General features: G+C 44.1%; 63 protein-coding genes, 1 rRNA gene and 2 other annotated features. Of the genes, 3 read left to right on the top strand and 61 right to left on the bottom strand.

The annotated features are described in order from the left end of the window. Positions 1-169: 169 nt before the first annotated feature. Genes rpsK through rpsJ form a run of 29 tightly spaced genes read right to left on the bottom strand, consistent with a single transcriptional unit; the run spans position 170 to position 13607 of the window. Positions 170-559, bottom strand: a complete 390-nt coding sequence (rpsK, locus tag C509_RS0120230) for a 30S ribosomal protein S11 (protein WP_018708756.1) — start codon at positions 557-559, stop codon at positions 170-172. Positions 560-582: 23 nt separating this feature from the next. Beyond that, positions 583-948 carry a 30S ribosomal protein S13 gene (gene rpsM / locus C509_RS0120225; RefSeq protein WP_018708755.1) on the bottom strand — a complete coding sequence of 122 codons (366 nt, stop codon included), beginning with the start codon at positions 946-948 and terminating at the stop codon, positions 583-585. A gap of 18 nt (positions 949-966) precedes the next feature. After that, on the bottom strand, positions 967-1080 hold the full coding sequence (gene rpmJ, locus C509_RS0120220) for a 50S ribosomal protein L36 (protein ID WP_016205879.1): 114 nt from the start codon (positions 1078-1080) through the stop codon (positions 967-969). A 36-nt stretch (positions 1081-1116) separates the two neighbouring features. Next, positions 1117-1335 (bottom strand): translation initiation factor IF-1, encoded by a 219-nt coding sequence (infA, locus tag C509_RS0120215; RefSeq protein WP_018708754.1) that lies wholly within the window; start codon positions 1333-1335, stop codon positions 1117-1119. Next, the gene (locus C509_RS0120210) at positions 1313-1648 is read right to left on the bottom strand and encodes a KOW domain-containing RNA-binding protein (RefSeq protein ID WP_018708753.1); all 336 of its coding nucleotides are present in this window, start codon (positions 1646-1648) and stop codon (positions 1313-1315) included. The genes infA and C509_RS0120210 overlap by 23 nt, the downstream gene beginning before the upstream one ends. Positions 1649-1663: 15 nt before the next feature. Further along, the gene (map, locus tag C509_RS0120205) at positions 1664-2410 is read right to left on the bottom strand and encodes a type I methionyl aminopeptidase (RefSeq protein ID WP_018708752.1); all 747 of its coding nucleotides are present in this window, start codon (positions 2408-2410) and stop codon (positions 1664-1666) included. Further along, the gene (locus C509_RS0120200) at positions 2410-3060 is read right to left on the bottom strand and encodes an adenylate kinase (RefSeq protein ID WP_018708751.1); all 651 of its coding nucleotides are present in this window, start codon (positions 3058-3060) and stop codon (positions 2410-2412) included. Before C509_RS0120200 ends, map begins: the two co-directional genes overlap by 1 nt. A 43-nt stretch (positions 3061-3103) precedes the next feature. After that, complete coding sequence (gene secY, locus C509_RS0120195) at positions 3104-4396, bottom strand: preprotein translocase subunit SecY (RefSeq protein WP_018708750.1); 1293 nt, start codon at positions 4394-4396, stop codon at positions 3104-3106. After that, positions 4396-4836 carry a 50S ribosomal protein L15 gene (gene rplO / locus C509_RS0120190; protein WP_018708749.1) on the bottom strand — a complete coding sequence of 147 codons (441 nt, stop codon included), beginning with the start codon at positions 4834-4836 and terminating at the stop codon, positions 4396-4398. Before rplO ends, secY begins: the two co-directional genes overlap by 1 nt. Positions 4837-4864: 28 nt before the next feature. Further along, positions 4865-5047, bottom strand: a complete 183-nt coding sequence (rpmD, locus tag C509_RS0120185) for a 50S ribosomal protein L30 (protein WP_018708748.1) — start codon at positions 5045-5047, stop codon at positions 4865-4867. Positions 5048-5060: 13 nt separating this feature from the next. Continuing rightward, positions 5061-5561, bottom strand: a complete 501-nt coding sequence (gene rpsE, locus C509_RS0120180; protein WP_018708747.1) for a 30S ribosomal protein S5 — start codon at positions 5559-5561, stop codon at positions 5061-5063. Between the two features lie 20 nt (positions 5562-5581). Further along, the gene (rplR, locus tag C509_RS0120175) at positions 5582-5944 is read right to left on the bottom strand and encodes a 50S ribosomal protein L18 (protein WP_018708746.1); all 363 of its coding nucleotides are present in this window, start codon (positions 5942-5944) and stop codon (positions 5582-5584) included. Positions 5945-5974: 30 nt separating this feature from the next. After that, the gene (gene rplF / locus C509_RS0120170; RefSeq protein WP_018708745.1) at positions 5975-6511 is read right to left on the bottom strand and encodes a 50S ribosomal protein L6; all 537 of its coding nucleotides are present in this window, start codon (positions 6509-6511) and stop codon (positions 5975-5977) included. 28 nt (positions 6512-6539) lie between these two features. Continuing rightward, positions 6540-6938, bottom strand: a complete 399-nt coding sequence (gene rpsH / locus C509_RS0120165; RefSeq protein ID WP_018708744.1) for a 30S ribosomal protein S8 — start codon at positions 6936-6938, stop codon at positions 6540-6542. 29 nt (positions 6939-6967) lie between these two features. Further along, complete coding sequence (locus C509_RS0120160) at positions 6968-7153, bottom strand: type Z 30S ribosomal protein S14 (protein WP_018708743.1); 186 nt, start codon at positions 7151-7153, stop codon at positions 6968-6970. A gap of 21 nt (positions 7154-7174) precedes the next feature. Continuing rightward, positions 7175-7714, bottom strand: a complete 540-nt coding sequence (rplE, locus tag C509_RS0120155; protein ID WP_018708742.1) for a 50S ribosomal protein L5 — start codon at positions 7712-7714, stop codon at positions 7175-7177. 23 nt (positions 7715-7737) lie between these two features. After that, the gene (rplX, locus tag C509_RS0120150; protein ID WP_018708741.1) at positions 7738-8103 is read right to left on the bottom strand and encodes a 50S ribosomal protein L24; all 366 of its coding nucleotides are present in this window, start codon (positions 8101-8103) and stop codon (positions 7738-7740) included. 41 nt (positions 8104-8144) lie between these two features. Beyond that, complete coding sequence (gene rplN / locus C509_RS0120145) at positions 8145-8513, bottom strand: 50S ribosomal protein L14 (protein WP_018708740.1); 369 nt, start codon at positions 8511-8513, stop codon at positions 8145-8147. Between the two features lie 40 nt (positions 8514-8553). Further along, the gene (rpsQ, locus tag C509_RS0120140; protein WP_018708739.1) at positions 8554-8817 is read right to left on the bottom strand and encodes a 30S ribosomal protein S17; all 264 of its coding nucleotides are present in this window, start codon (positions 8815-8817) and stop codon (positions 8554-8556) included. 19 nt (positions 8818-8836) lie between these two features. After that, positions 8837-9040 (bottom strand): 50S ribosomal protein L29, encoded by a 204-nt coding sequence (gene rpmC / locus C509_RS0120135; RefSeq protein WP_018708738.1) that lies wholly within the window; start codon positions 9038-9040, stop codon positions 8837-8839. Next, positions 9030-9464: a 50S ribosomal protein L16 gene (rplP, locus tag C509_RS0120130; protein WP_018708737.1), complete on the bottom strand. Its 435-nt coding sequence runs from the start codon at positions 9462-9464 to the stop codon at positions 9030-9032. Before rplP ends, rpmC begins: the two co-directional genes overlap by 11 nt. Before the next feature lie 2 nt (positions 9465-9466). Then, positions 9467-10123: a 30S ribosomal protein S3 gene (gene rpsC, locus C509_RS0120125; protein ID WP_018708736.1), complete on the bottom strand. Its 657-nt coding sequence runs from the start codon at positions 10121-10123 to the stop codon at positions 9467-9469. A 3-nt stretch (positions 10124-10126) separates the two neighbouring features. Further along, positions 10127-10468, bottom strand: a complete 342-nt coding sequence (rplV, locus tag C509_RS0120120; protein WP_018708735.1) for a 50S ribosomal protein L22 — start codon at positions 10466-10468, stop codon at positions 10127-10129. 18 nt (positions 10469-10486) lie between these two features. After that, positions 10487-10765, bottom strand: coding sequence for a 30S ribosomal protein S19 (gene rpsS / locus C509_RS0120115; RefSeq protein ID WP_018708734.1), 279 nt, complete (start codon positions 10763-10765; stop codon positions 10487-10489). Between the two features lie 60 nt (positions 10766-10825). After that, positions 10826-11659 (bottom strand): 50S ribosomal protein L2, encoded by an 834-nt coding sequence (rplB, locus tag C509_RS0120110; RefSeq protein WP_018708733.1) that lies wholly within the window; start codon positions 11657-11659, stop codon positions 10826-10828. Between the two features lie 37 nt (positions 11660-11696). Beyond that, the gene (rplW, locus tag C509_RS0120105) at positions 11697-11981 is read right to left on the bottom strand and encodes a 50S ribosomal protein L23 (RefSeq protein ID WP_018708732.1); all 285 of its coding nucleotides are present in this window, start codon (positions 11979-11981) and stop codon (positions 11697-11699) included. Then, positions 11981-12604 (bottom strand): 50S ribosomal protein L4, encoded by a 624-nt coding sequence (gene rplD / locus C509_RS0120100; RefSeq protein WP_018708731.1) that lies wholly within the window; start codon positions 12602-12604, stop codon positions 11981-11983. The genes rplW and rplD overlap by 1 nt, the downstream gene beginning before the upstream one ends. A gap of 29 nt (positions 12605-12633) precedes the next feature. After that, complete coding sequence (gene rplC, locus C509_RS0120095) at positions 12634-13263, bottom strand: 50S ribosomal protein L3 (RefSeq protein ID WP_018708730.1); 630 nt, start codon at positions 13261-13263, stop codon at positions 12634-12636. Between the two features lie 35 nt (positions 13264-13298). Beyond that, complete coding sequence (gene rpsJ, locus C509_RS0120090; protein WP_018708729.1) at positions 13299-13607, bottom strand: 30S ribosomal protein S10; 309 nt, start codon at positions 13605-13607, stop codon at positions 13299-13301. Between the two features lie 442 nt (positions 13608-14049). Here rpsJ and C509_RS0120085 point away from each other — a divergent pair, with 442 nt between their 5' ends. Genes C509_RS0120085 through C509_RS0120075 form a run of 3 tightly spaced genes read left to right on the top strand, consistent with a single transcriptional unit; the run spans position 14050 to position 16657 of the window. Beyond that, positions 14050-14799: a metal ABC transporter ATP-binding protein gene (locus tag C509_RS0120085; RefSeq protein WP_018708728.1), complete on the top strand. Its 750-nt coding sequence runs from the start codon at positions 14050-14052 to the stop codon at positions 14797-14799. A 20-nt stretch (positions 14800-14819) separates the two neighbouring features. Then, a complete protein-coding gene (locus C509_RS0120080) occupies positions 14820-15656 on the top strand; it encodes a metal ABC transporter permease (RefSeq protein ID WP_169509273.1) in 837 nt (278 codons plus the stop codon). 56 nt (positions 15657-15712) lie between these two features. Next, positions 15713-16657 carry a metal ABC transporter solute-binding protein, Zn/Mn family gene (locus tag C509_RS0120075; protein ID WP_018708726.1) on the top strand — a complete coding sequence of 315 codons (945 nt, stop codon included), beginning with the start codon at positions 15713-15715 and terminating at the stop codon, positions 16655-16657. Positions 16658-17337: 680 nt separating this feature from the next. Here the strand turns inward: C509_RS0120075 and tuf are convergent. From tuf to rrf, 32 genes are all read right to left on the bottom strand, one after another. Continuing rightward, positions 17338-18525 carry an elongation factor Tu gene (gene tuf, locus C509_RS0120070; protein WP_018708725.1) on the bottom strand — a complete coding sequence of 396 codons (1188 nt, stop codon included), beginning with the start codon at positions 18523-18525 and terminating at the stop codon, positions 17338-17340. Between the two features lie 132 nt (positions 18526-18657). Continuing rightward, positions 18658-20733, bottom strand: a complete 2076-nt coding sequence (fusA, locus tag C509_RS0120065) for an elongation factor G (RefSeq protein WP_018708724.1) — start codon at positions 20731-20733, stop codon at positions 18658-18660. Between the two features lie 49 nt (positions 20734-20782). Further along, positions 20783-21253 (bottom strand): 30S ribosomal protein S7, encoded by a 471-nt coding sequence (rpsG, locus tag C509_RS0120060; RefSeq protein ID WP_018708723.1) that lies wholly within the window; start codon positions 21251-21253, stop codon positions 20783-20785. Positions 21254-21292: 39 nt separating this feature from the next. Further along, entirely contained in the window at positions 21293-21712 is a 420-nt protein-coding gene (rpsL, locus tag C509_RS0120055) for a 30S ribosomal protein S12 (protein WP_018708722.1), read from the bottom strand. A 110-nt stretch (positions 21713-21822) separates the two neighbouring features. Beyond that, positions 21823-22071 (bottom strand): 50S ribosomal protein L7ae-like protein, encoded by a 249-nt coding sequence (locus C509_RS0120050; RefSeq protein WP_018708721.1) that lies wholly within the window; start codon positions 22069-22071, stop codon positions 21823-21825. A 232-nt stretch (positions 22072-22303) separates the two neighbouring features. Further along, entirely contained in the window at positions 22304-25897 is a 3594-nt protein-coding gene (gene rpoC / locus C509_RS0120045; protein ID WP_018708720.1) for a DNA-directed RNA polymerase subunit beta', read from the bottom strand. 58 nt (positions 25898-25955) lie between these two features. Continuing rightward, the gene (gene rpoB / locus C509_RS0120040; protein ID WP_018708719.1) at positions 25956-29510 is read right to left on the bottom strand and encodes a DNA-directed RNA polymerase subunit beta; all 3555 of its coding nucleotides are present in this window, start codon (positions 29508-29510) and stop codon (positions 25956-25958) included. A 408-nt stretch (positions 29511-29918) separates the two neighbouring features. Then, positions 29919-30530 carry a class I SAM-dependent methyltransferase gene (locus C509_RS0120035; protein WP_018708718.1) on the bottom strand — a complete coding sequence of 204 codons (612 nt, stop codon included), beginning with the start codon at positions 30528-30530 and terminating at the stop codon, positions 29919-29921. Positions 30531-30639: 109 nt separating this feature from the next. Continuing rightward, positions 30640-31005, bottom strand: coding sequence for a 50S ribosomal protein L7/L12 (gene rplL / locus C509_RS0120030; protein ID WP_018708717.1), 366 nt, complete (start codon positions 31003-31005; stop codon positions 30640-30642). A 47-nt stretch (positions 31006-31052) separates the two neighbouring features. Continuing rightward, entirely contained in the window at positions 31053-31547 is a 495-nt protein-coding gene (gene rplJ / locus C509_RS0120025; protein ID WP_018708716.1) for a 50S ribosomal protein L10, read from the bottom strand. 37 nt (positions 31548-31584) lie between these two features. Further along, positions 31585-31732: a sequence feature (ribosomal protein L10 leader region), on the bottom strand. Between the two features lie 38 nt (positions 31733-31770). After that, complete coding sequence (gene rplA, locus C509_RS0120020; protein WP_018708715.1) at positions 31771-32472, bottom strand: 50S ribosomal protein L1; 702 nt, start codon at positions 32470-32472, stop codon at positions 31771-31773. Positions 32473-32565: 93 nt separating this feature from the next. Further along, positions 32566-32991: a 50S ribosomal protein L11 gene (gene rplK / locus C509_RS0120015; protein WP_018708714.1), complete on the bottom strand. Its 426-nt coding sequence runs from the start codon at positions 32989-32991 to the stop codon at positions 32566-32568. A gap of 129 nt (positions 32992-33120) precedes the next feature. Next, positions 33121-33657, bottom strand: a complete 537-nt coding sequence (gene nusG / locus C509_RS0120010) for a transcription termination/antitermination protein NusG (RefSeq protein WP_018708713.1) — start codon at positions 33655-33657, stop codon at positions 33121-33123. Between the two features lie 440 nt (positions 33658-34097). Then, positions 34098-34283, bottom strand: a complete 186-nt coding sequence (gene secE, locus C509_RS0120000) for a preprotein translocase subunit SecE (RefSeq protein WP_018708711.1) — start codon at positions 34281-34283, stop codon at positions 34098-34100. Positions 34284-34329: 46 nt separating this feature from the next. Beyond that, positions 34330-34476: a 50S ribosomal protein L33 gene (gene rpmG / locus C509_RS25765; RefSeq protein WP_083934634.1), complete on the bottom strand. Its 147-nt coding sequence runs from the start codon at positions 34474-34476 to the stop codon at positions 34330-34332. 84 nt (positions 34477-34560) lie between these two features. Continuing rightward, positions 34561-35211 (bottom strand): RNA polymerase sporulation sigma factor SigH, encoded by a 651-nt coding sequence (gene sigH, locus C509_RS0119995; protein ID WP_018708710.1) that lies wholly within the window; start codon positions 35209-35211, stop codon positions 34561-34563. Between the two features lie 72 nt (positions 35212-35283). Next, entirely contained in the window at positions 35284-35793 is a 510-nt protein-coding gene (locus C509_RS0119990) for an NYN domain-containing protein (protein ID WP_018708709.1), read from the bottom strand. A 4-nt stretch (positions 35794-35797) separates the two neighbouring features. Continuing rightward, entirely contained in the window at positions 35798-36541 is a 744-nt protein-coding gene (rlmB, locus tag C509_RS0119985) for a 23S rRNA (guanosine(2251)-2'-O)-methyltransferase RlmB (RefSeq protein ID WP_018708708.1), read from the bottom strand. Further along, the gene (locus C509_RS0119980; RefSeq protein ID WP_018708707.1) at positions 36538-36966 is read right to left on the bottom strand and encodes a Mini-ribonuclease 3; all 429 of its coding nucleotides are present in this window, start codon (positions 36964-36966) and stop codon (positions 36538-36540) included. Before C509_RS0119980 ends, rlmB begins: the two co-directional genes overlap by 4 nt. Then, positions 36963-38360 carry a cysteine--tRNA ligase gene (gene cysS, locus C509_RS0119975; RefSeq protein ID WP_018708706.1) on the bottom strand — a complete coding sequence of 466 codons (1398 nt, stop codon included), beginning with the start codon at positions 38358-38360 and terminating at the stop codon, positions 36963-36965. Before cysS ends, C509_RS0119980 begins: the two co-directional genes overlap by 4 nt. Next, the gene (gene cysE, locus C509_RS0119970; protein WP_018708705.1) at positions 38357-39010 is read right to left on the bottom strand and encodes a serine O-acetyltransferase; all 654 of its coding nucleotides are present in this window, start codon (positions 39008-39010) and stop codon (positions 38357-38359) included. The genes cysS and cysE overlap by 4 nt, the downstream gene beginning before the upstream one ends. Before the next feature lie 46 nt (positions 39011-39056). Further along, positions 39057-39288: a binding site (T-box leader), on the bottom strand. A gap of 202 nt (positions 39289-39490) precedes the next feature. Then, entirely contained in the window at positions 39491-40951 is a 1461-nt protein-coding gene (gene gltX / locus C509_RS0119960) for a glutamate--tRNA ligase (protein WP_018708703.1), read from the bottom strand. 240 nt (positions 40952-41191) lie between these two features. Next, positions 41192-41674, bottom strand: coding sequence for a 2-C-methyl-D-erythritol 2,4-cyclodiphosphate synthase (gene ispF, locus C509_RS0119955; protein WP_018708702.1), 483 nt, complete (start codon positions 41672-41674; stop codon positions 41192-41194). A 19-nt stretch (positions 41675-41693) separates the two neighbouring features. Beyond that, positions 41694-42380: a 2-C-methyl-D-erythritol 4-phosphate cytidylyltransferase gene (gene ispD, locus C509_RS0119950; protein ID WP_018708701.1), complete on the bottom strand. Its 687-nt coding sequence runs from the start codon at positions 42378-42380 to the stop codon at positions 41694-41696. Positions 42381-42397: 17 nt separating this feature from the next. Further along, complete coding sequence (locus C509_RS0119945; protein ID WP_018708700.1) at positions 42398-43498, bottom strand: PIN/TRAM domain-containing protein; 1101 nt, start codon at positions 43496-43498, stop codon at positions 42398-42400. 202 nt (positions 43499-43700) lie between these two features. After that, positions 43701-45071 (bottom strand): DNA repair protein RadA, encoded by a 1371-nt coding sequence (radA, locus tag C509_RS0119940; RefSeq protein WP_018708699.1) that lies wholly within the window; start codon positions 45069-45071, stop codon positions 43701-43703. A gap of 448 nt (positions 45072-45519) precedes the next feature. Then, positions 45520-47961, bottom strand: coding sequence for an ATP-dependent protease ATP-binding subunit ClpC (clpC, locus tag C509_RS0119935; protein WP_018708698.1), 2442 nt, complete (start codon positions 47959-47961; stop codon positions 45520-45522). Between the two features lies 1 nt (position 47962). Continuing rightward, entirely contained in the window at positions 47963-49045 is a 1083-nt protein-coding gene (mcsB, locus tag C509_RS0119930; RefSeq protein WP_018708697.1) for a protein-arginine kinase McsB, read from the bottom strand. After that, a complete protein-coding gene (gene mcsA, locus C509_RS0119925) occupies positions 49042-49584 on the bottom strand; it encodes a protein-arginine kinase activator protein McsA (RefSeq protein ID WP_018708696.1) in 543 nt (180 codons plus the stop codon). The genes mcsB and mcsA overlap by 4 nt, the downstream gene beginning before the upstream one ends. Before the next feature lie 20 nt (positions 49585-49604). Continuing rightward, entirely contained in the window at positions 49605-50066 is a 462-nt protein-coding gene (locus C509_RS0119920; RefSeq protein WP_026319990.1) for a CtsR family transcriptional regulator, read from the bottom strand. 300 nt (positions 50067-50366) lie between these two features. Next, positions 50367-50840, bottom strand: coding sequence for a glutathione peroxidase (locus C509_RS0119915; RefSeq protein ID WP_018708694.1), 474 nt, complete (start codon positions 50838-50840; stop codon positions 50367-50369). A 198-nt stretch (positions 50841-51038) separates the two neighbouring features. Further along, a 5S ribosomal RNA gene (gene rrf, locus C509_RS0119910) occupies positions 51039-51154 on the bottom strand. Positions 51155-51203: the final 49 nt, after the last annotated feature.

Below are 51203 nucleotides of genomic sequence, written 5' to 3'. Positions count from 1 at the left end.
CCCTCCTTCAAAACGTCGAAACTCCGGCCACTATTTCAATAAATACTGCCCGAAATTCCCCATGTTACATTTCATCTTTGCAACAACTGGTGAGGAAAAATCGAATTTTCACGATAAATTCATATATTACCCCATTATAGACAGGTAATACAGAATTTATACAAATTCATTATACACGACGACGTTTTGGTGGACGGCATCCGTTATGAGGAACAGGAGTTACGTCCCTGATGGCTGTTACCTCAAGTCCGGCAGCTTGAAGTGCACGAATGGCAGCTTCACGTCCTGCGCCAGGTCCTTTTACGGTTACTTCAAGAGTTCTCATTCCATGCTCCATGGATGCTTTTGCAGCTGTTTCAGCAGCCATTTGTGCAGCATATGGAGTGGATTTACGGGATCCTTTGAATCCAAGCGCTCCGGCAGAAGACCAGGATACTGCGTTACCTTGAGAATCAGTGATTGTTACAATTGTATTGTTAAAAGTGGAGCGGATGTGCGCAATCCCACTTTCAATATTCTTTTTCACACGACGTTTACGAGTGTTAGTTCTGCGTGCCATTGATTAAAAACCTCCTTTACTTATTATTTTTTCTTACCTGCTACAGTTTTACGTGGTCCTTTACGTGTACGAGCATTGTTCTTTGTGTTTTGTCCACGTACAGGAAGTCCGCGGCGGTGGCGAAGACCACGATAAGAACCAATTTCCATCAAGCGTTTGACGTTCAAAGACACTTCACGGCGAAGGTCACCTTCAACTTTCAATGTGTCAATGATTCCGCGGATTTTATCAAGTTCGTCGTCAGTCAAGTCGCGTACGCGTGTATCTTCGGAAACACCTGCTTCTGCAAGAATTTTAGAAGCCGTGTTTTGACCGATTCCATAAATGTATGTCAAAGCAATTATTACGCGTTTTTCACGTGGAATATCTACACCAGCAATACGTGCCATGGATTAGCACCTCCTTCATTATCCTTGTTTTTGTTTATGCTTAGGGTTTTCACAGATCACCATGACTTTGCCTTTTCTACGGATGATTTTGCACTTCTCGCAGATCGGCTTCACTGATGGCCGTACTTTCATTTTTTAAAAACCTCCTTAAGAGCCTGAAGTGCACACTTATTTAAAACGGTAAGTGATTCTTCCTCTGGTTAAATCGTACGGAGAAAGTTCCACGGTTACTCTATCACCAGGCAAAATTCGAATGAAATGCATGCGGATCTTCCCTGATACATGTGCAAGTACCGTATGACCATTTTCTAATTCTACCTTAAACATGGCATTTGGCAAAGTATCAACTACCTTGCCTTCAACTTCAATTACATCTTCCTTCGCCATCATACTCGTCTCCCTTCTCTAAAGCTTCCAAAACATCTTCCATGAATTTTCCAAGAGCCCATCGCAACTTCCCGTTAGTGACTTTGCCGGTATCCAGCAAACTGCTGCGCACCTCCGGAGAAATATAGTCATAACATTGAAGGTGTTGGATGTTTTTCTTTTTGGGGCGATCAAATTTTCGTTTGTCGCCATCCGCAATAAAAACAAACCGTTCATCAATGAGTTGAATAACAATCGCGAACTGCCCGGTATCCCGCCCTTTATTGATAGAAACAATTTGACCTATCTCAGGGCTCGAATCAGACTCTTTCAACCCGATCACCTGCGCTCACAATCTTGTTAATATCTCAAAACCCGTATCTGTAATGGCTATCGTGTGTTCAAAATGTGCACACATTTTGCCGTCAACCGTCACGACCGTCCAATTGTCCGCCAACGTTTTTACATAGCGGCTGCCAGCATTTACCATTGGTTCAATGGCAAGCACCATGCCAGGTCGTAAACGAGGTCCTTTATTCGGATGTCCATAGTTTGGGATTTGCGGATCCTCATGCAAGCCTTGACCAATACCATGCCCTACATACTCACGGACAATGGAAAATCCATTGGCTTCCACATACGTTTGAACCGCATGGGAAATGTTCGAAAGACGAGCGCCCGGCTTCGCTTCTTCCAAGCCTTTATAGAGGGATTCCTCTGTAACATCAAGCAATCTCTGTGTGTCGTCATCGATCTTGCCGACTGCATAAGTCCACGCGGAATCACCGTGATAGCCGTTGTATTCGGCTCCGATGTCCAATGTGATGATATCGCCGTCCTTCAGGACACGGTCACCTGGTATACCGTGAACAAGTTCTTCGTTCACAGACGCACAGACACTTCCTTTAAAACCGTTATACCCAAGGAAGGATGGATAGGCATCATGCTTTTTAATGAACTTTTCAGCAATCGAATCGATTTCTCTTGTTGTGATCTCCGGCTGAATATGCTTTACCAGCTCTTGATGAGTCAGCGCAACAATTCTTCCCGCTTCTCTCATAATTTCTATCTCTCGAGGTGTTTTGCAAATAATCATTATTTCAAATCCCTTAGAAGTGAATCGATATCAGAGAAGACCTGATCAATGTGCTGCTGCCCATTGATGTTTTTCAAATAGCCTTTATCCTGATAAAAATCGAGGAGTGGCTGTGTCTGTTTCACATTTACTTCAAGTCTGTTCTGAACTGTTTCTTCATTATCATCAGGACGTTGATACAGCCCTCCGCCGCAACGATCACATGTGCCTGTTTCGGCAGGCGGGTTAAAGACTAGATGATAAGTGGCACCGCAGCTTTTACAAATACGACGCCCTGTCAGTCTTTCCATCAGAATTTCTTGGTCTACTTGAATATTGATCACATAGTCAATTTTTCTTCCAAGCTCTGAGAGGATGTTTTCAAGAGCTTCGGCCTGCGGGACTGTTCTCGGGAAGCCGTCCAAAAGGAATCCATTGTCGCAATCCGCTTTGCTCAAGCGTTCACGAACAATTCCGATTGTCACTTCATCCGGAACAAGCTCGCCTTTATCCATAAAGGATTTGGCTTGCATGCCAAGCTCCGTACCTTCGCTCATCGCAGCTCGGAACATATCTCCTGTAGAAATGTGCGGGATGCTGTATTTTTCCACAATCTTTTCGGCTTGTGTACCTTTGCCCGCTCCAGGAAGTCCCATCAATACTAAATTCATTCATACCGCCCCTTGCTATCATTCGGGTAGACTGACCCGTCTGTTATTTAATGAAGCCTTTATAGTGGCGCTTGACTAATTGAGCCTCCAGTTGTTTCATCGTCTCCAGCGCAACACCGACAACAATTAACAATCCTGTTCCACCAATTTGGGCAGCCTGAGGCAATCCTGCGAATTTGATAAAAAATACCGGCAAGATTGATATGAGTGCCAGAAAAATTGCACCGACAAAAGTCAGTCTGTACAAAACACGTGTCATGTACTCCTGAGTGTTTTTGCCCGGTCGTATTCCCGGTATATAACCGCCCTGCTTCTTCAGATTTTCAGCAACCTGCTCAGGATTGACCTGAACAAACGCGTAAAAATAAGTAAAGGCAATAATCAATGCAACATAAATGATCATTCCGACTGGTTTCGTATGGTCAAAAAACGATTGAATCGTGCTTGCCAGTTCACTGGAACCAAAGAATGTCGTAATCGTTTGTGGAGTAACAATAAACGCGCTCGCGAAAATAACTGGAATAACTCCAGCGGCATTCACCTTTAAAGGCAAATGTGTATTTTGTCCTCCGACAGGGCTGCGTCCATCCACTCTTTTTGCATATTGGATTGGAATTTTACGCAATGCCTGCTGGACAAATACAACGCCAACAATGATGGCAATAACAGCAAGCAGGATGAGCAGCATGACGACAATTCGTATAAATAATTGGTCTCCTGCACCTTCAAACTGCTGAGCATAAATCTGGTTCACAGCATTTGGAATTCCAGCAACAATCCCAGCAAAGATGATGATGGAAATGCCGTTCCCTGCGCCATGTGATGTGATTTGCTCGCCCAGCCACATCAAAAACGCTGTCCCAGCAGTCAAAACGATGGCAATGGTGATATACGTGGTGATTCCGGGATCTTTGATCAACTGAAGCTGTGTCATCCGATTGAACCCGAAAGACATGCCTAACGCTTGGATGAAAGCAAGAACAATTGTGAAGTAGCGGGTAAACTGTGCCAGTTTACGCCTTCCCACTTCACCTTGCTTGGACCATTCAGTGAATTTTGGCACGACATCCATTTGCAACAGTTGGACGATAATGGATGCCGTAATATACGGCATGATACCCATCGCAAAAATAGAGAAATTTTGCAGGGCACCGCCGCCAAAAATATTCATAAAGCCAAACAAACTGGCTTGGTCTTGCATTTTCAGTACGTTTGCATCAACGTTCGGAACCGGAATGAAAGCACCGACCCGAAAGACGATCAGCATCAATAAGGTAAAAATGATTTTTCTCCTTATATCCCGCACACGCATAAGGTTGGAGATCGTTTGAAACATTAAACCACCTCAGTTGAACCGCCGGCAGCTTCAATGGCTTCTTTTGCAGCAGACGAGAATTTGTTCGCTTTTACTGTCAGCTTCTTCTCGATGTTACCTTTCGCAAGAATTTTGATGCCGGACTTTTCATTCCGAACAACTCCAGTTTCAATCAAAAGTTCAGGAGTCACTTCAGTTCCGTCTTCAAAGCGGTTCAATGCGTCCAAGTTAACGACCGCATACTCTTTGCGATTAATGTTTGTGAAACCGCGCTTAGGCAAACGTTGGAATAAAGGCGTTTGGCCACCTTCGAATCCAAGGCGCACGCCGCCGCCTGAGCGGGCATTTTGCCCTTTATGTCCTCTGCCGGCAGTTTTGCCGTTGCCTGAACCAATGCCGCGTCCTACACGGTTGCGCTCTTTGCGAGCCCCTTTAGCAGGTTTTAATTCATGAAGTTTCATTTTGCGCACCTCCTTCATTCTTTGATGATTATTGCTCTTTTACTTCTACAAGATGGGAAACTTTGTTGATCATTCCCCGAATAGCCGGATTATCATCGTGTTCGACTGTCTGGTGAAGCTTGCGCAACCCAAGTGCTTTTACAGTATCACGCTGATCTTGTGTCCGTCCAATCAAGCTACGTTTGAGGGTGACTGCTAATTTTTGTGCCATAATCTTCCCCTCCTTAACCTAACAATTCTTCTACTGTTTTATTGCGAAGTTTCGCTACATCTTCAGCACGTTTCAAGTTTTTAATACCTTCAACTGTTGCACGAACCATGTTAATCGGTGTGCTGGATCCAAGGGATTTTGATGTGATGTCTGCTACACCAGCAAGCTCAAGCACCGCACGGACAGGTCCTCCTGCAATAACTCCGGTACCCGCACTGGCCGGCTTAAGCAATACTTGCCCACCACCGTAACGGCCGATGATTTCATGTGGAATAGTTGAGTCGACTAAAGGTACTTCAACCATGTTCTTTTTAGCATCTTCAATGGCTTTGCGGATAGCTTCAGGAACTTCTTGTGCTTTTCCGGTACCGAAACCGACATGACCGTTCCTATCACCTACTACAACCAATGCAGTAAAGCGGAAGCGTCGTCCACCTTTCACAACTTTTGCCACACGGTTTACTGTAACTACGCGTTCTTCCAGTTCAAGTTTGTTCGCATCAATTTGACGCATGTAGTCCGTCCCTCCTTTTATTAAAATTCCAGTCCATTTTCACGTGCTGCATCAGCTAATGCTTTTACACGTCCATGGTATAAGTAACCGCCGCGGTCAAATACCACTGATTTGATTTTCTTATCCGCTGCTCGCTTTGCGATGAGCTCTCCCACTTTTTGGGCAGCCTCTGCATTGCCGGCAGACTCGATTTTAAGCTCTTTGTCAAGAGAGGAGGCACTTGCTAATGTTACCCCATTTTCATCGTCGATCAATTGAGCGTAAATGTTTTTATTAGAACGGTATACGCTTAGACGTGGACGCGCTTCTGTTCCGCTGATTTTCGTACGGACGCGTGCGTGTCTTTTTTTGCGCACCTTGTTCTTATCAAGCTTTGTAATCATGCGAGTCACTCCTTTCAATGCCTAGCGGCTTTATTTACCTGTTTTACCTTCTTTGCGGCGTACATATTCACCTTCGTAGCGAATTCCTTTGCCTTTGTATGGCTCAGGAGGACGTACAGCGCGAATGTCAGAAGCTAATGCTCCGACTCTTTCTTTGTTATAGCCTTTGACGATCACTTTTGTGTTGGATGGTACGTCAATTTCAATACCGTCTTCCGGATCGAACTCCACAGGGTGGGAATAGCCGACGTTCAACACAAGCTTCTTGCCTTGTTTTTGCGCACGGTAACCGACACCGACAAGCTCAAGTGATTTTTCAAAGCCTTTTGAGACACCTTCTACCATGTTTGCGATGAGGGAACGAGTTGTTCCATGTAGGGAGCGGTGCTCTTTAGCATCTGAAGGACGAGTCACGTTGATGACATTGTCTTCGATGCTGATATTGATATCTGAATTGAATGTGTTGCTCAGTTCACCTTTTGGCCCTTTGACAGTCACTTTATTTCCGTCTTGAGTCACTGTTACGCCAGAAGGGATTTCAATTGGTTTCTTGCCTATACGGGACATGTGTTGCACCTCCGTTCTTTCTGCTATATTACCAAACGTATGCGAGTACTTCGCCGCCGACTTGTTTAGCTCTTGCTTCCTTATCAGAAAGTACTCCCTGAGAAGTTGATACAAGCGCAATTCCAAGACCGTTCAATACTTTTGGAACTTCATTGGCTTTCGCGTAAACACGCAGACCGGGTTTGCTGATACGCTTTAATCCGGTAATAACGCGCTCGTTATTCGCTCCATATTTAAGAAAAATGCGGATGATACCTTGCTTGTTATCTTCGATAAATTCTACATCGCGGATGAAACCTTCTTTTTTAAGGATTTCAGCAATGTCCCTCTTTATTTTAGAAGCTGGAATTTCCAATTTCTCGTGGCGGACCATGTTCGCGTTTCGAATTCTTGTAAGCAAGTCTGCAATTGGATCAGTCATAACCATTAATATTTACCTCCTTCCCAATATCGGGCTTACCAGCTGGCTTTTTTAACGCCTGGAATTTGGCCTTTGTAGGCTAATTCACGGAAACAGATACGGCATAATTTAAATTTGCGAAGAACTGAATGCGGACGACCGCAACGTTCGCAGCGTGTGTATTCCTGAACTTTATACTTAGGCGTACGTTTCTGCTTGACTACCATTGATTTCTTAGCCACTATTTCGCCTCCCTTTTACGATTACTTTTGAAATGGCATTCCAAATCCAGTTAATAGTTCGCGCGCTTCTTCGTCTGTGTTTGCTGTCGTTACGATGACGATGTCCATTCCGCGAACTTTGTTTACTTTATCGTAATCAATTTCTGGGAAAATGAGCTGCTCTTTGATTCCGAGTGTATAGTTGCCGCGTCCGTCAAATGCCTTCTTGGAAATTCCACGGAAGTCACGTACACGTGGCAATGATACAGAAACCAATTTGTCAAAGAACTCATACATGCGCTCGCCGCGAAGTGTCACTTTTGCGCCGATCGGCATTCCTTCACGAAGACGGAATCCCGCAATGGATTTTTTCGCTCTTGTCACAACCGGTTTTTGACCTGTGATCAAAGAAAGTTCTTCCACTGCATTATCAAGTGCTTTAGCATTTTGGACAGCGTCGCCGACGCCCATGTTAATTACGATCTTTTCAATTTTTGGTACTTGCATGACAGATTTATAATTAAACTTGCTCATAAGAGCAGGAGTGATTTCTTTTTGATATTTTTCCTTTAGGCGGTTCATTTTGTGTACCTCCCTTCTTCTGCTTACTGGCTAATAATCTTGTCTTTTACGTCTTTGTCTAAAACTTCACCGGATTTTTTGGATACCCGGACACTTTTGACCTTTTCTACACCATCTTTGCCTTTAATCGTTACTTTTTTGTAACCGATTCTTGTTGGCTCATTTGTTTTTGGATCGATGACCATTACGTTTGAAACATGTATGGCTGCTTCTTTGTCAAAAATTCCGCCTTGCGGATTTTCTTGGGAAGGTTTCGCATGTTTCTTCACAATGTTAACCCCTTCGACAAGTACACGTTCTTTTTTAGGGAATGCCGCAAGCACTGTGCCTGTTTTCCCTTTATCCTTGCCGGAAAGGACCATCACTTTGTCGCCTGTTTTAACGTGCATTTGAATCGCACCTCCTTGAGTGACCGAATCATGGATTTATATTAAAGAACCTCTGGAGCCAGAGAAACAATTTTCATGAAGTTTTTATCGCGGAGCTCGCGGGCCACTGGTCCGAAAATCCGGGTTCCTCTTGGAGCCTGATCGTCACGGATAATGACGCATGCATTTTCATCAAATTTGATGTAGGAACCATCCGGACGGCGTGCACCTGTTTTGGAGCGGACGATAACAGCTTTGACAACATCACCTTTTTTGACAACGCCACCTGGTGTTGCATTTTTCACCGTACACACAATGACATCACCGATGTTTGCTGTTTTGCGCCCAGAACCACCAAGTACCTTGATTGTCAACACTTCACGTGCGCCGGAGTTGTCAGCTACTTTCAAACGGGATTCTTGTTGGATCATTTGTTTTACCTCCCTTCGGATTCAACTATCCGAAACAATATTAAATGATAACCGCTTTTTCTACTACCTCTACAAGACGGAAACGTTTTGTAGCCGATAGAGGGCGAGTTTCCATAATACGGACAATGTCCCCAACTTTAGCTTCGTTTTGCTCATCATGAGCTTTGAATTTCTTGGAATACTTTACACGTTTCCCATACAAGCTGTGTTTTTTATATGTTTCAACCATTACTGTAACGGTTTTATCCATTTTATCGGAGACAACACGACCTGTGTACACTTTACGCTGATTGCGTTCAGCCATATCCGCAACCTCCTTTCACCTATCGATTGGTTATGCCGATCTCTCTTTCACGAATGATCGTTTTCATGCGGGCGATCCCTTTGCGGACCTCTCGGATGCGGGCGGTATTTTCCAATTGCCCTGTAGCTAGCTGGAAGCGAAGGTTAAATAACTCTTCCTTTAAAGACTTGATATTCTGTTCAACTTCGGCAGTGGTCAAATCACGGATTTCTTTAGCCTTCATTTCGTTCACCACCAATTTCTTCTCGTTTAACAAACTTACATTTTACTGGAAGTTTGTGGGATGCAAGACGAAGTGCTTCACGAGCCACCTCTTCAGATACACCAGCAATTTCAAACATGATCTTGCCGGGTTTTACTACAGCTACCCAGCCTTCAGGAGCCCCTTTACCGGAACCCATCCGTACTTCCAAAGGTTTAGCTGTATAAGCTTTATGAGGGAAAATTTTAATCCATACTTTACCGCCACGTTTCATATAACGTGTCATGGCGATCCTTGCTGCTTCAATTTGGCGGTTTGTGATCCAAGAAGCTTCAAGAGCTTGAAGACCGTATTCACCGAATGCTACTTCAGTGCCGCCTTTTGCTTTACCGCGCATGTTTCCACGATGTGGACGACGGTATTTCACTCTTTTAGGCATTAACATGATTAATTTCCTCCTTCCTCAGACTTTTTCTTTTCTGGAAGGACCTCTCCACGGTAAATCCAAACTTTTACGCCGAGCTTACCGTATGTTGTATCTGCTTCAGCATGTGCATAGTCGATATCTGCGCGAAGTGTGTGAAGTGGAACAGTTCCTTCGCTGTAGTGTTCCGAACGAGCGATATCAGCTCCGCCAAGTCGGCCGGAAACCATTGTTTTGATACCTTGTGCACCTGCACGCAATGTACGCTGGATCGCCTGCTTTTGCGCACGGCGGAAAGAGATCCGGCTTTCCAATTGACGAGCGATGTTTTCAGCAACAAGTTTCGCATCCAAATCAGCTTTTTTGATTTCAACGATGTTGATATGAACTCGTTTGCCTGTAAGCTTGTTTAATGCTTTTCTTAGGGCTTCTACTTCACTTCCACCTTTACCGATAACCATTCCAGGCTTGGCTGTGTGGACAGTGATGTTGATGCGGTTTGCAGCACGTTCGATTTCAATTTTGGAAACCGAAGCGTCTTTGAGACGATTTTCGATGTATTCACGCACCTTTATATCTTCGTGAAGTAAAGTTGCGTATTCTTTGTCTGCGTACCACTTGGATTCCCAATCACGAATAATGCCGATACGCATTCCAATAGGGTTTACTTTTTGACCCACGAACTACCCCTCCTTCTGTTCTGATACCACAATTGTAATGTGGCTTGTTCGTTTGTTGATTTGGCTAGCTCTACCTTGAGCACGTGGTCTAAAACGTTTCATTGTCGGACCTTCATCAACATATACTTTCGATACTAAAAGGTTGTTTACGTCCATGTCATAGTTATGCTCTGCATTTGCTACAGCAGACTTCAAAAGCTTTTCTACAACCGGAGAAGCTGCTTTTGGAGTATGCTTCAAGATGGCAATTGCTTCGCCTACTTGCTTTCCTCGAATAAGATCGACGACCAGGCGTGCTTTACGAGGAGCAATTCTAACTGTTCTAGCAACAGCTTTTGCTTGCATTAGGATGCCCTCCTCTCATTAGCGTCTTGTTTTTTTGTCATCTGCGGCATGACCTCTATAAGTACGAGTTGGCGCAAATTCACCGAGCTTGTGGCCAACCATATCTTCACTGATGTAAACTGGAACATGCTTGCGTCCATCATAGACTGCGATTGTATGTCCGACAAACACCGGGAAAATTGTGGAACGGCGAGACCAAGTTTTGATCACTTGTTTCTTGTCAGATTCATTTAAGTTCTCAACTTTTTTCATCAAATGCTCATCTACAAAAGGTCCTTTTTTTAGGCTACGACCCATGCTAGTACCTCCCTTCGTGATTGCGCTACGGTCCGATAAAAGAACCGTAGGACAACCTCGTTATTTTTTACGGCGGCGGACGATAAATTTATCCGACTTGTTTGTTTTCTTCCTTGTTTTGTAACCAAGAGTTGGTTTACCCCAAGGAGTAACAGGAGACTTGCGACCGATTGGTGATCTTCCTTCCCCTCCACCATGTGGATGGTCGTTAGGGTTCTTAACGGAACCGCGAACGTGAGGACGTCTGCCCAACCAGCGTGAACGACCTGCTTTACCGATTGTTACAAGCTCATGCTGCTCATTACCCACTTCACCGACTGTTGCACGGCAAGTAGCAAGGATCATGCGCACTTCACCTGAGTTCAAACGGACAAGCACATATTTTGTACCTTCTTTACCAAGAACCTGAGCTGAAGTTCCAGCGGAACGGATAAGTTGGCCACCTTTACCAGGTTTCAACTCGATGTTGTGTACAACTGTACCAACCGGAATGGAAGAAAGCGGAAGAGCATTTCCTACTTTGATGTCAGCTTCAGGACCAGACATGATTTCCATGCCTACTTGAAGGTTTTTTGGAGCTAGAATATAACGCTTTTCACCATCATTATAGTGGATCAAAGCAATGTTTGCGGAACGGTTCGGATCGTATTCGATAGTAGCAACGCGTCCGGGTATACCATCTTTGTTGCGTTTGAAGTCGATGATACGATATTGGCGTTTATGACCGCCTCCGCGATGACGAACTGTAGTCCTACCTTGGCTGTTACGGCCGCCTTTTCTGTTAAGAGGCGCAAGCAATGTTTTTTCCGGTTTATCAGTAGTAATCTCGGAAAAATCCAAGCTAGTCATGTTGCGTCGACCGTTGGAGGTAGGTTTATATTTTTTGATCGCCATTTTTTTCCCTCCTCTACTTTTATTAAAAGATTAAAGATTAAACTTCAAAGAACTCGATTTCTTTACTGTCTTCAGTCAAAGTGACCACTGCTTTGCGGCGTTTGTTTGTATAGCCTGCAAAACGGCCCATACGTTTAAATTTCCCTTTGTAGTTCATGACATTGACTTTTGCGACTTTTACATCAAAGATACTTTCGACTGCGTCTTTAACCTGTGTTTTGTTGGCTCTGACGTCAACTTCGAAAGTATACTTTTTGTCAGCTGTCATGTCCATGGAACGCTCTGTGATTACGGGGCGCTTTATAACGTCACGTGCATCCATTACCCAAGCACCTCCTCGACTTTTTCAACTGCGGCTTTCGTCAGGATCAATGTCTCATGTCCAACAACGTCAAGTACGTTGATGCTGTTTGCATCGATCACAGTAACTCCTGGAATGTTTCTTGCGGAAAGTGCCACATTGTCTTCTTGAACATCAGTAACAACCAACGCTTTTTTGCCGACCGGAAGGTTTTTCAAAACCTTAGCAAATTCCTTTGTTTTAGGAGCATCGAAAGTTAATGCCTCTACTACAAGGATGCTTTCCTCCTGTACTTTTGCAGATAGCGCTGATTTGATGGCCAGACGGCGTACTTTCTTAGGAAGCTTGTAGCTGTAGCTGCGTGGAACTGGTCCGAATACTGTTCCACCACCGCGCCATTGTGGTGAGCGGATAGATCCTTGGCGTGCTCTGCCTGTTCCTTTTTGACGCCATGGCTTGCGTCCGCCGCCGCGCACTTCTGAACGTGTTTTCACTTTAGATGTACCTTGTCTTAATGAAGCTTGTTGCATAACAATCGCTTCAAACAAAACATGGTTGTTTGGCTCGATCCCAAAAATAGATTCGTTGAGATCCAACTCTCCAACTTTAGAACCTTCTTGATTATATACGGCTACTTTTGGCATTTCATTTCCTCCTTTCCTTACGAAATTATTTATTTAACTTTGATTCCAGTTTTGATTTCAAGCAATGCTTTTTTCGGTCCAGGAACATTTCCTTTGATCAAAAGAAGATTGCGTTCTGCATCAACCTTGACAATTTGAAGGTTTTGAACAGTAATTTTCTGTCCGCCCATTTGTCCAGGCAATTTCTTTTGTTTGAATACACGAGCTGGGTCAACAGCACCCATTGATCCAGGGCTACGGTGGAAGTGGGAACCGTGGGACATTGGTCCGCGGCCTTGGCCGTGGCGTTTAATAACACCTTGGAAACCTTTCCCTTTAGAAATTCCTGTTACATCCACTACATCGCCATCTGCGAAAATATCAACTTTGACCTCTTGACCAACTTCATATTCATCTAGATTTACGTTTTTCAACTCACGTACGAAGCGCTTAGGTGCAGTTTCCGCTTTGGCAACGTGCCCTTTTTCAGGTTTGTTGGCTAGCTTTTCGCGCTTGTCTTCAAAACCAATTTGAACAGCTTCGTATCCGTCCGTCTCCACTGTTTTCTTTTGAAGAACAACGTTAGGAGCAGCCTCTACAACTGTTACAGGGAGCAGTTGTCCGTCTTCAGCAAAAATCTGCGTCATACCTATTTTTCTACCTAAGATTCCTTTGGCCATGAGTTACACCTCCTGCTTTCTTTCATTAATATTTATTAAAGTTTGATTTCAATGTCTACGCCGGATGGCAAGTCAAGTCTCATCAACGAATCCACAGTTTGTGGTGTTGGGCTGATGATATCGATCAGGCGTTTATGTGTCCGCATTTCAAATTGCTCGCGGGAGTCTTTGTATTTATGAACCGCACGCAAGATTGTGTAAACAGATTTCTCTGTCGGAAGCGGAATCGGTCCTGATACATTTGCACCTGAACGTTTTGCCGTTTCTACAATCTTTTCTGCTGACTGATCCAAAATTCTGTGATCATAAGCCTTTAATCTAATCCGGATTTTTTGTTTTGCCATTACTTTCCCTCCTTTTCGCCTATTTTAAAAATAGACATACTCCGCAGAAATTTCCCCCACACTCGCCATGGCAAAGCGGCCGGGTGTGTCGGCAACCTTCCGCATCATTGCTGTCAAATGACCAACATTATACATTATACATACAATAGAGAGCCATTGCAATATGAAACAAGAAATAATGCCGCTAATTTGACTGTTTTATTATACAGACGTTCCAACAATTTTTCAACATTGGAATTCCTCTCGATTTTTTCGGATAAGTTTGTACCCTTGATTTTTATAAAGACAAATTTTTTGCCTAAAAATAGTTTACAAATCCTCTTGGTTTGTATATTATGGTTAATAAGTTTCCCTAGGGCAACTATTTGTCTCTCGGGCAATAATCGGATATTTGCTTTAATTGCTTTAAATAAATAAACACAGTTAGAGAAGAAGGTGATTCATGATGAACAAAAACAATTTAACGGTCAGTCACCTCCACGTTTCTTATCATGGGAATGAAGTGCTTCGTGATATCAATTTCACCATTGAAACGGGTAAACTGATCGGCATTATCGGACCAAACGGCGCCGGAAAATCAACGATGATGAAAGCGATGCTCGGACTGATTCCGAAAGACAGCGGCGGCATTGAAATCGGAGGAAGACCTATTCAAGAAATAAGAAAAAAAATTGCTTACGTTCCTCAGCGCTCCAATATTGATTGGGATTTTCCAATTGTGGTAAAAGATACGGTACTTCTTGGCACTTATCCCAAGCTTGGACTTTTTCGCCGTCCAACAAAAAAAGACAAAGAGTGGGCGATAGAATGTCTAGCAAAAGTTGGGATGGAGAACTTTGCGAACAGCCAAATTGGTGAGTTGTCAGGCGGTCAGCAGCAACGTGTCTTTCTTGCACGATCTCTTGCTCAAAGGGCAGAGCTTTTCTTCCTGGATGAACCATTTGTCGGAATTGATGTTTCCAGTGAAGAAGTCATCATTAACATATTAAAAAGTTTAAGAGACCAAGGTAAGACAGTATTTGTTGTCCACCATGATTTGACAAAGGTAGAACATTATTTCGATGATCTGATTCTTATTAATAAGGAATTGATCGGGGCAGGGCCTGTAGATCGCGTCTTTCGGCCGGAATTGATGCAGGCTGCCTACAAAGCACCACTCAGCATGTTAGGAAGTCTGGGGGTAGGAGTATAGTGGAATTCATAAATGATCTAATGGCTTATGAATTTTTACAGAAAGCTTTTATCACGTCTGTCATGGTCGGAATTATTTGTGGCGTGATTGGCAGCTTTATCATCCTTCGCGGAATGGCACTGATGGGAGATGCCATCTCACACGCAGTTCTTCCAGGCGTCGCCATATCTTATATGTTGGGAATCAATTATTTCTACGGAGCAGTTGTGACGGGTGTGCTGACTTCCCTTGGCATCGGAGTGATAAGCCAAAATAGCCGGGTAAAAAATGATTCTTCGATCGGGCTTGTATTCTCCGCCATGTTCGCTTTGGGAATCATCTTGATCACCGAGGCCAAAAGTGCGACGGATCTTACACAGATTCTTTTTGGGAATGTCATTTCCGTCCGTTCTTCAGATATGTGGCTTACATTGATCGTCGGCAGCATTGTCATCTTGGCCGTTATACTTTTTTACAAAGAACTGCTTGTTTCAAGCTTCGATGAGACGATGGCTGCGGCATACGGTTTGAAAACCCGCTTGATTCATTATGGCATTATGGTTCTTCTAACACTTGTAACAGTCGCTTCTTTACAGACAGTAGGTGTCATTCTGGTAGTATCCATGTTGATCACACCGGCATCAACAGCTTACCTTCTAACAAATCGTTTATCTACAATGATTGTTCTGGCTGCCATCTTTGGTGCTTTATCGTCAATCATTGGGCTGTATTTCAGCTTCGCCTACAATTTGCCATCAGGACCAGTCATTGCTTTGGCAACGACAGCTATTTTTGCAATCGCTTTTGTCTTTTCCCCCAAACAGGGAATCATTTGGCGCTTACTCAAAGGCAGCAGAAAAAAAGCCGCAATGAACTAAATATCGGCGCATGTCCGACATCCTAATAATGAAAACAATGAAGGCAGGGATAATTTATGAAGTTATTAAAGTGGATTTTTACAGCAGGCATAGCAGTAATGCTTCTCGCTGCCTGCGGCAAGAATGAAAGTCAGGAGACAAGCGGATCTTCTAAGGATAAACCATTAAAAGTCGTTTCGTCTTTTACAATCATTACAGATCTGGCAAGGGAAATTGGCGGAGATGATGTAGAGGTTCATAATCTTGTTCCAACCGGTACTGATCCGCATGAATATGAACCTCTTCCTGAAGATATCAAAAAAGCCACGGATGCAGATATTCTATTCTACAACGGTTTGAATCTAGAAGGTGGAAAAGATGGCTGGTTTTTTAAAATGATCGATTCAGTCGGACAAAAAAAAGAAAATATCTACAGTCTGACGGAGCGTGTGGAACCAATGTATTTGACCGATGACAGCGGAAAAGAAGAAGAAATTAATCCTCACGCATTCATAGATCCGGCGGTCGGCATCAAAATGGCCGAGGATATGAGGGATGCTTTCATGGAAAAAGATCCTGGACGAAAAGAGAATTACAAAAAAAGAGCCGATGAATATATTGCGAGGCTAAAAGAAATTGATAAAGAATACGAGGAAAAAATAAATGAAATTCCGGAAAATAAACGGATACTTGTAACAAGTGAACGGGCATTCCAGTACATGACAGCACATTACGGCTTGAAAGAAGGATATATCTGGGCCATCGATACAGAAGAAAACGGATCGCCCCAACAAATTAAATCACTTGTCAGCATTATTAAAGAACATGAGGTGCCGGTACTTTTCATTGAATCTAATGTGGATCCAAGACCAATGGAAACAGTCTCAAAAGAAACGGGAGTCCCGTTTGCAAAAAAACCGATTTATTCTGATGAAATTGGAAAACCCGGAGATGAAGTCGATACGTACGTTAAGTACCTGAACTATAACATTAACCTAATTTATGATGAGTTAAGCAAGTAGTTAGATTATGACAATTGTCTTGATGTAAGAAAGAGCAAGTGCCTTGCTCCTCGCGGACAATCAAGGGACGGTTTTCGAAGAGACAGACCCCTAGCCAAGCTATAGAATTCAACTTCGTGTGTTCTCTAGGGTTATGGGACTATGCTTCAAGAGCATTACTTCCTCGGATAAGCTATACAATCTTCCTTGCTGGTTTTTGGCTCCGATTAGCACGCACTGGAGCTGGACTGAACAAAGTAATTTATATGTATGAAAAACCCGGAGCTTTTTCCGGGTTTTTTCATTGGATAAACAAGCTTCGCGATACCGATCCGGGTCAGATGAACTAAACTGATGACTGACTTTTCATCTAATCTAGAAGATGCGAATGTTGACGCTTTAATAGTGACCGGCTTGCGAATTTAGCAGCTTTACGGGCATCTTCTCTCACTATTAGTGACCATTTAATTGAGCTGAGCCCATATTCGGGCTCCTTTAACCACCATTGGTGACCGGTTTACCAGATTAAACGACGGGCGCCTTCGCTCTCTACTAGCGCCCCATCACAGGTACAATATTACTTACAATCAATTTAATCAGGCATCGTCAATACCATGACCGCTCCAAACATTTTTCAAGCAAAGAAAACGCGCAGAGAAATCTCTGCGCGTTTATTAAAGGGCCCTTATTTAAAAGCTTTATTATTTTTCGATGGAAGCAACGACGCCAGCGCCTACTGTACGTCCACCTTCACGGATTGAGAATTTTGTTCCTTCTTCAATCGCGATTGGAGAAATAAGTTCTACTGTCATTTCTACGTTGTCTCCAGGCATAACCATTTCTACTCCCTCTGGAAGGTTGATGATTCCAGTTACGTCAGTTGTACGGAAGTAGAACTGAGGGCGATAGTTAGAGAAGAATGGAGTATGACGTCCACCTTCTTCTTTAGAAAGAACGTAAACTTCAGATTTAAATTTAGTGTGTGGAGTGATAGATCCTGGTGCAGCCAATACTTGCCCACGTTGGATGTCTTCACGCGCTACACCACGCAGAAGCGCACCAATGTTGTCCCCAGCTTCAGCATAGTCAAGAAGCTTACGGAACATTTCTACTCCAGTTACAGTAGTTTTCTTGGACTCTTCAGCAAGACCGATGATTTCTACTTCGTCACCGACTTTTACTTGTCCGCGCTCAACACGACCAGTTGCAACTGTTCCACGACCAGTGATAGAGAATACGTCCTCAACAGGCATCATGAATGGTTTGTCAGTTTCACGCTCTGGAGTTGGGATGTACTCGTCAACAGCGTTCATCAATTCAATGATTTTGTCTTCCCACTCAGCTTCTCCTTCAAGAGCTTTAAGAGCAGAACCTTTAACTACAGGAAGGTCGTCTCCAGGGAACTCATATTCAGAAAGAAGATCGCGGATCTCCATTTCTACCAATTCAAGAAGTTCTTCATCGTCAACCATGTCGCATTTGTTCATGAATACAACGATGTAAGGAACACCTACTTGACGGGAAAGAAGGATATGCTCACGAGTTTGTGGCATTGGGCCGTCAGCAGCTGATACAACAAGGATAGCTCCGTCCATTTGCGCAGCGCCAGTGATCATGTTTTTAACATAGTCAGCGTGTCCTGGGCAGTCAACGTGCGCATAGTGGCGCTTTTCAGTTTCATACTCGATGTGAGAAGTGGAGATTGTGATTCCACGCTCTTTTTCTTCAGGAGCGTTGTCAACTTGGTCGTAAGACTTAGCTTCCCCACCTAATTTTTTTGAAAGAACTGTAGCAATAGCAGCAGTCAAAGTTGTTTTACCATGGTCAACGTGACCGATTGTACCGATATTCGCATGTTCTTTGGAACGATCAAATTTTTCCTTAGCCATTAGGAAATCCTCCTTTAATTTTAAAAAATAGTAAGTATTGGCGAGCGCTTCAAAGGAAGAAGTTTCCCCCTCTTCAAAGCCGCCCGAATATCATCTATTAGTAGTTATACTTGATAGATGTAATAAAATCAATTATTCACCGCTATTTTTTTTGATGATCTCTTCAGCGATGGATTTTGGCACTTCTTCATAGTGATCAAAATGCATTGTGTACGTACCGCGTCCCTGTGTATTGGAGCGGAGGGATGTCGCGTAACCGAACATTTCGGAAAGTGGAACGAAAGCTTTAACCACTTGTGCGTTTCCTCTTGCTTCCATGCCTTCAACGCGGCCACGGCGTGAAGTGACGTCTCCCATTGTATCTCCGAGATACTCTTCCGGAACTACAACTTCGACCTTCATGATTGGCTCCAATAATACCGGATCACATTTTTTCACTGCGTTTCTTAAAGCAAGGGAAGCAGCAATTTTAAATGCCATCTCACTGGAGTCAACATCGTGGTAAGAACCGTCATAAAGTTTAGCCTTTACATCGATGAGCGGATATCCTGCAATTACACCGTTAGCCATTGCATCTTCCAATCCTGCTTGGACAGCTGGGATGTATTCACGAGGAACAACACCACCAACAATAGCATTCTCGAATTCAAAGCCTTTACCAGCTTCATTTGGAGAGAATTCGATCCAAACGTGACCGAACTGTCCGCGTCCACCAGATTGGCGTACGAACTTACCTTCAACTTGAGCCGAAGTACGGAAAGTCTCACGGTAAGAAACCTGTGGTGCACCAACGTTAGCTTCGACTTTGAATTCACGCTTCAAGCGGTCAACGATAATGTCCAGATGAAGCTCACCCATACCGGCAATTTCAACTTGGCCTGTTTCCACGTTTGTTTCTGCACGGAAAGTTGGGTCTTCTTCCTGCAATTTAGCAAGAGCTGCGCCCATCTTATCTTGGTCCGCTTTAGATTTAGGTTCGATAGCTACAGTGATAACCGGCTCAGGGAATTCCATAGACTCGAGAATTACTAAATTCTTTTCGTCACAAAGTGTATCCCCGGTACCTGTATCTTTCAATCCAACCGCTGCTGCGATGTCACCGCTGTATGCAGTCGTGATCTCTTCACGGTGGTTCGCGTGCATTTGAAGAATACGACCGATTCTTTCACGTTTTCCTTTAGTGGAGTTTTGTACATAAGAACCGGATTCAAGTGTACCTGAGTACACACGGAAGAATGTCAAACGACCGACATAAGGGTCTGTCATAACTTTAAATGCAAGAGCTGAGAATGGCTCATTGTCATCTGCATGACGTTCTACTTCTTCATCAGTTCCAGGCACAATTCCTTTAATGGATTCGATATCAGTCGGCGCTGGAAGATAGTCTAAAACAGCATCAAGAACTGGCTGTACGCCTTTGTTTTTGAAAGCTGTTCCACAAAGTACAGGGTAGAATTCTACTTTCAAAGTTGCCGCGCGGATTGCCGCTTTAAGCTCTTCGTTGGAGATTTCTTCCCCTTCCAGATATTTCATCATGAGCTCTTCGTCAAGGTCTGCGACAGCTTCAATTAAGCTGGCACGCATCTCTTCCGCTTGATCTTTAAGATCCTCCGGAATCTCTGATTCAGTGGCATCCAGCACGTCGCCTTCATAGATCCAAGCTTTCATTTCAACAAGGTCTACAACACCTCTGAATGTGTCTTCCGCACCAATTGGGAGCTGGATCGGATGTGCATTGGCATCCAGACGATCGTGCAAAGTTTTTACTGCATATAAAAAGTCCGCGCCAATTTTATCCATTTTATTAACGAAAACAATTCGTGGAACTCCGTAAGTTGTTGCTTGACGCCAAACTGTTTCAGTTTGCGGTTCAACACCTGATTGTGCATCAAGAACAGTTACAGCTCCGTCAAGAACTCTTAAGGAACGTTCAACTTCAACAGTGAAGTCTACGTGACCAGGAGTATCAATGATATTAACGCGGTATCCTTTCCACTGCGCTGTTGTAGCGGCGGAAGTAATTGTGATTCCACGCTCCTGCTCTTGTTCCATCCAGTCCATCTGGGAAGCACCTTCGTGAGTTTCGCCCACTTTATGGATTCGCCCTGTATAGAAAAGGATGCGCTCGGTAGTCGTTGTTTTACCGGCATCAATGTGAGCCATGATTCCGATATTACGAGTCTTTTCTAAGGAGAACTCTCTAGGCATCTCGTCTTTCTCCTTCCTAGTTTATCTAGTTAATAAATAGTTATAAATATTACCAGCGATAGTGGGCAAATGCTTTGTTTGCCTCAGCCATTTTATGTGTATCTTCACGCTTCTTAACTGAAGCTCCGCTGTTATTAGCAGCATCAAGAATTTCATTGGCTAGACGCTCTTCCATGGTTTTTTCTCCACGAAGACGTGCGTAGTTCACCAACCAGCGTAGACCTAATGTTGAACGGCGTTCCGGACGCACTTCAACTGGTACTTGGTAGTTGGCTCCACCTACACGGCGTGCTCTTACTTCCAAGACCGGCATGATGTTTTTCAAAGCTTGGTCGAAGACCTCCATTGGGTCCTTTCCGCTTCTTTCTTGAACTAGATTAAATGCTGAATATAGGATAGTTTGTGCTTTTCCTCTCTTACCGTCAATCATCAATTTGTTGATCAGACGTGTAACGAGCTTAGAGTTGTACAATGGATCAGGAAGCACATCTCTTTTAGCGACTGGTCCTTTACGTGGCATTGAGGTTCCTCCTTTCACAAACAGTGAATATATCTAATCTTATTTTTTCTCTTTAGGACGTTTTGTACCGTATTTGGAACGGCTTTGTGCACGGTTTTCAACCCCAGCAGTGTCAAGCGCACCACGAACGATATGATAACGGACACCAGGAAGGTCTTTAACACGTCCGCCGCGGATCAATACAACGCTGTGCTCTTGAAGATTATGTCCGATTCCTGGAATATAAGCAGTTACCTCGATTCCGTTTGTCAAACGAACACGGGCATATTTACGAAGAGCAGAGTTCGGTTTTTTAGGTGTCATTGTACCAACACGAGTACATACGCCTCGCTTTTGTGGAGAAGAAACGTTAGTGCTCGCCTTCTTGAAGCTGTTGTACCCTTTGTTAAGTGCTGGTGAGTCAGAAGTAGTCACTTTTGACTTTCTTGGTTTACGTACCAATTGGTTAATTGTAGGCATGAATGCTTCCTCCTTTCCGGTTTTCTGTAGACCCACACATCCAGGTGGTTCTTTTTAAAGCAAAAAAACAAGTTTTTGCAGGCAAACAAATACCTCTTGCAAAAACACCTTTAGTGAATGATGGCAACAGCTGCCGCTCCTACATCAATTCCGCATGCTTTACCAAGTTTTTTCATGGAGTCGACCTTGGTTACGGGTACATCCAGCTCTTTTGCTGTATCAATGATGTTATCCGTAATTCGCGGATCGGCATCCTGTGCAACGAAAACTTTCTTCGCATGACCTGATTTCAGAGCCCTTACTGTTTGCTTTGTTCCTATTATCACATTTGCATCCTGCAATACTTTTTCATAAGACAATTTTACGCATCCTCCAAAGCTACAGGTTTTTTATGATAGGATCACCTTGAATATAGTACCATCTGCTATTTTCAATGTCAACAATAAAAGGGAAAATATTACTTGAGAAACGCGCAAGCGCCCTGTCTTGTGCAGACAGACAAGATGATCCTCCATTAAACAGTTGCTCTGCCAATAGAGACTATCTTTTTTTATGAGAATCCGCCGGCAGTATTGCCGGCGGCCCCCACTGTTATTCTACGTTGACTGCGTCTTCCTCTTTCTTCAGTACAGCGCCTGCTCTTCTGTAGCGCTGCATTCCAGTTCCAGCCGGAACCAGTTTTCCGATTATGACATTCTCCTTCAAGCCAAGCAGTTCATCCCGCTTGCCTTTGATGGCCGCATCTGTCAACACGCGTGTTGTTTCCTGGAATGATGCTGCTGACAGGAAGGAATCCGTCTCAAGTGATGCTTTGGTGATACCGAGCAATACCGGGCGTCCGGTTGCAGGCTGATTTCCTTCAAGCAACACTCTTTCGTTCGCATCCGTAAACTGGTGAATATCAAGCAATGTTCCCGGCAGTACATCGGTGTCTCCTGCATCCGTGACTCTCACTTTCCGCAACATTTGGCGAACCATCACTTCGATGTGCTTGTCGCCAATTTCAACACCTTGCATCCGGTAAACCTTTTGCACTTCAAGTAAAAGATACTCTTGTACGGCCGCCACATCTTTAGCGCGCAACAATTCCTTAGGATCGATGGACCCTTCGGTCAATTCCTGCCCGCGCTCCACCCGGTCATTCACTGCCACACGCAAACGGGCTGTGTACGGCGCATTGTATGTTTTACTTTCAATTTCACCCTGGATGACAATTTCATGCTGGCGGTCCCTGCCTTCATTTATGGCAGTGACCACGCCGCTGATTTCAGAAATGACAGCCTGACCTTTAGGGTTACGGGCTTCGAACAATTCCTGAATACGCGGAAGACCTTGCGTGATATCGTCTCCTGCGACCCCTCCTGTATGGAAGGTCCTCATCGTAAGCTGGGTACCCGGTTCTCCGATTGACTGGGCAGCGATGATTCCCACCGCTTCCCCGACATCCACTACTGAGCCAGTTGCGAGATTGCGGCCGTAACATTTTTTACAAACGCCGTGGCGGGCATTACATGTGAATGCTGAGCGGATCCATACTTTATCGATTCCCGCGTCGACAATTTCTTTCGCTGTATCTTCCGTGATAAGCGTATTCTCATTGATAATGATATCCCCTGTATCAGGATGAACAACTTTCTTGCGGGCAAACCGGCCAATCAGCCTTTCTTCCAAAGACTCGATTTCTTCTGTACCGTCTTTTAGTGCTGCAACTAACAAGCCTCGATCCGTACCACAGTCATCTTCTCGGACGATGACATCCTGCGCAACGTCAACCAATCTCCTTGTCAAGTAACCTGAGTCGGCTGTCTTCAGAGCGGTATCCGCCAATCCTTTACGCGCTCCATGGGTAGAGATAAAGTACTCGAGTACTGTCAACCCTTCCCGGAAGCTCGATTTGATTGGAAGTTCGATAATCCGTCCCGCCGGGTTAGCCATGAGTCCGCGCATACCCGCCAGTTGGGTAAAGTTGGAAGGGTTACCCCGGGCACCGGAATCACTCATCATGTAAATCGGGTTAAGATTTTCCAAGGACTCCATCAGTTTATCTTGAATTTCGTCTTTTGCAGAGCTCCAGATGGAAATGACTCGGTCATAGCGTTCTTCATCTGTGATAAGGCCCCGCTTGAACTGTTTCAGGACGTTATCAACTTTCGTCTGTGCTTCCTCAAGAATTGTCTCTTTTTCGGCAAGGACAACAATATCAGATACCCCAACTGTGATCCCTGCTTTTGTAGAATATTTGAATCCAAGATTCTTCATGCTGTCAAGCATTTTGGAAGTCTCGGTGATTTGGAACCTTTTAAAAATCTCGGCAATGATATTCCCAAGAATTTTCTTTTTGAATGGTTTAACCAATGGTTGTTTTTTAATGAATTCCGCAACGTTTTCGGTTGTGTCGACAAAATACTTTTCAGGGGTGTTCTGTTCAAGGTTTTCTTTTGTCGGTTCATTGATATATGGGAACGAATGAGGCAAAATTTCATTGAAAATGATTTTACCCATGGTCGTAACCAATAATTTTTTCCTCTGCTCCTCAGAGAACCTCTCATTTGGAAGAGAATCCACATGAATGGCAATCCGTGAATGCAGGTGTATATATCCGTTATGGTACGCAAGAAGAGCCTCATCTGCATTGCCAAACACCATACCCTCACCAGCAGCGCCTTCACGTTCCAAAGTCAGATAATAATTCCCGAGAACCATATCCTGGGATGGTGTAACAACCGGCTTGCCGTCCCTTGGGTTCAAGATGTTTTGTGCAGCAAGCATCAGCAATCTCGCTTCTGCCTGGGCTTCGGCGGATAACGGAACATGGACAGCCATTTGGTCGCCGTCAAAGTCAGCATTATAAGCCGTACATACAAGCGGGTGAAGGCGGATCGCTCTTCCCTCGACAAGGGTCGGTTCAAACGCCTGAATTCCCAGCCTGTGCAAGGTCGGTGCACGGTTCAGGAGCACCGGATGTTCTCGGATGACTTCTTCCAGTACATCCCAAACTTCCGGATGAACACGCTCAATTTTACGCTTCGCACTTTTAATATTATGAGCCAGCCCTTTTTCAACGAGTTCCTTCATGACAAACGGCTTGAACAGTTCCAAAGCCATTTCTTTCGGAAGACCGCATTGATACATTTTAAGGCTTGGTCCAACAACGATAACGGAACGTCCTGAATAGTCGACCCGTTTACCGAGCAAGTTTTGGCGGAAGCGGCCTTGCTTTCCTTTCAGCATATGTGACAGGGATTTGAGTGGACGGTTTCCCGGTCCAGTCACTGGGCGCCCTCTCCGTCCATTATCGATGAGAGCATCAACAGCTTCCTGGAGCATCCTCTTCTCATTTTGAACGATGATGCCAGGAGCTCCCAGATCCAAGAGCCTTTTTAGACGGTTGTTCCGGTTAATTACACGACGGTATAAGTCGTTCAGATCCGATGTAGCAAACCGGCCACCCTCAAGCTGAACCATCGGGCGCAATTCCGGTGGAATGACCGGAAGGACATCCAGCACCATCCAATCTGGATGGTTTCCGGAATGGCGGAATGCTTCCAGCACTTCAAGCCTTCTGATAGCACGCGTACGCCGTTGGCCCTGTGCTGTCTTCAGCTCTTCCTTCAGAAACTCAACTTCTTTGTCAAGATCCACATCTTGGAGAAGCTTTTTAATGGCTTCCGCTCCCATTCCTGCAGTGAAAGTGGATCCGTACTTTTCACGATAAGCACGATATTCCCTTTCAGATAAAAGCTGTTTCTTCTCTAATGTAGTGTCTCCAGGATCTGTCACTACGTAAGAAGCAAAATAAATAATTTCTTCCAGTGCCCTTGGGGACATATCCAACAGAAGCCCCATCCGGCTTGGAATTCCTTTGAAGTACCAAATGTGAGAGACAGGGGCAGCAAGCTCGATGTGCCCCATGCGCTCCCGACGGACTTTCGCCCTTGTCACTTCAACACCACAGCGGTCACAAACGACTCCTTTATAGCGTACTCGTTTGTATTTCCCGCAGTGACATTCCCAGTCTTTTGTCGGACCGAATATTCGCTCGCAAAAAAGACCGTCCTTCTCAGGTTTTAAAGTTCTATAGTTGATCGTTTCCGGCTTTTTAACCTCACCAAAAGACCATGAGCGGATCTTATCCGGCGAAGCAAGGCCGATTTTCATATACTCGAAATTATTTACATCCAGCAAGGGGCCTACCTCCCTTTTCATATACAGGTTTTACCCTAATTGCCTTGTCTGACATCATTTACTCCTTCGTCGCAGCTGTTTCTTCCACTTTTGTTTCTGGAGCAATGTTCAAAGTGTCTGCCTGGTGGAGATCATCCTCGTCCTCGAGCTCTCGCATTTCGATTTCCTGTTCATCCCCGGATAAGATTTTGACATCCATTCCAAGACTTTGCAGCTCTTTGATCAAAACTTTGAATGATTCAGGAACACCTGGCTCTGGGACGTTTTCACCTTTGACAATTGCCTCATATGTCTTCACACGTCCAACGACATCGTCAGATTTCACCGTAAGGATTTCTTGAAGAGTGTAGGCTGCACCGTATGCTTCAAGCGCCCACACTTCCATTTCACCGAAGCGCTGGCCACCGAATTGAGCTTTACCGCCAAGCGGCTGCTGGGTAACGAGTGAGTATGGGCCTGTTGACCGGGCATGCAGCTTATCATCAACCATATGCGCAAGTTTCAGCATATACATGACACCAACGGAGACACGGTTGTCAAAAGCTTCTCCTGTTCGCCCGTCATAAAGTACCGTTTTCGCATCGGAAGCCATGCCTGCTTCTTCAATTGTTTCCCATACATCCTCTTCGGTCGCACCATCAAATACAGGTGATGCCATGTGAAGGCCCAAGTATCTTGCAGCCATGCCCAAGTGCAGTTCAAGCACCTGGCCGATGTTCATCCTTGAAGGAACACCGAGCGGGTTGAGCATGACATCGATAGGTGTACCGTCAGGCATGTAAGGCATATCCTCTTCAGGAAGAATACGGGAAATAACACCTTTGTTACCATGGCGTCCCGCCATTTTGTCCCCTTCGGATATTTTCCTTTTCTGAACGATATAAACACGGACAAGCTGGTTTACGCCCGGAGAAAGCTCGTCACCGTCTTCACGGTTGAACACTTTTACATCCAGTACGATTCCGCCGCCCCCATGAGGCACTCTAAGGGAAGTATCCCGGACTTCACGTGCCTTTTCACCGAAGATGGCATGAAGCAGCCGCTCTTCAGCTGTCAATTCCGTTACACCTTTAGGTGTCACTTTTCCAACGAGCAGATCGCCATCCTTCACTTCTGCACCGATTCGGATAATCCCGCGTTCATCGAGGTTTTTAAGTGCATCTTCCCCGACATTTGGTATATCCCTTGTCATTTCTTCGGGACCTAGTTTCGTATCCCTTGCTTCAGATTCATATTCTTCAATATGAATCGACGTATAGACATCATCTTTTACGAGGCGTTCGCTCATAATGATGGCATCTTCATAGTTGTAACCTTCCCACGTCATAAATCCTACGAGGACATTTCGGCCAAGGGCCAATTCCCCTTGATCCATGGATGGGCCATCCGCAAGAATTTCCCCTTTTACAACCCTGTTGCCGACACTTACGATAGGACGCTGGTTGTAGCAGGTACCCTGGTTTGACCGGATAAATTTTTGCAGGCGGTATTTATCAAGGTCACCTTTCACTTCTTGACCGTCAATTTCCTTGATTCTTCGAACCCAAATTTCACGTGCCTCAATATGTTCCACAATACCGTCGTGCTTGCAGATGACAGCAGCACCTGAATCCTTCGCCGATACGTATTCCATTCCGGTACCTACAAGCGGAGCTTCCGGCTGCATGAGTGGAACAGCCTGCCGTTGCATGTTCGCTCCCATGAGTGCCCGGTTGGAGTCATCGTTTTCAAGGAATGGTATACACGCTGTTGCAGCGGACACGACCTGTTTCGGAGAAACATCCATATAGTCAATCCGCTCTCTTTTGATCACGGTGTTTTCCCCGCGGAAACGGGCAATGACTTCTTCATTTGCAAAAGTGCCTTCCTCTGTCAAAGGAGCATTTGCCTGCGCCACCACGTAGTTATCCTCTTCATCGGCAGTCAAATAGTCGATCTGATTACTCACTACCCCTGTCTCAGGGTCAACACGTCGGTATGGCGTTTCAATAAAGCCAAAACGATTCACTTTCGCAAAAGTGGACAGTGAGTTGATCAAGCCGATGTTCGGGCCCTCCGGTGTCTCAATCGGACACATCCGTCCATAGTGGGAATAGTGAACATCACGGACTTCCATTCCGGCACGTTCACGTGTCAAACCACCTGGTCCAAGAGCAGAAAGTCTTCGCTTATGAGTCAATTCTGCTAATGGATTTGTCTGATCCATGAATTGAGATAACTGGGAGCTTCCAAAAAACTCTTTGATTGATGCAATGACCGGTCGAATATTGATCAATTGCTGAGGTGTGATCGTATTGATGTCTTGTATTGACATCCGTTCCCGAACAACCCTCTCCATACGGGACAGCCCGATCCTGAACTGATTTTGAAGCAGTTCTCCGACAGAACGCAGACGGCGGTTGCCCAGGTGATCGATATCATCGGTATCACCCACTCCATATAGAAGGTCAAAGAAATAGCTGATAGATGCAATGATATCCGCTGGCGTGATATTCTTAATCTCTTCCTCTATGAAAGAGTTGCCTATGACATTGATTTCTCTTTCCTCATCGTCATTTGGAGCATATATTTTAATTGTTTGGACGGTGATGTCATCTTCAAGTACACCACCATGATTGTTATACGTTTTGAATCCAGCACCTTTTTCAAGGTGAGGTATCAATTTGTCCAATGTGCGGCGATCAAGCAAAGTGCCTTTCTCCGCAATGACTTCGCCCGTTTCAGGATCGGCTAATGTTTGCGCAAGCCGCTGACCAAAAAGGCGGTTCTTAATATGAAGCTTCTTGTTAATCTTATAACGTCCAACGTTGGCCAAATCATATCTTTTCGGATCAAAAAAGCGTGAAATAAGCAGGCTTTTCGCGTTTTCAACGGTTGGAGGTTCACCTGGACGCAGGCGTTCATAGATTTCAAGCAAAGCTTTTTCAACGTTCTCCGTATTGTCTTTTTCCAGCGTGTTCCGGAGATATTCGTTATCTCCTATTAATTCGATGATTTCTTGATCAGAACCAAAACCTAGTGCACGCAAAAGAACCGTTACCGGCAGTTTCCTCGTCCGGTCGATACGGACATACACAACATCTTTCGCATCTGTTTCATATTCCAGCCAAGCGCCGCGGTTCGGAATGACGGTTGCAGTGAAGCCTTTCTTGCCATTCTTATCAATTTTGGCGCTGTAATAAACGCTTGGAGAGCGCACAAGCTGCGAAACGATAACACGCTCTGCCCCATTGATGATGAATGTTCCCATTTCTGTCATCAGTGGAAAGTCTCCCATGAATACATCCTGGTCTTTCACTTCGCCGGTCTCTTTATTTAAAAGACGCAATTTGACACGAAGCGGAGCGGAATATGTGGCATCACGCTCTTTGGATTCTTCCACAGAATATTTTGGCTCACCGAGACTATAATCGATAAATTCTAACGATAGATTCCCGGCGAAATCTTCAATTGGGGAGATGTCCTGAAACATTTCCTTTAAGCCCTCATCAAGAAACCATTGATAAGAGGAAGATTGAATTTCAATAAGGTTTGGCAGTTCCAATACTTCACTGATTCGAGCAAAGCTTCTGCGCTGGCGGTGCCGTCCATACTGAACAAGTTGACCTGTCAACTGATTCACCCCTCAAAAAAATCATGCATTTTATTCATCCTATCCGCTCTCTTCATTCGAGCAGGATAATCATCTGACAAAAAGAAAAGCGTAAGGCGCGCAGCCTTAGGCGACAAGCACAAGACGAATTGCGAGGAGGCAGCTTTTCAGCCACCACAGCATTTTGACTTGATCCTTTCGCCGACGGCGCCTGGAGCTAGACCTACCACTTCATAATTCGAATGATAACCCTCGTCTAATTTAACACTTTTTTTCTTACAAAAAGAAAAATGGTTTTACTTTGAAAACCACAATTTCCCGAGACGAACCTATATTTATTAATTTTTCCCATATAAGCCAATAAATATACAACTATCAGCTATTTTAAGGAAAGCATGGTATTAGCATCTTACAATATTAGCACAATAGTCAAAGGGATGCAAACTTTTTTGCTTTAAAAATATAATAGCCTTTTTTCTTACCTTTCGTCTCAACCTGCGCAAAGATCTCTTCCAATTTTGTTTTTGTCGAAGGAGCCCCCTGTTTTTTCTGGATCACAATCCACAGTTCTCCTCTTTCGACAAGATAATGAAAAGCATTTTCGAACATGTCGAAGATAACTCGTTTCCCGGCCCTGATAGGAGGGTTAATTAATATGGCAGCAAAACCTTTGTCTTTAACATTTTGAAAACCGTCACTTTCATAGATTATTACATTTTCAATATGATTGGCTGCGGAATTATCTTTAGCCAAGCCAACCGCACGTTCATTAATGTCTGCCATGTGTATGATTCTATCTGTAAAATCCTTGGCAAGGCCCAAGCCGATGGGACCGTAGCCACACCCAAGATCAAGTAAAGGGCCGTCTACATCCGGCATTGTAAAAGTTTCAATCAGAAGCCTTGAACCAAAATCCACTTCTTGCTTCGAAAAAACACCGCGGTCTGTTTTGAAGCGGAAAGAATGATTTCGCAGCTTCGTATCCCAGAATACGGGATCACTGTCCACTTCGGGGTTACGCGAATAGTAGTGCTCCGTCATTTAGACAACCTCCGATTTGTTTAAAAAATCGTTAAACAGGCGCTTTCCTTTTCTAGTAAACGTACGAAAAAGCCCGCTTATATCAGCGAGCTTTTTAATCAGCACATTATTACTTAACTTCGACTTCCGCTCCAACTTCTTCAAGTTTAGCTTTGAGCTCTTCAGCCTCTTCTTTAGATGCGCCTTCTTTAATTGGTTTAGGTGCATTGTCAACAAGCTCTTTCGCTTCTTTCAAGCCAAGGCCTGTAGCTTCTCGAACCGCTTTGATAACTTTAATTTTTTGTCCGCCAGCACTAGCAAGAATTACGTCGAATTCTGTTTGCTCTGCACCAGCATCTGCAGCAGCAGCCCCACCAGCAACAGCTACAGGAGCAGCAGCAGTTACGCCGAATTCTTCTTCAATTGCTTTTACAAGATCGTTAAGCTCAAGAACTGTCATTTCTTTGACAGCTTCAATGATTTGTTCTTTCGTCATGATTTATTCCTCCAAATTTTTTTAAATTTTATATGGCAACGGACAGCTTACGCCTCTTCTTTTTGGTCAGCGACAGCTTTTGTTGCGAGTGCGAAGTTGCGCATTGGAGCTTGAAGAACGCTAAGCAACATGGAAAGCAATCCTTCGCGGGAAGGCAGGCTTGCAAGCGCCTTGATTTCCTCAGCTGTAGCAACGTTTCCTTCAATAACACCAGCTTTGATTTCCAATGCATCGTGTTCCTTTGCGAAATCGTTCAAGATTTTCGCAGGTGACACTACATCCTCTGTACTGAATGCGATCGCGTTAGGACCGACTAGCTGTTCGTTCAGATCAGCAAGGCCAGCTGCTTCAGCTGCACGACGTGTCATGGAGTTTTTGTAAACTTTGTATTCAACGCCTGCTTCGCGAAGCTGTTTGCGAAGTTCAGTCACCTCAGCCACATTCAAACCACGGTAGTCTACGATAACAGTAGATACACTGGCTTTTAGTTTGTCTGCAATTTCTTCAACAACTTGTTTCTTTTGCTCAATTACTTTGCTCATCCTTACACCTCCCAATTCACAGATGAACATTCATACCGGGAAATACAAAAAACCTCCAGCCAATAGACATGGAGGTTTGCGTCCAATCCGCACAAACAGATTGAATATGGTATATCGCAATGACCTCGGCGGGATATTAAGCTCCAAGGAGCACCTGCTGTCTACGGTACAAATGTTATTTTTCAGCTTTTATATTTTATCAAACAGATAAAATGTTGTCAACTTACGCTTTAGCAGCAACTGTGAAAGGATCGACCTTAATTCCAGGCCCCATCGTGGATGTGATGGAAACATTTTTCATAAATGTTCCTTTGGCAGCTGCCGGTTTAGCCTTCAATACTGTATCAAAGATCGTCGCAAAGTTCTCTTGAAGTTTTTCGTTTTCGAAAGAAACTTTTCCGATCGGCACATGGATGATTCCAGCTTTATCCAAGCGGTATTCTACTTTACCTGCTTTGATTTCATTCACAGCTTTTTCAACATCAAAAGTAACTGTGCCTGTTTTCGGGTTCGGCATAAGACCTTTTGGTCCAAGCGTACGTCCGAGTTTACCAACTTCGCCCATCATATCCGGTGTAGCAACAACTACATCGAAATCAAACCAACCTTGGTTGATTTTGTTGATGAATTCAGCATCTCCTACATAATCTGCACCTGCAGCTTCAGCCTCTTTCGCTTTTTCGCCTTTTGCGAAAACAAGAACGCGCTGAGTTTTACCTGTTCCATTTGGAAGAACAACTGCACCACGGATTTGTTGGTCCGCTTTCTTAGGATCTACCCCAAGACGGAATGCCACTTCGACAGTAGCATCGAACTTAGCAAAGTCTGTTTTTTTAACGAGCTCGATCGCTTCATCGATCGCGTAAGCTTTTGAACGGTCGACAAGCTTTAAAGCTTCGAGATATTTCTTGCCTTTCTTAGCCATCATTAATCCTCCTATATTGTGGTTTTAGCGGAAAAACCTCCCACGAATAGAGGTTGCAGGGTACAAAATGCAGCTCTGCAACCTCCTAAACAATCAGTCTTCAATCTTGATTCCCATGCTTCGTGCAGTGCCTTCAACCATTTGCATGGCTGCTTCCACGCTTGCCGCATTCAAATCAGGCATCTTTGTTTCAGCGATTTCTCGCACTTTATCACGTTTCACAGTAGCAACCGATTTTTTGTTCGGCTCTCCGGAACCTGACTCAATGCCGGCTGCTTTCTTCAAAAGAACAGCTGCTGGCGGAGTTTTTGTAATGAATGTAAAGGATCTGTCTTCAAAAACAGTGATTTCAACCGGGATGATCAATCCTGCTTGATCTGATGTACGAGCATTAAACTCCTTACAGAATCCCATGATATTTACACCTGCTTGACCCAATGCCGGTCCAACTGGTGGTGCCGGATTCGCTTTGCCCGCAGGAATTTGAAGTTTTACTACTTTGATTACTTTTTTAGCCACGAGACACACCTCCTTAAAGTCCGTGATGTGGTAATAGGGGCTTTCCCCTCCCACTCATTCTACATAACGTCTCTTGCGAGAGCTAACCTAAAAAATATTACCACTTTTGATGTCAAAAAACAAGTTGTTTTAACTTATTTTTTCAATTTGTTCAAAGTCTAATTCTACAGGGGTCTCACGGCCAAACATGTTAACAAGTACCCTTGCTTTCCCCTTGTCCAAATCTATTGAATCAATTTTACCCGTGTAATTTGCAAACGGCCCTTCTTTAACCGTTACAGATTCACCTTCTTCAAATTGTACATCGACAGGAGTCTTATCCATGCCCATTCTTCTTAAAATATAATTGATTTCTTCCGGTAAAAGCGGGGTCGGCTTGGAACCGGAGCCCGCGGAACCGACAAATCCCGTCACTCCCGGAGTGTTTCTTACAACGTACCAGGAATCATCAGTCATGATGAGCTCTACCAATACATACCCGGGAAAAACCTTTTTCTTGACCGTTTTTGTCTTTCCGTTTTTCGTGGCTGTTTCTTCATCTTCCGGAACAATGACGCGGAAAATCTTATCTTGCATCCCCATGGATTCTACTCTTTTTTCAAGGTTCGTTTTCACCTTGTTTTCGTATCCGGAATATGTGTGCACAACGTACCAATTCTTTTCCATTGAGCGGGACTGAGCGTCCTTCCCTCCCTATCCAATCTGTATTTTTAAAAAAATTATATTTTTTTAGGATGGATGACTGTCTGGTTTCGGCGGACAAGATTTCCTATTACCACCGAACCCGCGGGCATGGCGGCTTAAAGCGGCATTCATCACCATACTTCCTTCACCTCATTGGAAGTACCCTTGTCCAGCTCACCGAAGTCATATGGTGGCCGAAGGGCTGCCTCATCCGGAATCATTTTATGCTTGTCACAGTTGATCAAGCGTCCCCATATTTCTGTTCAGTTTGTACGAAGCCAAGCGGACGTGTGCTTTTTCTTCGAGCAAATGAAAAAACCCGTTGACCGGGCTTTTGAAAATAAGGCGGCATTTTTATTGTTCTTATATTATACCACGAGCAGCAAGCTTATATACAAATTTATCAATTAAAGTCAGTTGTTTTATAGATCAAGAATAAACCGGATGGATCTAGAAATCCCTTGATCGACAAGCGCAAAAAATAGAGCGAGTAACACGACTGTCGTAATAACGGTTATGGTGTATCCTACAAGTTCTTTCCGTTTCGGCCAGCTCACTTTTCTCATTTCTGAGCCGACGTTGCGGAAAAATTGAGTTATGCTTGACATGATCGAACCTCCAACATCTGAAAATAGACAGACTCTCTTAAAAGGGTTATTTTGTTTGCCGATGGACAGTATGTGCATTGCAGGTTTTGCAATACTTCTTTATGGTTAACCGCTCGGACGATTTTTCCCTGTTGTCCGTCGTATAGTTTCTGCAACCGCAATCACTGCAAGCCCATATAATTTTATTTTTCATCAAACCGCACCTTATATCAACATATCTTTTAAAAAATACCACGAAAAGACAGTATCGTCAATATAGCGCGTATCGCTCGGATGTTTAGAAGGTAATTTCTCGCAATTCCAAGTAGCGTTCAAGCTTCCTTTTCACCCTTTGGAGAGCATTGTCGATCGATTTCACATGCCGGTCCAGTTCGTCGGAAATTTCCTGGTAGGTGCGTCCATCCAAATAGAGGGCCAACACCTTCCTTTCCAGATCACTCAGCAGCTCGGTCATTTTGTCTTCTATGCTATTAAACCTTTCCCTATGAATGAGCAGTTCTTCCGGATTCATGATTTTCGCTCCGGAAATGACATCCATGAGTGTACGGTCTGATTCTTCATCGTAAATGGGCTTGTCCAAGGAAACATATGAGTTAAGTGGAATATGTTTTTGACGGGTAGCAGTTTTGATAGCGGTAATGATTTGCCTTGTAATGCAAAGTTCCGCAAAAGCTTTGAATGAGGCGAGTTTCTCTTCCTTAAAGTCTCGGATTGCTTTATAAAGACCGATCATGCCTTCTTGTACGATATCTTCGTTGTCCGCTCCTATCAGAAAATAGGACCGGGCTTTTGCCCTTACAAAATTGCGGTATTTTTTTATTAGATAATCAAGAGCTTCACTATCACCGTTGTGTACCAGTTCAATCAGTGCTTCATCTTCCAGCAATTCAAAAGCTGTGTCTTTATCTAGTTCAATGTATGAAATCACTCTGATCCCCCGCTCCTGTAAAAACCGTCGATAGAATTATTATACATGACAGAATTTTCTAACGTCAACCAGTCATTTTTCTCCCCGTCTCCACTTTTCAAAGATTTCTGTCATATCTTGGCTTAAATCTATCTTGCGCAAGGGAGCCTTTTCCTGCGTTTTTTCGACTTTCTTCTCAATCCTCCGTTTTGTGTCCAATACTTCTTCCAATAGCTCCCGGGCTGATATTCTTAAAGCTCCCTGTCCAAATATGGCCCACTGTTCTGTAAAATCGGAGGTCGCTACGTAAATCTGCGTTGTGCGGCTGTTCAACTCGTTAGCCAGTTTTTCAATCCGTTCATCGGCAGTCTCCTCCGTCTTTGTATAAATCACCTCAACCCGATGCTTCCGGTACTTTTTTTCAATTCCTTTTACTTCATAAGCATCAAAAACGATAATCACTTTAAAACCGGTGAATCCCTGATATTCTGCCAATATTTCTATGAGCCGGTCCCTTGCTGCTGCGAGATCTTTTTGCTTTAGTTGAACAAGCTCGGGCCAGGCTCCAATCATGTTATATCCGTCGACAATCAAAATATCCATCCGCTCACCTCTCCAGCGGCTGGCGCTTGCGATACACTTCATACATCAAGAGAGCGGCCGCTACAGAGGCGTTTAATGATGTTACGTGCCCAGCCATCGGCAAATGTATGCGGAAATCACACTTTTCTTTAATCAGCCTGCTCATTCCTTTACCCTCACTGCCAATGACGACAGCAAGGGGGAGGGAAGCATCCATCTGGCGGTAATCCGTGCTTTCCTTAGCATCCGTCCCAAATATCCAAATGCCTCGATTTTTTAACTCATCAACCGTTCTGGCAAGATTTGTGACACGTGCAACAGGGATATGTTCAATCGCTCCGGTCGAAAGTTTTGCAACCGTTGAAGTCAGGCCGACCGAGCGCCTTTTGGGGATGATAATCCCATGAACGCCTGCAGCATCCGCCGTCCTTAGAATGGAACCAAGATTGTGGGGATCCTCCAGCTCATCCAATAGGAGGAAAAAAGGATCCTCTCCCTTTGAAGCTGCCCGCTCGAAAAGCTCTTCCAAATCGGCATACCGATAAGCGGCCACCTCAGCAATGACCCCTTGGTGATTTTCTTCCGTCAATTGATCAATTTTTTTCCTGGGGACATATTGAATTTGAACCCGCTTTTCTTTTGCTAACTTAACGATGACCTGCATATGTCCTTTTTGGGATCCTTCGGCTACCAAGATTTTATGAATGTCTCTGTCTGACCTGAGCGCTTCCAATACGGGATTTTTTCCTGCAATCCACTGCTGGCTCATGTTGCTCCTCCTCTTTCTGTATCTATGGCATCAATAATCTTTTCAATCAGCTCTTCCAATCGTTTGTGTTCATTCGCCAGATACAGCCAGCCGATCAATGCTTCTAAAGCTGTACTGTGCCTGTATGTTTGAACGTCCGTATTTTTTGGGACCGTTCCAGATTTGGCGTTTCTGCCCCGCCTGGCAATTTTCTTTTCTTCCTCTGATAAAAAACCATTGTCTATTAACTCTTTTAAAGCGGCGGCTTGGGCTTTTGCCGAAACGTAGCGGGTGGCCTCGAAATGAAGCTTGTTTGGCCTAGTTTTTCCACTTTCCAATAAGCGACCGCGGATGAACACATCATAAATGGCATCGCCCATATAGGCGAGTGCCAAACTATTCAACTGTCTGTATTCCACTTTCGGCGGAATATTCATATCAGTCATCCCCGCTTCCATCTGGTGCCTTGTGCCGTATCTTCCAGAATAATATTCATATCTTTTAACTGATCGCGGATTTGATCTGCCAGTTGGAAATTGCGCTCCCTTCTGGCCTGGTTCCGTTGTTCAATGAGTTGTTCGATATCTTCATCGAGCAATTCTTCCGTTTCCAGATCAAGTCCCAACACAGGGAAAAGCTCTTCAAACTTCTTCATGAATGCACGAATGACAGCAACAGATGTGTTTTTTTCCATCAAGTAGTAATTAGCCTGCTTTGCGAGTTCGAATAGTACGGAAATGCCATCGGCTGTGTTGAAGTCATCATCCATCTTGTCTAAGAACTCCTGATGCAGTTCTTCTATTTTATCCGTCCATTCCTTTCCATCACCTGCCAGATCGGCGCTTGTTTCAAGGCGATACTTCAAGTTTTGGTAAGATGTCTTCAGCCTATCAAGGCCCGCTCCTGCATCTGTCACCAGGTTTTCCGAGTAATTGATTGGATTACGGTAATGCACGGACAACATGAAGAACCGGAGAACCTGTGGATCAATCTGCTTGATAATATCATTGACCAAAACAAAGTTTCCAAGTGATTTGGACATCTTTTCATTGTCGATGTTAATATAGCCGTTATGCATCCAGTAGCGGGCAAATAGCTTGCCGGTCATGGCTTCCGACTGAGCAATTTCGTTCTCATGGTGAGGGAAAGCCAAATCCTGTCCTCCCGCATGGATATCGATAGTATCCCCAAGATACTCTCTCGCCATAGCAGAGCATTCAATATGCCAGCCAGGACGGCCCTTTCCCCACGGACTATCCCAGGAAATTTCTCCTTCTTTAGCCGATTTCCAAAGAGCGAAATCAAGTGCATCTTCCTTCAGTTCTCCGGGCTGGATACGAGCACCGACCTTCAAATCATCAATCGATTGATGCGACAGCTTTCCATACCCGTCGAATTTTCTTGTTCTGTAATATACATCACCACCGGATTCATAAGCGTAGCCTTTTTCAATGAGTGCTTCAATGAATTCGATAATGACGTCTATGTTTTCAGTCACCCTTGGATGTTCGTCTGCTTTTTTGCAGCCCAGTGCATGAACATCTTCGAAAAAAGCATCTACAAACCGATTGGCAACCGAGAGCGCATCTGTCTTAAGCTCTTTGGCAGCATTGATGATTTTGTCATCAACATCAGTGAAATTGGAGACATAATGGACATCAAACCCCCTGTATTCCAAATAGCGGCGGACCGTATCGAAAACAATCGCCGGCCGGGCATTCCCAATATGAATATAGTTATAGACAGTCGGTCCGCAAACATACATTTTGACCTTTCCTTCTTCAAGCGGAACGAACACCTCTTTTTTTCTTGTCAATGTATTGTATATCTTGATTGTCATCCTGAATGACTCCTCTCTTTCTTCATGGCCGATAGCTCCATACTCAAACGTGCAATTTCCTGCTCCATTGCTGCGAACTTATCTGAAATTGGATCAGGCAAATCACTATGGTTCAAGTCCCTTTTCAGCTTCACACCGTCCCTTATAACGACCCGTCCCGGAATACCAACAACCGTGGAGTTTGGCGGTACATCTTTTAATACGACGGAACCTGCTCCTACTTTCGAATTTTCTCCGATTGTAATATTGCCAAGCACCTTTGCTCCTGTAGCAATCAAAGCATTGTCCTTGATGGTCGGATGCCGCTTTCCTTTTTCCTTTCCTGTCCCTCCGAGAGTTACACCCTGAAAAACGGTGACGCCGTCGCCAATTACACACGTTTCCCCGATAACCACTCCCATTCCGTGGTCAATAAAGAAACGGCGTCCGATTTTTGCTCCCGGATGAATCTCAATCCCGGTAAAAAATCGATTGACCTGTGAAATCAGTCTTGCAATAAAATACATCTTCCTTTTAAAAAATGCATGAGCCACTCTATGTGCCCAAATGGCATGCAAGCCAGAATATGTCAGGATGACTTCAATGCTGGTCCGGGCTGCCGGGTCCTGATCAAACACTGTTTCAATATCTTCCTTCATTCGTTTGAACATGGTGATCACTCCTCTCTTTTTTGTCGAAAACAAAAAGCGCCTCTATAACAGAGACGCTTACGGCGCGGTTCCACTCTGGTTGGGTGTTTTAAAATTCCCTACACCCCAACTTATCCCTTGTAACGGAAGGTTCCCGCTTGCGTTTAGTTGGCGGCAGCCGTTCAACACAAGGCTCCGGGGTGCATGTTCAAAAACCGAGTGGCTCAAACCGCTCTCAGCCGGCGGCGGTTCTCTCTGATCAGCATCGATTTCCTACTTTTCCCCGTCATTGCTTTTACTATGACTATAATATATTACATTTTGTTCGATTTGTTAATAAGAAAGGCGCGAGCGTCTTGCCCCAGGCTGGCAAACAAGAAGATTCCTTTCCAGCCCGGACACTGACTGCAGGGGCACAATCTTCCTTAATCTTGTGACCAAGAAGCTATATGCCAGAGTAAAACAAAGCAGAAACTTTTCTCTGGTCAATCTTCTGCTTTCTTAAGCTTGAATTAAACGCTCAAGGCGCAACTTTACCTTGTCCCTTCCTAACAATTCAATTGCATTAGGAAGTTCAGGGCCTCTCATTTCTCCTGTAACGGCCACCCTGATCGGCATAAACAGCTTCTTGCCTTTATGTCCGGTTTCTTTTTGGACAGTTTTCATGGCCTTTTTAATTTCAGCCGCTTGAAACGGCTCCAAATTAGAAATCTGGTTATAAAATGCCTGCAGGACAGCCTGAACCTGCTCCTCCTCTAACACAGCCTTTTCCTCTTCGCCAAATTGAATGTCATCTTGGAAGAATTGCTTGGAGAGCTCAACAATCTCTGCCCCGTAACTCATCTGTTCCTGATACAGAGCAATAAGGCTCCGGGCCCATTTTTCTTCGTCTTCAGTCAGCTGTTCAGGTATCAACCCTGCTTTTTTCAGATGTGGCATGGCCAATTCGACAACTCTATCCAAATCCTGCTTTTTCATGTACTGATTATTCGTCCACGCAAGTTTATGTGTGTCGAACAAAGCTGGAGATTTCGACAAGCGGTTGGCATCAAAAATGTCGATTAATTCTTGTCTAGAAAAAATTTCTTCTTCTCCTTCAGGCGACCATCCGAGCAATGCGATAAAGTTGAATAAAGCTTCGGGAATATATCCGAGGTCTGCATATTGCTCGATAAACTGGATGATTGATTCATCCCGCTTGCTGAGCTTTCTGCGGCTTTCATTAACAATAAGCGTCATATGTCCGAAGACCGGAGGCTCCCAACCAAAGGCATCATAGACCATCAGTTGTTTCGGCGTATTGGAAATATGGTCATCTCCCCGTAAGACATGACTGATCTCCATTAAATGGTCATCAATGGCAACAGCAAAGTTATATGTTGGAATGCCGTCTTTTTTAACAATAACAAAGTCGCCGATTCCATCGGAATCAAAGGAAACTTCATTTTTGACCATATCGTTAAAAGCAATTACTTTACCTGAAGGGACCTTGAAGCGAATGCTGGGCTCCCTGCCTTCCGCTTCAAGCTTTTGCCGATCCTCCGCTGTTAAATGGCGGCATTTTCCGGAATAACGCGGCATTTCCTTGCGGGCTATCTGTTCTTCCCTTTCCGCTTCAAGTTCCTCCGGTGTACAGTAGCACTTATAGGCATGTCCACTTTCAAGCAATTGATTGTAATATTTTTGATAGATGTCATTGCGTTCGGATTGGCGGTATGGGCCGTAGCCACCGTCTTTGTCAATGCTCTCATCCCAATCAATGCCAAGCCATTTCAAATAGGTTAGCTGACTTTGCTCCCCGCCTTCTATATTTCTTTTTTGGTCTGTATCTTCAATTCTGATGATAAATTTCCCGCCCTTATTCCGGGCAAATAAATAGTTGAATAGTGCAGTACGTGCATTTCCTATATGAAGATGCCCTGTAGGGCTTGGCGCGTAACGTACTCTTATGTCATTTGACATGTGTAATGCCTCCTCAAAATTTCCATAGTTGCTTTGGAACTAGGAATTGTCTGGACTGTGAAAAACATCGTGTCTAGCTTCAGCGCCTACCAACCACTTAGACTTCGCGTCTCTTCCTACGATAAGTCAACATTGGCTTCTTATCTCGTCGGAGCATTACAATCTGTACGTTGATCAACAGGCGCTTGCGCTTTTCTTTTTATTTTACAATAACACCGGCTTTCTTGAAAGCAGCCAACTCTAATCATCCGATTTTGTGATCAAAACAACTGCCTGTGCTGCGATGCCTTCTTCCCGCCCAACAAATCCCAGACGCTCTGTTGTCGTTGCTTTCACGTTCACCTGTTCTTTGTCGGCTTCGAGCAATTCAGCAATCCGTGATCTCATCTGTTCAATATAGGGCGCCATTTTAGGCTTCTGCGCCATGATTGTACAATCGGCGTTCACAAGCTTATATCCTTTTTCTTTTACAAGCTGCCATACATCCGCAAGCAGGCGTGCTGAATCCAGGTCCTTATTCGCCATGTCCGTATCCGGAAAGTGCCGGCCAATGTCGCCTTCGCCAATTGCCCCCAAGCAAGCGTCAGCAACTGTATGCAACAGGACATCTGCGTCTGAATGCCCTATAAGCCCTCTGTCATGAGGTATGTGGATGCCGCCTATAATCAGCGGCCTGCCTTCGGCAAATTCATGCACATCAAATCCTTGTCCAACTCTAAACATATGTATTTAGCCCCCTCCCTCATCCCAAATTCTTTCTTTTTGCCAAAATGGCTTCTGCAAAGTATAAATCTTCGGGAGTCGTTAATTTAATATTATCGTAGTCACTTTCTATTATCATGACAGGTAAACCGATCTTTTCAACAAGAGAGGCTTCATCAGTCCCTAAATAATCTTGTTCTATTGCCTGTTCATGCGCACGTATTAAAATTGGCAAACGAAAAGCTTGTGGTGTTTGAATTTGCCACAAGCCCAATCGATCGACCGTTTCAACCACTTGATTTTGATCAGCCCTTTTGATTGTATCTTTTACTGGAACTGCCGCTATGGCAGCGCCGTTGTCATGAGCCGACTGGACAAGCCGGCTGATCGTATGCTGGCGGATAAATGGGCGGGCGCCATCATGAACGAGGATAATCTCACCACTGGCTGCCTTCAATCCATTATATACGCTGTGTTGGCGCTCATGCCCTCCATATACAAAATCGATTTTTCCGTTGCCTGGATGACCAGCCAGTATATCCTTAAAATGGTTTTCATCGTTCGGCTGGACAGCCAAAATTATTTTTTTACAGTAAAGGTCGGACGCAAATACATCCAATGTATGCAGGATGACCGGCTTCCCCGTGACTTCAATGAATAACTTATTCCGGCCTGCACCCATTCTTTTTCCCGATCCCGCAGCGGGAATGATCACCTGATAATCCAACTGAAATTCTCCTGTCCCTATAAAGCTTTTTCCAATAATTTAGGCTTGGCAAAAATCATTCGTCCCGCAGATGTCTGTAAGACACTTGTCACGATGACATCAATTCTTTTCCCAATGTAATCTCTTCCCTCTTCAACAACAATCATTGTTCCATCATCAAGGTAAGCAACACCCTGATTGTATTCTTTACCGTCCTTGATGACCTGGACGTTCAGCTCTTCCCCAGGCAAGACTACCGGCTTCACTGCGTTTGCAAGGTCATTGATATTTAATACGGGAACGTCTTGAATTTCACACACTTTATTCAAGTTGAAGTCGTTTGTGACAACTGTCCCGTTCATTAACTTGGCAAGTTTGACAAGCTTGCTGTCCACCTCCTGGACATCTTCGAAATCTCCTTCGTACATTTCTACCTCAATGCTGACTTCCTTCTGGATACGGTTCAAAGTATCAAGTCCACGCCTTCCCCGATTCCGCTTTAAAGCGTCCGAAGAGTCCGCAATATGCTGCAACTCCGCAAGTACAAAATGAGGTATGACAAGAACTCCATCCAAAAAACCCGTTTGGCATATGTCAGCAATTCTTCCGTCAATGATGACACTTGTATCAAGGATTTTCAGTCTCCTCGAGGAGTATTTGGACTGGTCGGCGGCATCTTCTATTTCCTCTTTCTTTTTATTCGCTCGGTTGAAGGAAAAGAAATTCATCAACTCTTCTTTCTTTTTAAAGCCTACCTGAAAACCGAGATATCCAATCAGCAGGGTCAACAATATCGGAACCACTTCATTTACGATAGGCAATTCAGTCTGATTAATGGCCAAACCTGCTAGAAAAGCGATAATCAGTCCGAAAATCAACCCTAGGCTTCCGAATAGAATATCCGAGACTGGAGCCTTGACAATACGGTCTTCAAACCATTTGACAAAATTGACAACATGGTCCACCGCCCAAAAAGTAATGACATAAAATATAATAGCACCTATAAGAGCATTTACCAACGGATTGTTAATTAAAACGACTTGATCGAGAGAAGCTAATTTTAAAAGTTCAGGAACAAAGATAACTCCAAGGGTTCCCCCCATAAGCAAAAAGCACGCCTGAACTATGCGTTTTAACATCCTCTCACCTCCTTATTCTAATTATAAGCAACTTGCCGATTTTAAAAACATGAGAGTTCCAAATAATTACAGAATCAATCTTATTTCCCATAAAAACATTATATTAATATAGCTTTTGCGGATTCTATCCCTTTATTACTACTTTAGCAAAATGGCTCCATTGAGTCTATTTCACTTATGTGACAACTACCTTTCAATACAGCTACTTAAAGGCATGCTGCAATGCTTCTTCAACCGTTGCTACACCAATCAGTTCAATTCCTTCAGGCACTTTCCAACCGCTTATATTTCTGTCAGGAACCAGCACGCGAGTGAAGCCTAGCTTGGCCGCCTCCTGAACCCGCTGCTCAATCCTTGAGACACGGCGCACTTCCCCGGTCAACCCGACTTCGCCAATAATACAGTCAGCCGGTCTAGTAGGCTGATCTCTAAAACTGGATGCAATGCTTACGGCTATAGCCAAATCGATTGCAGGTTCATCCAGCTTCACTCCGCCAGCAACTTTTAAATAAGCATCTTGATTTTGCAGCAATAGCCCCACTCGTTTTTCCAATACAGCCATTAAAAGGGATACCCTGTTATGATCAATGCCGGTGGCCATCCGCCGGGGATTTCCGTAGCTTGTCGGGGAGATCAACGCCTGTATTTCCACTAGCACCGGCCTTGTTCCTTCCATTGACGCCACAACAGTTGAGCCTGATGAGCCTTTGGATCGCTCTTCAAGGAAAATCTCTGATGGATTTTCTACCTCATCCAGACCAAATTCCTTCATTTCAAAAATGCCGATTTCATTTGTGGAACCGAAACGGTTTTTTACCGCCCGTAAAATGCGGTATGTATGGTGACGTTCTCCTTCAAAATACAGCACAGTATCCACCATATGCTCCAAAAGCCTCGGTCCTGCAATAGCGCCTTCCTTTGTTACGTGTCCCACTATGAAAATGGCAATTCCTCTCGTCTTCGCAATTTTCATCAATTCAGCGGTACACTCGCGAACCTGGGAAACACTGCCCGGTGCAGAAGTGATCTCAGGATGATAGACGGTTTGAATCGAATCGACCACTACAAAATCCGGCGATAAATCTGAAATTGTCTGGTGAATAAACTCAAGGTTGGTTTCAGCATAAATATATAGACTGGGTGAGGAGACATTAAGCCTATCCGCTCTTAATTTTGTCTGTTTGACAGATTCTTCACCCGAAATATAAAGCACCTTTTTATCCGTATCCGCCAGTTGGGAAGACACCTGCAAAAGCAGGGTTGATTTACCGATTCCCGGGTCTCCGCCAATTAACACTAAAGAGCCAGGTACAACGCCGCCTCCCAGCACGCGATTATACTCTTTCAGCCTTGTTTCCACTCTCGGTTCATTTTCGGTTTGAATGGTGGTGATCGGTGTTGCCTTAGCTCCGGTTTCATCGGATGGGCTTAAAGATCCTTTTCGCCCTTTTCCAATGATTTCAACCTCTTCCACCATTTGATTCCATTCCCCGCAACCCGGACAGCGCCCCATCCATTTGGGGGACTCATATCCGCAGTTTTGACACATGAATTTTGTCTTTTTTTTCGCCAACTACTTTCTTCCCCCTCATCTTCTGTTACTTATATCTCATTGTAAAGGACCAGTGTGTCAGGCAGATGTCAAAACGGCTGTTTCAACAACAAAAATGTAAGCTCCTTAAGCAGTGGTCAACCAAGCAGATAATTGATACTTTGTGAAATGCCTAAGAGAATACCTCCGTATGCTTTGTTGTCCCCCATTTTCTTGGATAGGCTGTAATAGCCATAAGAGTCCGAGAACTGACCACCTCCAAAGCGCTACATTCCCAAAAAAGCTTTTCTCCTTATAGCGATTCAATGTCGCTGTAGCTTCCCTTGTCCTGTTCCTACAGTGCATTAGTATTTCCTGTCTGATGCCAGGCTCTTTTTGAAATGTCCTATCGCGTCGACTGCTCTGTTCATCTGAGCTGACAAACAAAGCATGGGGTACACGGCTCCGTTCTCCATGTACCCCTTAGATATTAGGAAATAGCAGATCCTTCTTCTTCTTTTGCTTTCACTATGAACTCTCCGTCCTGCACATCGACTACTACTTGTTGACCCATTTTGATCGTTCCCTTCAGCAGTTCCTCAGAGAGGCGGTCCTCTATAAACTTCTGAATGGCCCTTCTGAGTGGACGGGCCCCGTATTCAGGATCGAAGCCTTCTTCTGTGATTTTATCCTTTGCCGCTTCGGTCAATTCAAGTTCCATATCCTGCTCCTTCAAGCGGGAAATCAACTGATTCGCCATCAATGTGGCAATTTCTTTCAAGTGTGGTTTCTCTAAAGCATGGAAGACAATAATTTCATCAATCCTGTTCAAAAACTCAGGACGGAACGCCTTTTTCAATTCTTCCATGACCTGGCCTTTCATATCCTTATAATCCTGTTCTCCATCCTGAATGGCAAAGCCTACATATTTATTTCGCTGCAGTGCCTGGGCTCCGACATTTGACGTCAAAATGAGAACAGTATTTCGGAAGTCAACCGTTCTTCCCTTTGAATCTGTCAGGCGGCCATCTTCAAGTACTTGAAGCAAAATATTAAAAACATCAGGATGGGCCTTTTCAATCTCATCCAGAAGGATGACGGAATATGGTTTACGGCGGACCTTTTCGGTCAACTGACCGCCTTCTTCAAATCCAACATATCCTGGAGGCGATCCGACTAGACGGGATGTAGAATGTTTCTCCATATACTCGGACATATCCAGACGTATGATGGCATCCTCGTCTCCAAACATAGATTCTGCAAGCGCCCTTGCAAGCTCCGTTTTACCAACTCCGGTTGGACCCAAGAAGATAAACGAACCGATAGGACGCTTCGGATCTTTAAGTCCTGCTCTTGCTCTTCGTACAGCCTTCGCAACAGATTTAACGGCTTCCTCCTGGCCGATGACCCGTGAATGCAGAATTTCTTCCAGATTCAATAGCCTTTCCGTCTCTGTCGAGGCTAGTTTGGATACAGGGACACTAGTCCAGCTCGATACGACTTGGGCGATATCCTCGACCGTCACTTCCGTATTTTCCTGGCCCTGCTTTTCTTTCCAAGTCTTTTTCGTTTCTTCCAGCTCTTCGCGGAGCTTTTGCTCTGAATCCCTTAAAGAGGCAGCTTTTTCAAATTCCTGGCTTTGGACTGCTGCATCTTTCTCTTTGCGGATGGATTCGAGCTTCACTTCCAATTCTTTTAGATTCGGCGGTGTCGTATAGGAACGAAGCCGGACCTTGGAACCTGCTTCATCAATCAGGTCAATTGCTTTATCGGGAAGGAAACGATCAGAGATATAACGGTCTGCCAATTTTACTGCAGCCTCGATTGCTTCATCCGTGATGGATACCCGATGGTGGGCTTCATAACGGTCGCGAAGTCCCTCTAATATTTGAATGGATTCTTCAACCGTCGGTTCATCCACTTGTATAGGCTGGAACCGCCTTTCAAGCGCAGCATCCTTTTCAATGTATTTTCGGTATTCATCCAACGTTGTAGCACCAATACACTGAAGTTCACCTCTCGCAAGCGACGGTTTTAGAATATTGGATGCATCAATAGCACCTTCCGCTCCCCCTGCACCAATCAATGTATGAAGTTCATCTATAAATAAAATGATATTGCCCGCCTGCCTGATTTCATCCATTACTTTTTTCAAGCGATCCTCGAATTCACCACGGTATTTGGTTCCTGCCACTACCGTTCCCATATCTAAGGTCATGACACGCTTGTCACGCAGGGTTTCAGGAACTTCGTTATTGATGATTTGCTGTGCAAGGCCTTCAGCAATCGCAGTTTTACCAACTCCGGGTTCACCAATGAGGACCGGATTATTCTTAGTCCGTCTGCTTAATACCTCGATGACCCTTTGAATTTCTTTGTTACGGCCGATAACAGGGTCAAGGCTCCCTTCTCTTGCAATTGCTGTTAAATCCCTCGCCAGGCTATCTAGCGTAGGGGTATTGGCACTTGCGGAAGCTCCTCCGTGGCTGCTTGCCTCATTGCTTCCCAACAGCTGAAGCACCTGCTGACGGGCTTTGTTCAGGCTCACACCAAGATTGTTCAACACTCTTGCCGCAACACCTTCTCCTTCACGAATAAGTCCAAGCAGTATATGTTCCGTGCCGACATATGAATGGCCAAGTTTTCTTGCTTCATCCATCGACAGTTCAATCACTTTTTTCGCACGTGGAGTATAATGAATGGTTTGAGAATTGTCTTTTCCGCGGCCAATCAGATTCTCAACCTCTTTTTGGATTTTTTCCGGACCTAGACCAAGTCCATATAACGCTTTAGCCGCTATTCCTTCTCCTTCTCTGACCAACCCCAGCAAAATATGCTCAGTTCCGATATTGCCGTGTCCAAGGCGGACTGCTTCTTCCTGTGAAAGGGCCAATACCTTTTGAGCTCTCTCTGTAAAACGACCAAACATCATACTAATCTCCTCCTGTCCGTCTCTCTTCTAGTTTCAATCTTTCCCGTATCAATGCCGCCCTTTTGATATCTCGTTCTACAGGACGAAGCGGCCCTCCTGCATATTGCTGTAAAAATCCTGGCTGCGTCAAGATCATCAATTCATTTAGAATATTTCTGGAAAGATGGGTAATGTATCCTGTATCTATGCCCAATCTGACATCAGATAAACATTCAGCAGCTTCTTTTGTTTCAATGATCCTGCTGTTGGCCAATATTCCGTATGAACGGAATACTTTATTTTCCAATTGAATGCTTGATGTTTTTATTAATGCTTCCCTTGCTGCCCTTTCCTGAGCAACAATTTGCTGAACAACGCTAATCAAATCACCGATAATATCTTCTTCCGACTTCCCAAGTGTAATCTGATTGGATATTTGGAAAATGTTCCCTAAAGCTTCGCTGCCTTCTCCATACATCCCTCGTACCACAAGTCCAAGCTGGTTAATTGCCGGAATAATGCGGTTCATTTGACGGGTAAGGATAAGAGCAGGAAGGTGAACCATGACAGATGCCCGAAGTCCTGTACCCACGTTTGTCGGACAGCTTGTTAAGTATCCCAGTTTCTCATCGAATGCATAATCGACCTTTGCTTCCAGGATATTATCGATGACATTTGCCCGTTCCAGCGCTTCACTTATTTGGAAGCCAGGAAACAGACATTGGATTCTTATGTGATCTTCTTCATTGATCATGATACTGATATCTTCCTGCCCAGAGAGCAAAACAGCACCATGTTTGGCATTTTCAGCCAATCGGGGACTAATTAAATGTTTTTCCACCAACACCCTTTTTTCTAGGGCTTTTAAATCATCAATTTCCAAAAATTCCAACTGACCGATGTTATGCCCCTCTTCTTGTACAAAAATATTTTTCGTTTTGCTAATTATTTCCCTTGCTTCATCATTAGTAAACAGAGTTGGGAACTTAAACCGAAGTAAATTCCTCGCCAATCTAATCCTGGAGCTGAGAATGATATCAGAATCTGGTCCTTCTGAGCTCATCCAAGAACTGACAGCCTGATTAAGAAACTTTTCGAGGCTCATTCCATTTTCTCCTCCCCTTCAGCCAATTTTTTTTCAAGGGAGCGAATTTGATCGCGTACTTCTGCAGCTTTTTCAAACTCTTCATGTTCTATTAAAGCTACAAGCTCACTTTTGTATTCTTGTATTTTCTTTTTTAAATGCAAAGACCCGCCAATCCTCGTTGGGACCTTCCCTCCGTGGGCTATATTACCACTGTGCAGCTTTTTCAATATGGGAATCAATTGGTTCCTGAAGGCATTGTAGCAATTGGCGCACCCAAAGCGTCCGATATTCGCAAATTGCTGATAGGTCATCCCGCAAACATCACACTGGACAATTTGACTTCCGAGCGCCGAATGAGGGGAAGTGTTTTGAAAGGATGGATTCAAAAGTCCTGCCAACAGATCATTGATTGAAAAGCCGGATCCTCCTTCCATCAGAAACATATCACCCTTTTCCTGCGCGCATTGTTCACATAGCTGAATAACCGTTTTCTCCCCGTTCACCACTTTTGTAAAATGCAGGGAGGCGGGCCTTTCTTTACATTCTTGACAAATCATCAAAGCCATCCTCCTTTTCCCTAATCGTATTTTATCGTCCGCAGCATAGCCAGCAGCATCCTAGCTCTCAATTCATCCCTATCCGGCAGATCGATAAATAATACAGAACGGTTTATGACGTTTATCATGATCTTTGCTTCACGTTCTGATAAAATTTCTTCTTCCAATAGCCTCATGATGACATCCTCTGCCCTGCTTTGGGATATCTTTTGGCCAATCAGCACTTTCAATTGGTCAATCAGATGAGCCTGATTATGCAGTTTAACCTTGGAAATGCGAATATAGCCGCCCCCGCCCCGTTTGCTTTCAACCATGTACCCTCTTTCCATGGTAAAACGAGTATTAATGACATAGTTTATCTGTGAAGGAACACACTGAAACTTATCTGCCACTTCGCTTCTTTTTATTTCTACGATTTCGCTTTCACTTAGTTCCAAAACTTGCTTTAAATAGTTTTCAATAATATCGGATATATTCCGCATCATCAAGCACCTCCTTACCTTGCTTGACTTTGACTATATTTGACTTATATTATACAAAATTTAGTCCACCATTATCAAGACGGTTTATTGTTTATTTTATCTTACCCATCCTTGCAAGGAATCAACACTGCAACAAGCAAATTAGGACCAAAGACTTGTGCGGGCTTTCAGTGACAACAATATGGACGAATGCTGTTTATTATTGATTTGGTATTTTTTTAGAATCTTCCCCTGCAGTGTTTTGGGATTGGTATTATTTAACACAGGTTTCTACATTTTTAAAAATATGTTAATACTAACCTATAGTAAATCTTCAAGATCCTTTGCAATTTTGAAAGGTTTTGTCTGCGGTGCATATCTCTTTACTACATAGCCTTGTCGATTGATAAGAAATTTAGTGAAATTCCACTTGATTTCATTTGTAAAAAACCCCTTTTTCGACCCGGTCAAAAAACTGAATAACGGATGGGAATCTTCACCCTTAACTTTTGTTTTGGCATAAATCGGAAAATCGACACCATAATTCGTTTGGCAAAAATCTAATGTATCCTGAATATCAGCAAATTCCTGATTCATGAATTGATCGCTGGGAAAGCCTAAAATAGTGAACCCTTTGTCTTTGTATGTATCATGAAGCATCTGTAACTCTTTCAGTTGGGGACTAAATCCGCATTTGCTTGCTGTATTAACAATTAGCAGTACCTCCCCCTCATACTTATTCAGGGAGATTTCTTTCCCATCTGCTGTTAGAACTGTGAAATCATAAACGGTCATTGTCTTCTCCTCCCAATGTTATCGTCTTTATTATTTTAAGGAAAGAATCTGGACGAAAACAATTTTTATGACTTAATGGGATTTCAGGAGGAATTCTATTATCAGGTCAGCATTCAAACAAGTTCAATCATGATTACACTTGTGATATTAAAAAACACAAAAAAACATGAAGTCCACTGACTCCATGTTTTTCTTATTGCCCGGCGACGTCCTGCTCTCACAAGGGGAAGCCCCTCACTACCATCGGCGCTGAAGAGCTTAACTTCCGTGTTCGGGATGGGAACGGGTGTGACCTCTTCGCTATCGCCACCAGACTATTTATTTAGAAAGGGATTCATTCCCTCAAAACCAGATAAGAGAAGA

This window comes from Siminovitchia fordii DSM 16014 = CIP 108821 (genome assembly GCF_000374565.1).
Lineage (GTDB): Bacteria > Bacillota > Bacilli > Bacillales > Bacillaceae_C > Siminovitchia > Siminovitchia fordii.
The sequence above is the reverse complement of the archived record's forward strand: the minus strand, read 5'-3'. Positions and strand labels throughout refer to the sequence as shown.

What these genes read in the sequence shown, in the direction of transcription:
- gltX (WP_018708703.1), bottom strand. Translation starts at nt 40,951, where the DNA reads ATGTCAAATGACATAAGAGTACGTTACGCGCCAAGCCCTACAGGGCAT.
- cysE (WP_018708705.1), bottom strand. Translation starts at nt 39,010, where the DNA reads ATGTTCAAACGAATGAAGGAAGATATTGAAACAGTGTTTGATCAGGAC.
- fusA (WP_018708724.1), bottom strand. Translation starts at nt 20,733, where the DNA reads ATGCCTAGAGAGTTCTCCTTAGAAAAGACTCGTAATATCGGAATCATG.
- C509_RS0120075 (WP_018708726.1), top strand. Translation starts at nt 15,713, where the DNA reads ATGAAGTTATTAAAGTGGATTTTTACAGCAGGCATAGCAGTAATGCTT.
- rplJ (WP_018708716.1), bottom strand. Translation starts at nt 31,547, where the DNA reads ATGAGCAAAGTAATTGAGCAAAAGAAACAAGTTGTTGAAGAAATTGCA.
- tuf (WP_018708725.1), bottom strand. Translation starts at nt 18,525, where the DNA reads ATGGCTAAGGAAAAATTTGATCGTTCCAAAGAACATGCGAATATCGGT.
- rpsL (WP_018708722.1), bottom strand. Translation starts at nt 21,712, where the DNA reads ATGCCTACAATTAACCAATTGGTACGTAAACCAAGAAAGTCAAAAGTG.
- rpmC (WP_018708738.1), bottom strand. Translation starts at nt 9,040, where the DNA reads ATGAAGGCTAAAGAAATCCGTGATTTGACCACTGCCGAAGTTGAACAG.
- clpC (WP_018708698.1), bottom strand. Translation starts at nt 47,961, where the DNA reads ATGATGTTTGGTCGTTTTACAGAGAGAGCTCAAAAGGTATTGGCCCTT.
- C509_RS0119980 (WP_018708707.1), bottom strand. Translation starts at nt 36,966, where the DNA reads ATGACTGATATGAATATTCCGCCGAAAGTGGAATACAGACAGTTGAAT.
- rpsM (WP_018708755.1), bottom strand. Translation starts at nt 948, where the DNA reads ATGGCACGTATTGCTGGTGTAGATATTCCACGTGAAAAACGCGTAATA.
- C509_RS0120085 (WP_018708728.1), top strand. Translation starts at nt 14,050, where the DNA reads ATGATGAACAAAAACAATTTAACGGTCAGTCACCTCCACGTTTCTTAT.
- rpsE (WP_018708747.1), bottom strand. Translation starts at nt 5,561, where the DNA reads ATGCGTCAAATTGATGCGAACAAACTTGAACTGGAAGAACGCGTAGTT.
- C509_RS0120080 (WP_169509273.1), top strand. Translation starts at nt 14,820, where the DNA reads ATGGCTTATGAATTTTTACAGAAAGCTTTTATCACGTCTGTCATGGTC.
- rlmB (WP_018708708.1), bottom strand. Translation starts at nt 36,541, where the DNA reads ATGAGCCAGCAGTGGATTGCAGGAAAAAATCCCGTATTGGAAGCGCTC.
- C509_RS0119990 (WP_018708709.1), bottom strand. Translation starts at nt 35,793, where the DNA reads ATGGATATTTTGATTGTCGACGGATATAACATGATTGGAGCCTGGCCC.
- rpmD (WP_018708748.1), bottom strand. Translation starts at nt 5,047, where the DNA reads ATGGCACAAAAATTAGCAGTCACCCTCAAACGTAGCTTGATTGGACGG.
- mcsB (WP_018708697.1), bottom strand. Translation starts at nt 49,045, where the DNA reads ATGAGCCTCGAAAAGTTTCTTAATCAGGCTGTCAGTTCTTGGATGAGC.
- rplO (WP_018708749.1), bottom strand. Translation starts at nt 4,836, where the DNA reads ATGAAACTTCATGAATTAAAACCTGCTAAAGGGGCTCGCAAAGAGCGC.
- rpsJ (WP_018708729.1), bottom strand. Translation starts at nt 13,607, where the DNA reads ATGGCAAAACAAAAAATCCGGATTAGATTAAAGGCTTATGATCACAGA.
- C509_RS0119920 (WP_026319990.1), bottom strand. Translation starts at nt 50,066, where the DNA reads ATGCGGAATATATCCGATATTATTGAAAACTATTTAAAGCAAGTTTTG.
- rpsG (WP_018708723.1), bottom strand. Translation starts at nt 21,253, where the DNA reads ATGCCACGTAAAGGACCAGTCGCTAAAAGAGATGTGCTTCCTGATCCA.
- rpsK (WP_018708756.1), bottom strand. Translation starts at nt 559, where the DNA reads ATGGCACGCAGAACTAACACTCGTAAACGTCGTGTGAAAAAGAATATT.
- infA (WP_018708754.1), bottom strand. Translation starts at nt 1,335, where the DNA reads ATGGCGAAGGAAGATGTAATTGAAGTTGAAGGCAAGGTAGTTGATACT.
- C509_RS0119915 (WP_018708694.1), bottom strand. Translation starts at nt 50,840, where the DNA reads ATGACCGTTTATGATTTCACAGTTCTAACAGCAGATGGGAAAGAAATC.
- secY (WP_018708750.1), bottom strand. Translation starts at nt 4,396, where the DNA reads ATGTTTCAAACGATCTCCAACCTTATGCGTGTGCGGGATATAAGGAGA.
- rplF (WP_018708745.1), bottom strand. Translation starts at nt 6,511, where the DNA reads ATGTCCCGTATAGGCAAGAAACCAATTGAAATCCCTTCTGGCGTAACA.
- rpsQ (WP_018708739.1), bottom strand. Translation starts at nt 8,817, where the DNA reads ATGGCTGAACGCAATCAGCGTAAAGTGTACACAGGTCGTGTTGTCTCC.
- rplE (WP_018708742.1), bottom strand. Translation starts at nt 7,714, where the DNA reads ATGAACCGCCTAAAGGAAAAATATCAAAAAGAAATCACTCCTGCTCTT.
- rplR (WP_018708746.1), bottom strand. Translation starts at nt 5,944, where the DNA reads ATGATTACAAAGCTTGATAAGAACAAGGTGCGCAAAAAAAGACACGCA.
- ispF (WP_018708702.1), bottom strand. Translation starts at nt 41,674, where the DNA reads ATGTTTAGAGTTGGACAAGGATTTGATGTGCATGAATTTGCCGAAGGC.
- secE (WP_018708711.1), bottom strand. Translation starts at nt 34,283, where the DNA reads ATGTCAAGCATAACTCAATTTTTCCGCAACGTCGGCTCAGAAATGAGA.
- rplW (WP_018708732.1), bottom strand. Translation starts at nt 11,981, where the DNA reads ATGGATGCACGTGACGTTATAAAGCGCCCCGTAATCACAGAGCGTTCC.
- cysS (WP_018708706.1), bottom strand. Translation starts at nt 38,360, where the DNA reads ATGACAATCAAGATATACAATACATTGACAAGAAAAAAAGAGGTGTTC.
- rpmG (WP_083934634.1), bottom strand. Translation starts at nt 34,476, where the DNA reads ATGAAAAATAAAATTATATGGGCTTGCAGTGATTGCGGTTGCAGAAAC.
- rplA (WP_018708715.1), bottom strand. Translation starts at nt 32,472, where the DNA reads ATGGCTAAGAAAGGCAAGAAATATCTCGAAGCTTTAAAGCTTGTCGAC.
- C509_RS0120035 (WP_018708718.1), bottom strand. Translation starts at nt 30,530, where the DNA reads ATGACGGAGCACTACTATTCGCGTAACCCCGAAGTGGACAGTGATCCC.
- nusG (WP_018708713.1), bottom strand. Translation starts at nt 33,657, where the DNA reads ATGGAAAAGAATTGGTACGTTGTGCACACATATTCCGGATACGAAAAC.
- C509_RS0119945 (WP_018708700.1), bottom strand. Translation starts at nt 43,498, where the DNA reads ATGTTAAAACGCATAGTTCAGGCGTGCTTTTTGCTTATGGGGGGAACC.
- rpsS (WP_018708734.1), bottom strand. Translation starts at nt 10,765, where the DNA reads ATGGGTCGTAGCCTAAAAAAAGGACCTTTTGTAGATGAGCATTTGATG.
- rplD (WP_018708731.1), bottom strand. Translation starts at nt 12,604, where the DNA reads ATGCCAAAAGTAGCCGTATATAATCAAGAAGGTTCTAAAGTTGGAGAG.
- rplN (WP_018708740.1), bottom strand. Translation starts at nt 8,513, where the DNA reads ATGATCCAACAAGAATCCCGTTTGAAAGTAGCTGACAACTCCGGCGCA.
- mcsA (WP_018708696.1), bottom strand. Translation starts at nt 49,584, where the DNA reads ATGATTTGTCAAGAATGTAAAGAAAGGCCCGCCTCCCTGCATTTTACA.
- C509_RS0120200 (WP_018708751.1), bottom strand. Translation starts at nt 3,060, where the DNA reads ATGAATTTAGTATTGATGGGACTTCCTGGAGCGGGCAAAGGTACACAA.
- rplX (WP_018708741.1), bottom strand. Translation starts at nt 8,103, where the DNA reads ATGCACGTTAAAACAGGCGACAAAGTGATGGTCCTTTCCGGCAAGGAT.
- rplC (WP_018708730.1), bottom strand. Translation starts at nt 13,263, where the DNA reads ATGGCCAAAGGAATCTTAGGTAGAAAAATAGGTATGACGCAGATTTTT.
- rplL (WP_018708717.1), bottom strand. Translation starts at nt 31,005, where the DNA reads ATGACGAAAGAACAAATCATTGAAGCTGTCAAAGAAATGACAGTTCTT.
- map (WP_018708752.1), bottom strand. Translation starts at nt 2,410, where the DNA reads ATGATTATTTGCAAAACACCTCGAGAGATAGAAATTATGAGAGAAGCG.
- rpsH (WP_018708744.1), bottom strand. Translation starts at nt 6,938, where the DNA reads ATGGTTATGACTGATCCAATTGCAGACTTGCTTACAAGAATTCGAAAC.
- rpmJ (WP_016205879.1), bottom strand. Translation starts at nt 1,080, where the DNA reads ATGAAAGTACGGCCATCAGTGAAGCCGATCTGCGAGAAGTGCAAAATC.
- rplB (WP_018708733.1), bottom strand. Translation starts at nt 11,659, where the DNA reads ATGGCGATCAAAAAATATAAACCTACCTCCAACGGTCGACGCAACATG.
- rplP (WP_018708737.1), bottom strand. Translation starts at nt 9,464, where the DNA reads ATGTTAATGCCTAAAAGAGTGAAATACCGTCGTCCACATCGTGGAAAC.
- rplV (WP_018708735.1), bottom strand. Translation starts at nt 10,468, where the DNA reads ATGCAAGCAAAAGCTGTTGCTAGAACAGTTAGAATTGCTCCTCGTAAA.